Consider the following 57271-nt stretch of genomic DNA (forward strand, 5'->3'; position numbering starts at 1 on the left):
ACCCGCGGCGAGCACGGCCGCTTTGGTCTCCTCCCTGGCCTTGCGGGCCAGGGTGAGGGTCAGCTCGTCCTGCAGCTGAAGCGGCGGGGCCGGGTACCCGGCCTGGGCCCCAGCCTGCTCGATGGACGCCGGATCCAAACCCTCCCCGAGCATGGTGAGCGCCTCCGCGGCGAACTGCATGATCACCCTGCTGGTGAAGAACCCGCGCCGGTCGTTGACCACGATGGGGGTCTTGCCGATCGCGTGCGCGAGATCGATCGCCTTCGCCAGGGTCGCGTCACTGGTCTTCGCGCCGACCACGATCTCCAGCAGCGCCATCTTGTCGACCGGCGAGAAGAAGTGCATACCGATGAAATCCTCGGGCCGCGAGACACTTTCGGCCAATCCGGTGATCGGCAGGGTTGACGTGTTCGAGCCCAGGACCGCGTTCCGCGCGACCACGGGTTCGATCTCGCCGAACACTCTGCCCTTGATCGCCGGGTCTTCGAAGACCGCCTCGATCACCAGATCCGCACCGGCCGCGTCCGCATACGCGTCGGTCGGATGGATCCGGCCCAGCAACTCCTCGCCGCGCTCCCGGCTGATCTGTCCACGGCTGACTGCCTTCTCGACCAGTTCGACCGAGTAGTTCTTGCCGCGGTTCGCCGCATCCAGACTCGTGTCCTTCAACACCACCTCGATGCCCGCTCGCGCGCAGACATACGCGATACCGGCGCCCATCATGCCCGCACCGAGGACCGCGACCTTCGTGAACGAATGCTCGGGATAGCCTTCGGGACGGGAGCCACCGGATTTGATGTGCTGCATGTCGAAGAAGAACGCCTGGATCATGTTCTTCGCGACCTGACCGGTGGCCAACTCGGTGAGGTAGCGCGACTCGATGGTCGACGCGATATCGAATCCGACCTGACTGCCCTCGACCGCGGCGGCCAGGATGGCGCGCGGCGCAGGCAGATTCGCGCCTTTGAGCTGTTTGCGAAGGCCGGCCGTCACCAGCGGGAGGGTCGCGGCGAAGCTCGCCTCGGCAGGCGTGCCACCCGGGATCCGATATGCCTGCACGTCCCAGGGCTGCGCGGGGGCGGGGTTGCCGAGAATCCATTCGCGGGCGGCCGCGAGCAGCTCTTGCGGGCTCTCGACCAGTTCGTCGACCAGGCCCACCTGCAACGCCCGCGCCGGGCTCATCCGCGGCCCTTGCAGCAGCACATCGGTGAGTGCCTTGCGCACGCCCAGCATCCGCACCGTGCGTGCGATCCCGCCGCCACCAGGCAACAGCCCCAGACCAACCTCAGGCAGGCCGATCTGAACATGATTGCCCGACAGCGCGATTCGGTGATGCGTAGCCAGGGCGATCTCCAGTCCGCCACCGAGCGCGGCGCCGTTGATCGCCGCGACCACCGGCTTGCCGAGCAGCTCCAGACGACGCAGGTCGGCCTTGATCGCCTCGATGTCCGCGAAGAATTCGGCGGCATTCTCCTTGCGCGTCGCGATCAGGTCGTTGAGATCGCCACCGGCGAAGAAGGTCTTCTTTGCCGAGGTCAGAATCACGCCGGTGATCGAGTCGCGCTCGGATACCAGCCGGTCGATGGCGGTACGCATGCTGGCGATGTGGCGGTCGTTCATGGTGTTGGCGGACTGAGCCGGATCGTCCATGGTCAGCAGGACGATGCCGTCGGATCCGGACTCCCAGCGAATGGTGTTGTCGCTCATGTCGGGGTCGATCTTCCTTTTCTTGTGGAGAGTCACACTCGTTCGATGAGGGTCGCGATGCCCATACCGCCGCCGATGCACAGCGTGACGACGGCGCGACGCGCCTGGCGGCGTTCCAACTCGTCCACCATGGTTCCGAGGATCATCGCGCCAGTGGCGCCCAACGGGTGCCCCATGGCGATGGCGCCGCCGTTGACGTTGAGCTTCTCGTCCGGAATGCCCAGGTCCTTCTGATACTTGAGCGCCACGGCCGCGAAAGCCTCGTTGATTTCGAACAAGTCGATGTCGTCAACGGTCAACCCGGTGTGCGCCAGAAGCTTTCGCGTCGCCGGAGTGGGGCCCGTGAGCATGATCGTGTTGTCCGCTCCGGAGGCGGCCGCCGCCACGACACGCGCCCGAGGGACGAGCCCGTAGGTCCTGCCCGCCGCCTCGGTTCCGATCAGTACCAGCGCCGCGCCATCGACGATCCCCGAGGAGTTGCCACCGTGGTGGACGTGGTCGATCTTCTCGACCCAGTGGTACTTCTGCAATGCGACGGCGTCGAATCCCATGTCTCCCATGGCCGCGAAGGACGGACGCAGACCGGCCAGATCTTCGACCGTGGTGCCCGGACGCAAGTGCTCGTCACGATCCAGCACGGTGACGCCGTTCTGATCCAGCACGGGGAGCACCGAGTGGCCGAAGTGGCCATCGGCCCATGCCTTCGCCGCCAGCCGCTGCGAACGCACCGCGTAGGAATCGACCGTCTCTCGCGAGAAGCCCTCCATCGTGGCGATGAGATCAGCGCCGATGCCCTGCGCGACGAAGTAGGTGTCGTAGGCCGTGGTCGGGTCGTTCATCATGGCGCCACCGTCGGAGCCCATCGGCACTCGGGACATCGATTCGACGCCACCACCGATCACCAGCTTTTCGAAGCCGGATCGCACCTTCTGAGCCGCGACGTTGACGGCTTCCAGACCGGAACCGCAGAACCTGTTCAGCTGAAATCCAGGGACCGTTTCCGGTAGCCCGGCAGCCATCGCCGCCGTCCGCGCGATGCATCCACCCTGGTCACCGAGGGGGCTGACAACGCCGAGCACGACGTCCTCGATCGCTGCGGGTTCGAGGCCCGGGTGACGCTCGAGCAGTCCGTCGATCAGCCCGACCAGCAGCGAAACCGGTTTGATCCCGTGTAGCGAACCGTCCTGCTTGCCACGGCCGCGCGGCGTGCGGATGGCGTCGTAGATGAATGCCTCGGCAGTCACACCAACAACCCTTTCTGTCTTGCAGTCAGTAATCACTCCTAATTCCCACCTCACTATGGACCACTTACTGACATTTGGTCAATATAACCGTCAAGAACGGCTTGCTGCGGAGACGGAGACGGCCGACGACCACCCCCTCGTCTACGTTCAGCGCCGCAACTGCGACGGCGCCACTACTGCCTTCGTGCCAGTAGGCGATCGCGCCCGAGTAAGGTGGACAGATGGCTGCGACTCCGACGACCGATGACTCCAAATCTCGCCGCGTTCGAATGGCGAGCGACGAGCGCCGCCGACAGATCGTGGAGGTCGCCCAGCGCCTCTTCTCACAACGTCCCTACTCCGAGGTATCGACCGCGGACATCGCGGAAGCCGCCGGGATCGGGCGCCCCAACCTGCACTACCACTTCGGCACGAAGCGAGAGCTGTACGTCGAGGTAGTCCGCAACTTCGCCAGGCTTCCCCCCATACCTCGCGTACGACGGCAACATGGAACCCTGGACGAAAGGATCCACCACACGATCGACCGATGGCTCGACACGGTGTGGGAGAACCGCGGCACGTTCATGACCATCTTCGAAGGCGGGCCGATCAACAACGATCGAGAGATCGAAGACCTCCTCGAAGAAGGCCGCGAGGCATGGGCCGCGCGGCTGGCGGAACTGCTCGAGTTTCCCGGTGGCGCTACCCGCCCCGCACGTGCTCTGATTCGAGGCTTTCAGTCGATGGCGGAGACCGCGGTCGACGAATGGTTGCGCAGGGACAGGTTGTCCCGCGACGAGGCGCTGCTACTGCTCACCAAGACATTGCGGGCGGTCGCGGTGGATGTGGCACCGGACATTCTCGATCCGACGACCAGCCCGAAAGCGAAGTAGGACAACAGATCAGGTGCGGCGCACGGACACCGACAGGTGCGCTCCGACTCGATCCACTACTCGGTTGACCTCGTAGGCCGCCATTCCCAGGTCGGCGGTCTCGTCGGCGAGCAGAGCCAGCAGGCGTTGGGACCCGCCGCGGTGATGAACAGGACGGCATGGTCGAGTTCGATCATGGTCTGGCACACGTCGCCCGCCTGGAAATGCGAGCCGGCGCCACGGGCGAGGCCGTATACCGCGGAAGCCATGGCACAGAAGCGTTCCGCGTCGTCGCGGGTGAGCGCTGCTGAGCGGCCGAGGAGCAGGCCGTCGGTGGACAGCACCACCGAGTCTGGACGCCGGGTAGGCGAGTGATCGTGTCGTCGAGCAACCAGTCGAGGGTGTGGGCGGCGGTCATCGTCACCTTTCATGGGGAGGTGTGTCGGGCAAACCGTAGTTTCGCCGATGTGTGCCGCGGCGGAACCAAGGCTCGAACACCGCCGTAGTCCGACTCGCCCAGCCGGACCGAAATACCGTGCTTGGCCGCGAGCTTCGCGACCACGAACAGTCCCAGCCGGAAAGCCGCTGCCACACGCCGGATTTCGTCGCTTCCGAATTCGGGGCCTTCGACTTCCGCACGGTCGCGGTCTCATTTCGTCGGCAGCGCGTTGTCCAAACCGCCGACCTCGGTGATCTTCCACCCGGCGTTCTTGTCGATGGTGAGGGCGTAGGTGACGGTGGATTGGCCGCCCTGGGGAGTTTGGACGCTGGTGGTGGTCACATTGAGGAAGGCGCTCACCTTGTAGATGCCGCCGGATTCGGAGGTGACGACGGTGGCGATAGGGGTCGCGGTGGAGGTCCACTGCAGCGGCTGGAGGATCTGGTCGAGTTGAGCCGACGTGGCGTCGAACTTGGCGGCCAGCTGGGTTGTGGTGTCGGCCTTCAGTTTTCCGTACCACGCCTTGGTGTCGCGGTAGTCGATGGTGGAGGCGCCGACCGCGTAATCCGCAGCGACCCCCTGTGCGTGTTGTTCGTCGGACGTGCGGGCATCGCGCGCGGAAAGGTCGCCGCGCGCGGATACCAGGAAAACGGTCAGCACCGCGATGACGATGACCGCGAGAGTCGCCGCGAGCACGGCGACCATGGTGGACAGACGGATCGCCAGTTTCCGCGGTGGTGTGGGTCCCGGCTCTTTCGCTGGGGCGGTCAGGTCGGTCTTCTCGTCGGTAAGAGTGCTCATTCGTGTTCTCCTGCTGTCTATTTGAGGTTGATCTGCAGATGGACGACGCCCTCGGAGCCGACCATCGCGAGGGCTTGCGAGATGAGTGCGCCGAGGTCGACCTGACTGCCGGCCGAGGCGGTGGTGTCCATCAGTGGTCGCAGCGCGGGCGCGAGGCCGGTCAGCTGCGGACCGATCTTCCGCAGCAGGGTGTCGAGGCGCTGCAAGAACGGGACGATGCCGTCACCGGTGTTGTAGTCCGATGGCGAATTGCCGGCGGAGTACAACCCGGCCGCGGCGTCGATCAGGCGATCGAGGGAGGTGCCGAAGCTCTGCCACTGCGGCCCGGAGGTCTCCAGATCCGGTCCGGCCCAGTCCATGTCGCCGCCGAGAGTCTGCATGTCGGTAAGCAGCCGGTGGATGAGGTCGGTGCGGCTGAGGATGGTCGCGGCCAGCAGGGTCGAGGCGTGCTCGATGGCGGGCATATCGCCGCGGGTCCCGGTGATGGCGGTGTCGAGCGTCTTTACCAGCGAAGCGATGGGCTGCGGGTCGAACTGGTGCATGAGCTGGACCGCGCGCACCGCGACCTGTGGGATGGACATCGGCAAGGCGGTGGTGCGGGCGTCGATGAGCTGGCCGTCGGCCAGGTAGGGGCCGTTCTGGTTGTGCGGGTCGAACTCCACGTAGGGCTCACCGAGCGCGGAGAGCGCCTCGATACGAATCTCGCTGGCGGCCGGAATCCGGCATTGTGCTCGCAGATCCAGTTGCACCTCCACCCCGGATGCGACGGTGGCCACCTCGGCGACCTTGCCGACCAGGACACCGCTGAGCAGCACCGGCGAACCCGTGCCAACGCCTCCGGAGTTGGCCAGCAGCATCCGCACCGTTTGCCGATCGTGGAACGGATCCAGGTGCAGCACACCGAAACTCAAATAGCCGATACCGAGCACGAGCACCCCGGCGATAGCCGTCAGCGACAGCACCGACCCGGGCTTCACGGCGCGCGGTCGCCACCGCATCGGGCTCATCGGACCGCTCCGATCATGCGCAGGGATTGCAGGATTCGCTGAACCTGGTCGTCCTCGGAGACGGCGGACGCACCGTTGTCGCCGATGGTCGCGCCGACGATATTCACCTTCGGCCCGTGCTCGGCGAAGGGGATGATCTTGTCGCGGAGCAGTGCCGTCAGTGCGTTGAGGTTCGACGGCGCGTTCAGGTCGAGGGGCCGGTTGGTGAACAGCAGCGGCACCAGCGCCTTCGCGGCGTCGTCGAGGCCCCCGACCACCGGTGCCAACCATGCGGCGTTGGTGGCGACCGGAGCCAGCCCCGACATGAGCAGCAGGACGCCGACGACCGAGTTCACCACCGCGGTCACATGTTCGACGCCGTAGTCGGCGAGTAGCTTGTTCAGCATCGGATCATCGTCGAGGACCTGCCGCGCACTGGCTTCGATGCCGCCGAGGAAGGCGTCGACATCGTCGAGATGCGCCGCCACATCAGTGAAATCGGATCCGAGAACGGCGAACATGTGCGCGGTCTGCTCGGGATGTTCGGGTAGCGCAGTGTTGAGTTCCCGGACGATCTTCTGCACGTCGAGGACCGCGCCGCTACCCATGGCGGTGGCCAGCCCGGCGAGGGTGTCCTCCACTTGCAGCGGTACGACGGTCTGCTTCATGGGGACGGTCGCACCGTCGGTGAGCGTGGCGTCCGCCGCATCCGGCGGGGCTGTGAGCGCGATGTGGACGTCGCCGAGCGGGGTCGCCTGACGCAATTCGGCGGTCACATTGGTCGGCAGCCGTACCGAATCGGTGATGTCCACCGTAGCCACGACGAAACCCTGCGCTCGGGAATCGGTTCCGGGCTCGACAAGGTCGAGGTGGTCCAGGTTGCCGACCAGGACGCCGTTGGCGATCACCTTCGCGCCGGGCGGCAGGTTCAACGCGTTCGGGAATTCGATGTGCAGGGTGTACGTGGGTCCTCCGACACGGGTGCCGGGTACCTTCACCTGCGCCGGATCGAAACCGCATCCGCCGGTGACCAATACACCGGCAACCACCGCGATCGCGGTCTTACGGATTCTCATCGCGCACCTACCGATCCGAGCACCAACTGGGTCAATGGCACCTGCGCGGGCCCGTCGCTGTCGGTGCAACGTCCGGGAGCGAGGGCGTTGATCGCGCGGCACACCTCCGTGGCCGAGTCGTTCGGAACCTCCACCAGGGGCGGGGCGTAGGAGATCGCAGAGCGACCTGTGGCAGGGTCGACGGACGAGGAGAATGCCTGCGCGAGTGGCGGAATCATGGCGATGAGGTCTCGCAGCGAGCCGATCCCCGCCAACAGCATGGGTAGCTGATCGACGGCCGAGTCGAGGCGCCGCAGTCCGGGAGTGCCGAGCGCCGTGATCGCCTGATTGGCCTCCGGCAACACATCGCGCAATCCGTCGACCACACCCAGAATGGGCGGAACGACTTCCTCGTTCGCGGATCGCAGGGCGGCGGTGAGCCGGGTCAGCATGTCCTTCACATCGCCCCAGCCGTTGGCGGCAGTGTGTGCCAGGTCGGCGAGGGCGTCGAGGAGCGCACCCAGATGACCGATCGCGGCGTCGGGTGAATTCAGCACGGCGCCGAGCTTCTGGATGATGTCGTTCATCTGCTGCCCGCGACCGGCGGTCGAGCCGTCGAGGGCGGCGATTCCCTGTTTGACCAGGTCGGGCTGGTCCGGGTGCTGACCGCCGTTGAGCTGGTCGGCGAGGCCGGCGAGGGCGTTGAAGGTTGCGGTGAGGCTCTTCGGGGTCAGGGTGCGGGTGATGCACCGGCCAGGGTCCCAGGTCGATCCCTTCTCGGCAGCGGTGCCGATGAGGGCCAGTTTACGGTCGGCGACGAGCGTGTCGGACAGCGTCGTCGCGCCGACGTCGGCGGAAAGTCGCTCGCTCTCCGGGATTTCGAACCGCACCAAGGCTCCGTCGCTGCGCGGTTCGACATGGGTTACCCGGCCGACGCGCAGTCCCAGCACGGTGACATCGCTGCCTTCGAAGAGCCCGATGCTGTCCGGCATGATCGCGCAGTAGCCGCGTTGAGCCGGCGTCGGCTTCGCGATCCGGTAGCCGAGCATCGCCACCGCGGCCAGCACCAGGATGGTTGCGACGGAGAGGAATCCGCGCGAGGGGAAGAGTCGCCGCAACATCAGCACGCCCGGCCTGGGACGGGGACGCAGATATCGGCGCCGGTGATGGTGGTAGCGGATTGGTCGATGGTGAGGCCCTGCGCCGATGCCAGCGGCTGCAGTTGTGCGCCGATGCCGCGCAGCGAGTCCAGCAGCGCCTCCAGTTTGGCGCCGATCTCATCGAGTTTCGGCAGGGCGTCGGCGAGCGGCGCGGCCATCGGCCGCAGGGTGGTGTCCCACGCCTGAGCCAGCGGCGCGGCCCTTTGCAGGGTGCGGGCCAGCAGTGACATCGCCTGATTGACCTCGAAAGCGTGGTTCTGCACCAGGGTTTCGAGTATCCGGAAGTTCTGGATGAGGGTGATGAGCACCTGTTTGCCGCCGTCGAGAGCCTTCGCATACTCGTCGGCGATCGAAAGCGAGCGCGAGACGTCGGAGTTCTGCCGGTCCATGATGTCGACGATGTTGTCGACCGCGGTCAGCGCGGTGCCGATGGCCTGCGGGTTCTGGGTGATCGCGGAATTCAGGGCGCTCACGTTCTGCCGCAGCACGGTGCCGTCGATCTCCTGGACCGGGCGGATGGCTTCCTGGAAGACCTTGGGCAGGCTGTAGGGCAGTACCACCCGATCAACCGGAATCGCCTGGCTGCCAAGGGATTGTGTCCCGGCGGGAACGACGGCGACATAGTGTCCGCCAACGATGGTGAGCATCCGCACGGCGAGCGTGGTCTGCGCGCCGAGGAAGACGTTCCTGGCGACGGTGAACCGCATCTCCACCCGATCGCCCTGGGCGGTCAGCGCTTTCACCGCGCCGACGGTGACGCCCGCGACCCGCACGGGGTCGCCGATCCGTACCGATCCGGCATCGGGGAGATAGGCCGTCTGGGTGCGGACATCGAAGTCGGTGCTGTAGGCCAGGGTGAATCCGGCCGCCAACACGACGGCACCCACCAGCCCGGCCAGTCCCCAGCGTCGGTCGGCGCGGCGGCGGGCCGCATCGGTCAGCGGCGTCCCTTCCCCGGGCGCGAATCGCCGAAGGGCCGACAAATGCCCCTTCGGGCGTGGAATCAGTTCTTGCACAGTGAGATCCTCTGTCCGGCGATGAGCAGCTGAAGTGGTTGCGGCGCTTGCGCATTGCCGTGCGAGCAGGCCGGTTGCAAGCCCGGCACGGTGGTCGGGATGGCCGCGCCCAGTTGTTGCAGCACGGCCGGCAACCGACCGAGGGTCGCGGCCGTCTCGTTCGGGTCGGAGAACGCCGCGCGCAACAGGTTGTCCAGATCGGGGTTGGTGCCAGGAGTGAATCCCAGGATGGCCAGCAGATTTTCGGCGGGAACCAAGACCGGCGGGATGCGCTGGGAGAACTCGATCAGCCCGCCGACCTTCTGGGTGAGGTTGACGAAAACGGCGGTCAGCTGGGTCAGCAGTTGCACAGCGTTGCCGGATTTACCGCCCAGGTGGTCGGAGACCGCGCCGAGGTTGCGGACCAAGGTCGAGATGACGGTCTGCCGGTCGGTCACGTAGCCGCTGAGTTTCTCGATCGCGTCCAGCGCCGGTCCCATGCCGGTGCCCGACCCCTCGATCACCGCCAGCATGCTGGTGGCGAATTGGTTCAGGTCGGCTGGAGTCAGCTGCGCCAAGACGGGTTCCAGTCCGTTGAACACCGTCGTGATGTCGAACGACGGGACGGTGTGCTCGACGCCTATGACCTGGCCCGGTGTGCTGCGGCTACCCGGGTGGTCGGGTTGCCGGATGTCGAGATACCGCTGCCCGCTGAGGTTCTGATATCGGATGGCAAGGGTGGTGTTGTCGAACACCTTGTGTTCACGCGCGAGCGAGAACCGCACGGACGCATGACCCCCGATCAGGCTGATTCCGCCGACCTTGCCGACTCGCACACCGTAGAACCGCACGTCGTCACCAGCCTTGAGACCGTTGGCGTCGGTGAATTCGGCTGTATAGGTGTCGCTGTCGCCCGCCATGGGACGTTCGATCACTTGGAAGACGACGATCAACAAGACGATCATGGCCGCGGCGAACGCACCCAATCGCAGCAGCAGCGAACGCGCACTCATCGCGCACCTCCCAGCAGCGGAATCGCCAAGCCCGGGACGCCACGCAGGTCGACGGACAGATTCAGCACCGGGCCGTCGGGGGTGTCGGGCATGGCCGCGCCGAGCCTGCGCAGTAGCTCGCTCAGCTCGGCGCCGGATCGAGCGGGATCGGGCACGGTGTGCGCCAGCATCGACAACACCGGCACCAGCACGTTGGCGGTGTCACCGAAATGCGTTCCCGCCGTGGCCAAGACCTGTGCGGTGATCGGAATGAACTGGGTCACGAGCATCTGGGTGCTGGCGTCGAATTTCGCGAGGTTCTCCGGTGAGCGCAGGTATTCCGCGTCGTAGGCGTTGCTCAGCAGGTCGAGCAGCCCATGAGTGGTGGAGGGCAGTCCCGCCAGCGTCGAACCGTACTGGCCGAGCAGGAAGGAGCTGGGCAGTCGCTGGGTGTCGGAAATGGCCCGCACGGACGCCACGATCGCCTCGACCAGCGGCGTGAACGCCGAAGTGCCGCTGGATATCCGGTCGAGCACCGACATCAGATCCGGAGTGAGGACATCGGTGCTGAACGTGCCGACCGACCGCAGCAAGGTCGAAATGGTCGCGTCCCGAACCCGATCGGCGCGTGCACCAGCCAGATCGATCACCGCACCGCTGGTGAGCGAGGTTCCGCCCGAGCCGCGTTGCAACGCGATCTCGGCGACACCGAATAGATTGCCGGGCACGTAATCCACGCCCAATGTGTCGGTGAGACCGAACAATTGGTCGCGGCGCAAGGTCAGGGTGAGACGCTGGCGACGATCGACGCCTTCGATGGCCTCGACCCGGCCGACGGCCACCCCGTCGAGCCGCACGTCATTACCGATTTCGATGCCGGTGCCGACCTTGTCGGTGAGCACCGTGACCGACAGGGTGCCGTCGTCACGGGCGGGCGACATGCGCCACCCGGTCACCAGCGCGATCGTCACCGCCACCGCGATGACACCGATGCGACGCGAGCGACGCCCGTCGGTCGCGACGCCGGGAAGTCCATAAGCAGGCATATTCCTCACCCCGCGAATCGGACCGGCGAGGTGAAACCCCACAACGCCAGCGTCATCACCATGTTGAGCACGATGATCGCCACCAGGCTGGCCCGGATCGCCCGACCGGACGCGATACCGACACCCTCCGGCCCGCCCGTGGCGAAAAAGCCTTGATAGCAATGGATCACGATTACCGCGACCGCGAACACCGCTACCTTCACCACCGCCGCCACCACATCCCAGTTGGCCACGAACATGGTGAAGTAGTGGTCGTAGACCCCGGCCGGCTGACCGTGCAACTGCACCACGATGACCGCGCACGCGAAGTAGCTCAGGATCAAGGCGATCAGGAAGGTGGGCACGATCGCGACCAGGCCCGCGATCACCCGGGTGGCGACCACGAACGACACCGACCGCACACCCAGCGATTCGATCGCGTCGATCTCCTCCGAGATGCGCATGGACCCGATCTCGGCGGTCATCCGGCACCCCGCCTGGGCGGCGAAGCCGACACCGGCGGCGATCGGCGCGAGCTCACGGGTATTCGCGAAGGCGGAGATGACGCCCGTAACCTGGCCCAGCGACACCAGATTCAACGCGCTGTATGCCTCGATACCGGTGGACGCCCCGACCGCCGCGCCCATGATCCCCATGACGGCGGCGGTCCCGCCGCCGACGACGATCGAGCCGCGGCCCCACGTCATATCGGTGATCAGCATCATCGTCTGGCTGCGATAGTGCCGCAGCGCGAACGGGATCGACGAGAGTGCCTGCCAGCAGAAGCCGAGCACGAACCCGAGATTGTCGAGCGGGACCAGCGGCCGCACACGGGTGCGCAGCGTACGCAGCCACCGAAGCCCTTTGGGCGCATAAGGAGTTGCGATCATGCCAACTCCACCGGAAGGAGCATGGCGACGATCTGCGTGATGACGACGTTCACCACCGCGATCGATACCACCGACAAGATGACGGCCGCGTTCACACCGTCCGCCACACCGCGCGGTCCGCCCTTGGCCTCCAGCCCGCGATGGCAGGCGATCACCACGACGAGATAGCCGAAGACCATCGACTTGCCGAGGGAGACCCAGACGTCCGCGCCGGAGGTGAAGGAGCCGAACGATTCCCAGTAACTACCGGGTGTCACGCCGAGCGCGGCGATGGCGACGATGTACCCGGCCAGCACGCCCATCACGATGATCAGAATGTTCAGCAACGGCGCCACCAGCAGCATGGCCACCAGCCGCGGCGAAACCAGCCGCTGCACCGGATCGATGCCCATGACCCGCATGGCATCGACCTCTTCACGAACGGTGCGGGCCCCGAGATCGGCGGCTATGGCCGAGGCCGCCGCGCCTCCGAGCAACAACCCGGTGGCCAGCGGCGCGCCCTGCTTGATCACGCCGAGCCCGCCCGCGGCACCGATCAGCGAATCAGCGCCGAGCTGATTGACCATGTTCCCGACCTGTGCGGACACGATGACGCCGAAGGGAATCGCCATGAGCACGCCCGGAATCGCGGTCACCGTGATCACGAACCACGCCTGCGCGAGAGCCTCCCGCCACTGGAATCGGCCACGCACGAGATCGGTCCCCACGACGACCGTCGCCTCGACGCCCGAACGCGTGGCCCGACCGAAGGTGCCGATGCTCGACAAGGTCGTCGTCGAGAAATTGTCGCGTAGCGCGTGCAACCCCAGACGATCCGTGGCCCTAGGCACCTCCTCCCCCGTGTGTGCACCGGACTCCTGCATGCCAACCCCTACTCAAGCTCCGAGCCGTACGTACGGTCAATTCGACCGTCGATGGTCGCAATTGTGCACGGGGTCACACTTCTCGTCAACGGTCCAGCCAATATCCACCTGCGCAAATGCTGAAATATCAACGTTCCACCCCATCCCGCAAACCCTTCCGACACAGCCCTTCCGGCGCTTTGACTGTCCGTACGGTTGCACTTACTCTCCGATGTGCCGGAATGTCCAGACCAGGCCGGTAGAGGCAACGACGCCGAATGGAGCAGATCATGTGCAGCGCCGACTCGACGGCACGATCGTTCGCACGACCAGCCGACACCGACGCCGACGTGCCGGTCGCGACGAGACAGCGACCCAGCCGCCGAAGTGTCGCCGCGCGAATCCTTTTCCGGGTCGCGGTCCGTCCGCTGTTCCGCTTCGGCAAACCCGAGGGCGGCACGCTCTCGGCGATCCGCTTCGTGACCGATCGAGCAACCGGCTCGGCTCGCCGGATCCCGCACCGCACCTGGACGACGACGCTCAACGGCGTACCGTCCACGTGGGTGCAGGCTCACGAAGCCGCCGACACGACCACCGTGTTGCACCTGCACGGCGGTGGCTTCATGACCGGCTCACCACGTTCACACACCGCGCTCGCGGCGCGGCTGTCGGCGGCCTGCGACGCGGGCGTCTGCCTGCCGGATTACCGGCTCTCCCCCGAGCATCCGCATCCCGCTGGCGCCGACGACGCGCTGGCGGCCTATCGAGGACTGCTGGCAACGGGTATCGATCCGGCGCGGCTCGTGGTCTCGGGAGACTCGGCGGGCGGCCATCTGGCCGCCTGCCTGATCAATGACCTGCTGCACCAACGGCTTCCGCTGCCCGCCGCAGTCGTCCTGCTCTCACCGGTCATCGACCCGACCGCGACCCGGGCGACCGCACGAGACCTGCGACGCCGCGATCCGGTGCTGGCCGTCCCTTTCTGGCTGCCGGCCATCCGGGCGCATTTCCGTGCGGCGAGCCCCCGTGACGAGCGGGTGACGCCCATCGACGGCGTCGACCGGCGCTGGCCACCGACCCTCGTGCAGGTCGGTACCCGCGAATGCCTGCTCGACGACGCGCGCGCGTTCGACGCTGCCCTGAAGCAGGCCGGCGTGCCGAGCGAATTGCAGGTCTGGCCCGGCCAGGTCCACGTCTTCCAGACCCTCGCCGGCCTGGTGCCCGAGGCCGGAGCGGCCATCGACGAGATCGGGCGCTTCCTCCGCCGGCCCCACGCAGCCGCCTGACCACCGGGTGGCCGATGTCCAGGAGAACGGGCACCTGTACGCACTGATGCCGTTCGTCGCCGCCGCGATCGGCTGGCTCACCAAACTCGTCGCCGTCGAAATGCTCTTCCGCCCCTTGGAGTTCAAGGGCATTCCGCCCTATCTCGGATGGCAGGGCCTGATCCCACGATCTTCGGCCCGATTGTCAACTGCAGGCCCTCGATGTGCCGGGCTTGATCAGCAGCAAGATGCGGATGATGACCAACCAGGAGTACGAGAACGTCCTGCGACCCGCGTTCAAACAGGACGAGTGGAAGGTCGTCGCCGTCGGGGCTGTGCTCGGCTTCCTGGTCGACGAGCTGCAGGGTCACCTGCTGCTCAGTGACGGCGGATCGGGTGCGCGGATGCTACCGTCGAATGACCGTCCGTGCGGTAAGAAAGGAAGTTTCCAGTGGCAGGCCGACCGGGGCGTCGCGATCAGATTCTGGCCACCTTCGTTCGGCATGTCGCCGAACGCGGGTACAGCGAGACCAATCTCGGCGACATCGCCAAAGAGCTCGGCATGTCCAAGGGCACCATCGTGCACCACTTCGGCACCAAGGCACAGATGCTGCGCGAACTCGAGGACAACTACATGGGCCAGCGCAAGCGCGAATTGGAAATGATCTTCCAACACTTGCAGTCGCCGGCCGAGCGCGTGGCCGCCATGATCTACGCCGGAGTGTTCTACCAGGTCAGTGACCGCGACGCGACCATTGCCACTCAGCGCGAATTCGTCCAGCTCACCGACGATCCGGCAATGCTGAAAATCCGCGAGCACCGCGCCGAAGTACAGCAGCTGATGCAGCGCGAGATCACCACCGGGATCGACGTCGGAGTGTTCCGCAAGGTGGACGAGGCACTGTCGACCTTGCAGATCTTCGGCGCCCTGCAATGGATGTGGACCTGGTTCAACCCCGGGGGCCGAGTGACCCCCGAAGCGGTCGGCGGCTCGTTCGTCGACGTCTTCCTCGGCGGCTTGCTCATCGACCGATTCACCCTGACCGCACTCGCCGATCCGGCCGGACGGATTCCGCAGATCGTCCACGATTGCATGCGGGAAGCCGCTGAACCCATGGAAGCCTGAGCCCGATGCGGTCCATCGCCAGTGCCGCCGCGGCGATCTCGGCCTGGCGTAGCAACAGCCAGCCGATCAGGAGGTCGCCGACGGCGAAGAGGAACCGTACCGAACCTGTGCCGACTTTGTAGATCTCCTTGGTACCGACCATCATCCGGGCGGTTTCGCTGACCTGGAACATCTGGGCGATGCCATTGTGAGTGTCGCCGATCAGCCAGCCCTTGGCGGGTATGCCGTGGCCGCCCAAGGTAATTTCGCAGGTCGCCGAGACCTTCAGACCCACCGGGCGGGCCAGGACGAGGTGGGCGATGTTCTCGAAGAGGTCGTCGGAGTCGGCGGAGGTGATGAACCGCTTCACGCCCTCGATGTGCCAGGAGCCATCAGCCTGCGGGATGGCGCGGGTGCGACCGGCACCGACGTCGGAGCCCGCATCCGGTTCGGTCAGCACCGTGGTGGAGCCCCAATTACGTTCCACGGCGAGGGTTGCCCAGCGCCGTTGTTCCGCGGTGCCGATGCCGTAGAGGATGCCCGAGAACACCGGGCCGGTCAGGTAGAAGTAGATGCCGGGCTGGGCACCGAGCAGGAATTCGGTGATTGCCCAGGTGACCATGGCAGGGGCGGGTATTCCGCCGACTTCCTCGCGCAGCCCGACACGGAACCATTCGGCGGATTGCCAGGCGCGCAAGGACTTCTTGAAGGATTCGGGGATGCGGACGGTATGCGTCGCCGGATCGAAGGTGGGCGGGTCGCGGTCTGCGTCCGAAAACCCCTCGGCTACCGCGCACACCGGAGGTGGTGTAGGTTTTCGCGCCGTCGACGATGTAGTGGTCGCCGTCGCGTACCGCGCCCAACTCGCCCGCCCTGGCATGCAACTCGCGCGGCAGCTCCCCCCGTATCCATGTACGGGGCGATGTCACGAAGGGTGAACTCGCGCGACAGCTTGCGCAGGTCCTGTCGTTCCGATGTGGACCACAGGTCGGAAGTCACCTACTGCTCCTTGCCGCGCGAAAGCCGCACGGGGAGTTCGGTGATGCCGTTGACGAAGTTGGATCGCAGCCGCACCGGTTCGCCGATCACCTCGATGCTGGGGAATCGTTCGAACAGTTTGGTGAGCAGCAGCCGACCCTCGAGGCGAGCCACGCCGCTGCCGAGGCAGAAGTGGGTGCCGAAGCCGAAGGAGACGTGCGGGTTCTGCTCGCGGGTGATGTCGAAGGTATCCGGGTTCTCGAAGACCGTCTCGTCGCGGTTGGCGGCGGCATAGGACAGCACCACCTTGTCGCCGGCCTTGATCTGCTGCCCACCGAATTCGATGTCCTGCACGCAGGTCCGCCGGAACTGCAGGATGGGTGGGAACATACGCAGGATCTCTTCGACCGCTTGCGGCATGAGGCTCGGATCCTCGCGCAGCATGCGCCACTGCCCCGGGTTCTCAGACAACAGCAGTACCGCACCGTTGAGCATATTGCGGGTGGTCTCGTTACCGGCGATGACCAGTAGCTGGAAGAAGCGGTCGAGTTCGTCGTCGGTGAGGGTGCGGCCGTCGACCTCGGCGTTGACGACCAGGCTCCATACGTCGTCGGTGGGGTTGGCGCGTTTGGCCGCGGTCTGACTGCGGGCGTAGGCGAACAGTTCGTAGAAGGCCGAGACGTAGGACTTCTTGTCCACGGCTTCCGGATCGTCGAAGCCGACCATTCGGTTGGTCCAGTCGAAGAGCAGATGCCGTTCCTCCGACGGGATACCGAGGATGTCGGCGAGCACGAGCAGCGGCATCTCGGCGGAGATCCGCTGCACCCAGTCCAGCTCGCCGCCGTCGCCGAGCGATTCCACGATCCGATCCGCGTGCGCGGCAATGGATTCCATCATGCCGTTGACCACTCGCGGCGTGAACGCCTTGCTGATGATCTTGCGCATCTGCGTATGCATGGGCGGATCGATATTCAGCATGGCCTGCCGCTGGATCTCTAGTTCGGCCGGCGACACCTCACGAACCCACGTACCACCCTCGTACGAGCTGAACACATCGGGGCGCTTGCCGGCGGCCATGACGTCAGCATGGCGAGTGACGTACCAGAAGCCCGGGCCACCGGCGAAGTCGTCGGTGGCAGGTTCGGGCACCCGGAAGACCGGGGATTCGCGCCGCAGCCGGGCGACCACGTCGTACGGGAAGCCGGACACATAGGTGGCCGGATTGCCCAGGTCGGGAATGAGAGCGGTCTCGGTCATCGTGTCTCCTGTGCAGTGCTGGTCGCCGCCGCGTTGGCCCACGCGTAGTCGGTCTTGCCGTTCGCGTGCCGTCCGATGTGGTCGACGCGGATGAACGACTTGGGAATCTTGTAGCCCGCCAACGCTTGCCGGCAGCCCTCGCGCAACTGCTGGTCGGTGACGGTGAGGTCGGCGGCCTGATACAGCGCCACCACCTCCTGGCCCCATTTCTCACTGGGACGGCCTACCACGACCGCGTCGGCGACGCCGGGCAGGCCACGCACGACGAGTTCGACCTCTTCGGCGAAGACCTTCTCGCCGCCGGTGTTGATGGTGGTGGCTTCGCGGCCGAGGAATTCGAAGGTGCCGTCGGCGGTGACGCGCGCCTTGTCGCCGGGTACCGAGTAGCGGCGGCCGTCGATGGTGACGAAGGTGGCGGCGGTCTTGTCCGGGTCGCCGAGGTAGCCGACGGGGATGGCGCCGCCCTGGGCGAGCCAGCCGATCTCGTCGGAGCCCGGTTCGACCACGCGAGTGCGGGTTTCGTCGATGAGGGCGGTGTTCCCTCGGGCGGCGAAGGTCTTGCCGCCCGCGCCGCGCTTGGCGTGCAGGCCCGTTTCGGAGGAGCCGAGCATATCGCTGACTCGAATCTGTGGCAGCAGCTCGCGCAACCGGACCTTCAGTGAATCACGCAGGGCCGCACCACTGTTGACGATCAGGCGCAGCGCGGTGAGATCGCGGGAACTGCTCTCCAGCTCCGCCACCAGCGGGACACCGAAGGCGTCGCCGACGATCGCCATTGAAGTCACGCCGTGCTGCTCACAGGTATCGAGCAGGGTGGCGGCATCGAGGCGCTCCGGGTGCGGCTGAATGACCACGGTCGCACCGGACAGCCAGCCACCCAGAGCGATTCCGGTTCCCGCACCGTGCATGAGCGGTGGAGCGGGGAGCACTCGGCCGCGGATGCGCACGGCCCGCGCCACGGCATCGGCGAGGGTCTCGACATTGCGCACGCCGAGCGGCCCGGCGACCAGGTCCCCGACTCGCCAGATCACGCCCTTGGGCATGCCGGTGGTACCGCCGGTGTAGAGCAGATGCCGGTCGTCCGGTCCGGCCGCGGGGATGCCGTAGGCCGGATCGGCCGCCGCCAAGGCGGACTCATAGTCCAGCGCACCGTCGACGAGTGCCGCCCCGCTGCCGTCGTCCACCTGGAGCAGTACCGGAGTCCGGTCGAGCTCCCGCAACGCCCCGGCCAGGGTGGCGGCGAAGTGCCCGCCGAACACAACGGCCTTGGCGTCGGCGTCCCGCAGCAGGTAGGCCAGTTCGGTCGGCGTGTACCGGTAGTTGATGTTGAACGGGGCCACGGACGCCTTGTGCGCGCCGAGCACTGTCTCCAGGTATTCGGGGCCGTTGTAGAGGTAGACGCCGACATGGTCCTGCCCTGTCTCCCAACCGTTCTCGACGTCGCGTCGCCCGCCCAGACCGTGTCCGCGCAGCACGGCGGCCAGGCGGCGGGTCCGATCGGTGGTCTCGCACCAGGTGTAGGTTCGCTGCGCTATCACGCACGGTTCGTCGGCGAGTACCTCGGCGATGGCCTCGTGCAGTGTCGCCAAGTCGAATTCGGGCATATCAGTCGTCGCTCTCTGCGGTTGCGCCGGTGTCAGTGGTCCAGATCGGGTAGCTCTCCCCCTCGGCGGGGTGCTCGAACGCGACCCGCACAGGTGTCGCCGCGACAGGTTTTCCGACGATGCGCGCGTACATCCAAGGCCCTTCGGCCAATTCGACGACGCCCACCGTGTAGGGCACCAGCTCGGTATAGGCACGGTTGGGCGCACGGTGGACCGCGGTCCAGGTGATCAGCGTGCCCGTCCCCGCCGCGGGCACCCAGGTGAGCTCGGTGCCGCCGCAGGTGGTGCACACCGCGGCCTCGGGAGCGAGCAGTTCCCCGCAATCACCGCATTTCTTGATCACCAGCTCGCCGCGCCGGGCGGCGTCGAAGAATTCGGCGCTCTTGCCGTCCCGCCGCATGGGCGGCCAGACCGCCGCTGTCGCTTGCTCGCTCATCGTCCGGCTCCGCTCAGCACGAGGGTGGCGTGGTGTTCCAGCACACCGCCGCTGCCGCTGACCATGACCACATCGGTCTTGTCGACCTGGCGTGCGCCCGCCTGGCCGCGAGCTTGGGTGACGGCCTCCACGATGGGGGTGAATCCGGTCAGGTAGTAGCTGGAGAGCTGGCCACCACCGGTATTGCAGGGCAGACTGCCGCCGGGACCGAGCTTGCCGTCGGCGACGAACGCACCGCCGTCGCCCTTGGCGCAGAATCCGTAGTCCTCCAAGGTGACGAGGACGGTGAAGGTGTAGCTGTCATAAAGCTCGAGCAGATCCACGTCCTCGACCGTGACACCGGCCATGCGCAGCGCCGCGGGTCCGGCCACGGCCGCGCCCGTGCGCAATCCGAACTGCGACTCGTGGTGCATGAGCTGCCCGGGATGCGCTTGCCCCCAACCCAATACGTCGACCGGCGGCTGCGCCAGGTCTCGTGCCCGTTCGGCGGAGGTGACGATGACGGCCGCCCCGCCGTTGGACACCAGGCAACAGTCGAGCAGGTGCAATGGATCGGCGATCAGCGGCGAGGACCGGTGATCGTCCAGGGTGATCGGCGCGGTGAATTGGGCCACCGGATTGCCCGCCGCCCACGCGCGCTGCCCGACCGCGATGGCTCCCAGCTGGTCACTGGAGGTGCCATAAGTCTCGAAATGCCGACGAGCGGCCATGGCGTAGAACAGATTCGGCGTGATCGCGCCGATTCCGATGTGGTACGAGGCGAATCCACTGGGCAGTGCCCGCTGCGTGCCGAAGGCGTCCCGCGCCGATCCCTTCTCCTTCAGCGGAGCGTCCGCGAACACGCATGCCACCGCGGTCGCTTCGCCACTTGCGACAGCCTGCGCCGCGAGCGCGACCATGGCGGCCGGGCTCGCGCCCAGCGCGGTGACCCCGGCGAGCAGCCGCAGGTCCCGCAGCCCGAGGACCTTCTGCAACGACAGCTTCGGCGAACCCTGCGTGCCTGGGCTGACGAGCAACCCGTCGATCTCGGTGACCGCGAGCCCGGCGTCAGCCGCCGCGAGACGGACCGCTTCCGCGGCGAAATCCGTTGCGCTGCGGCCGTACACCTTGCCGACGTCGGTCAGGCCCAGCCCCGCGATGGCGGCACGGCTGGTTCCCGCGGTCATCTCGCCTCCCACTGCGGCGCACGCTTCTGCGCGAAGGCGCGCGGGCCTTCTTTCGCGTCGGCGGTCTTCATGATCAGTCGCGCCTCGTTGTCGGACAGCCGCCATGCCTCCTCGCCCCAATCCGACAGCGCCGCAGCCTGATAAGCCACCCGCTTGCTCGCCTGGACCGCCAGCGGCGCATTGCGCGTGATCTTGCTCGCCAGCTCCAGAGCCGCCTCGAGCACCTGGTCGGCGGGCACCACCCGGTTGACCAGCCCCCACCGCAGCGCTTCCTGCGGAGCGATCGGCGAACCGGTGAGCAGAGCCTCCAGCGCGATCGCCGGCGGCACCTTGCGCGCGAGTCGCAGGAGCCCTCCGCCGGCGGCGATGATGCCGTGCCGCACCTCCGGCAATCCCAGCGTGGCGTCCGCGCTCATGACCGCCAGATCGCAGGCGAGCACGAATTCGGTGCCGCCGCCGAGCGCGTAACCGTTCACGGCCGCGATCAGCGGCTTGTCGATGCTCTGCTTCACGATGCCTCCGAAGCCGCGCTCACGCTGGTCCGGTCCGATCAGCGAACGCCCCGCCGCGACCTCTTTCAAGTCGGCGCCGGCGCAGAATGCCTTGCCCGCCCCGGTGAGGATGCCGACGCGCAGTTCCGGGTCGGCGAGGAATTCGTCCACCGCGGCCTGCAGCGCGATCGACATCGCGGCGTTGACGGCGTTCATGACGTGCGGGCGGTTCATCGTGATGATCGCGACGTGACCGTCCTTGCGGAGGAACGCGGGCTGCTCTTCGTTGGGCTGGCTCATTTGCCCATTATCATGACCGTACGTCCGGTCAGTCAAGTTGGCCATCACAGATTGCCGACCAGGAGTTCCAGCCGCTCGCCCACCTGGGCACGAGCGGCCTCGCGCAGCGGACGGTAACCGGCGCACCAGATGCCGGGCGCGGGTTCGCAGTCGCGCAGCACCTCTTTTCCGTCGGGTCGACGGGCTTCACTATGGTGACCGTACGGGCGGTCAGTCAATCGCTCGACTCGAGCCCTATCACGAGGAGCGCCATGGCCTACGTCATCACGCAGCGCTGCTGCAACGACGCCACCTGCATTGCCGAGTGCCCGGTGGACTGCATCCGCCCGACACCGGACCAACCGGAGTTCGCCACGGCGGAGATGCTCTATATCGACTCGGACACCTGCATCGACTGCGGTGCGTGCGCGGACAGCTGCCCGGTGCAGGCGATCTTCCCCGAGGACGAGCTGACCACGTCGCTGGAGCGCTACCGCGACATCAATGCCGCCTATTTCGAGCGGCATCCGCTCGTGGCGGATTTCGCACCGCTACCGGTGCTGGCGCGGCCGTCGAAGGAGCTCGGCACGCTGCGGGTCGCCATCGTGGGCGCGGGACCGGCGGCATGCTATGCGGCGCAGGAACTCCGTGCACGCGCCGATGTCGAGGTCGATATATTCGACAAGCTGCCCACGCCGTGGGGGCTTGTCCGCGCGGGCGTGGCTCCCGACCATGCGGGAACGAAGGCGGTGACCGCGGCGTTCGACTCCGGCTTCGGCCGCGATGCCGTCCGCATGCATCTGAATGTCGAGGTCGGAAAGCATATTTCGCACGAGGAGCTGCTCGAGCATCATCACGCGGTGATCTACGCCGTGGGCGCGAGCACCGATCGCCGGCTCGGCATTCCCGGCGAGGATCTTCCGGGCAGCCATTCGGCCACCGAGTTCGTCGCCTGGTACAACGGGCATCCCGACTACGCGAATCGCCACTTCGACCTTTCGGGAGAACGCGCCGTGATCATCGGCAACGGCAATGTGGCCCTCGATGTCGCGCGCATTCTCACCATGGATCCGCAGCGGCTCGCGACGACCGACATCGCCGATCATGCACTGAAGGCACTGCGGCACAGCACTATTCGCGAGGTCGTGTTGCTGGGTCGGCGAGGACCCGCGCAGGCCGCCTACACCTCACCCGAGTTCCTGGCTCTGGGACATCTGCCGGGTGTGGACGTCGTCGTCGACGAGGCCGATCTCGTGCTCGATCCCGGCACACAGGCACTGCTCGACGATCCGGAAGCCGAACCCTCGCTCGTATTGAAGGTGGATCTCGCTCGTGAGTACGCCGAACGGCTCCCGGTAGCCGGGAACAAGCGAATCGTGTTCCGCTACTTGACCTCTCCCACCGCCATCGCAGGCGACGGGCGCACCGAATCCGTGGAGCTCGTGCGCAACGCTCTCGTACCCGGAGCGGAGGGGTTGCGCGCCGAGCCGACCGGCGTCGGCGAGTCCCTGCCGGCCGGGCTGGTGCTGCGCTCGATCGGCTACCGCGGCGAACCGATCGACGGACTGCCCTTCGACCATGTCCGGGGCGTGGTTCCGCACGAGGGCGGCCGGGTTACGCCGGGCGTCTATGTGACCGGGTGGATCAAGCGTGGTCCGCAGGGTGTCATCGGCACCAACAGGACCGACTCCAAAGAAACTGTCGACCAACTGATCTCCGACTTCATCGCCGGTGCGCTGAACTCGCCACGCCAGGATCGGGAGGCACTCGCCGAACTGGTCGCCCAGCGGCAGCCCGAGGTCGTGGACCGCACGGGCTGGGCAGCGATCGACGCGGTCGAACGGGCAGCGGGAATGGCAGCAGGCCGTCCCCGGGTCAAACTCACCGACATCGAGGAGCTGCTGCACGCGACCAAGGGATGAACAGCGGTGTGGCGGCGATCCGGGGTAAGGATCGCCGCCACACGTGATTCGCTCGGGCACAAGGATGTTCGGCGGGCACCGAACGAGTCAGCCTCACTCGATGAGTTCGGCTGCCTCCGCGAACAGCTGGACGGTGATGGCGTGCAACTTGTCACCCATCTCCCGGGGCGCCTTGCCCGCTGCCGCACGAGCGTGCGTGCCCTCCAGAATGATTCCCAGTTTGAATCCGGCCAGCACCGTGTACCAGGTGATGGCGCTGAGGTCCCGGTCGGAGAAGCGCGCGTAGTGCTCGATCATTTCCGCGGCAGTCGGCAACTCGCCGACGGCGGCCAACGGAGGCGTCACCGCCGCGCCCGCCGCACCGGCCGGGCTGGTGGCGATCTGCCAGCCCAGATCCAGCAGCGGATCACCGATCGTGGACATCTCCCAGTCCACCATCGCCGCCAATTCCGGTCCGTCCCAACGGAACATCATGTTCGCCAGATGGCAGTCGCCGTGCATGATTCCCGGCCGCCACGTCGTCGGACGGTTGCTCTCCAGCCATCGCGCGACCCGATCCAGATGCGGGATGTCCGGGCAGGCGTAGCCGTCGTTCTCGCCGTAACCCTCGAGCTCGCGCAGCCAGCGCGACACCTGACGCTCCACGAAGCCGTCGGGCTTGCCGAAATCGGCCAGCCCCAAGGCTTCGTAGTCGACATTGCCGAGCCTGGCGATGCCCTCGACCGCCGACAGCACCATCGAATGCCGTATCGACGCGTCACCAGCGTGCAGGCCGGGCAATTCGGTGCCCGGATTGAATCCGTCCACCGGTTCCATCAGATAGAACACCGAGCCGCCCAGCACGGATTCGTCCGTACCGGCCGCGATCAACCGCGGTGCGATCACGTCGGTGTCGCGCAGCGCACCGAGTAGTCGCGCTTCCCGGCGCAACACCTCGTTGCTCACCGGCCGCGGGTGTTTCGGCGATCGCCGCAGCACGTAGTCGCACCCGCCCCGGGTGAGGCGCAGCATGATGTTCTGCGTGCCGCCGCCGAGCAGGGCGACGTTCTCCAGCTTTCCGGCCGGCAAACCCTGCCCATCCATCCAACGCGCCAATGCGGTCGCGTCCACGACCTCGTTCCAGTCGAGCGCCGTCCGCCCCGTCACTGTGAATTCACGCCTTTCCCATACCTGCCGCTCATACGTCGCGCCACTGTCGCCGGACTCATCAGGGCAGATAGATCGACTTGTACTGCTGGTAGGCGGCCAGCCCCTCGGGGCCGAGCTCGCGGCCCAGGCCGCTGTCTTTCACACCGCCGAACGGCGCTCCGTGGTCCATGGTGTAACCGTTGACGCCGATGCTGCCGGTCTGCACCCGGCGGGCCAGCGTCGCACCGCGCGCCACATCGGAGGTCCAGACCGTGCCGCCGAGACCGTAGGACGAATCATTGGCCTGGCGCACCGCATCCGCATCGCCGTCGAACGGGATCACCGCCAGCACGGGGCCGAAGATCTCCTCACGGGCGATGGTGGAATTGTTGTCCACGTCGGCGAACACGGTCGGCTCGACGTACCACCCGCGGTCGAACCCGGCGGGGCGGCCGCCGCCGACGGTGATGCGTCCGCCTTCTGCCTTGCCCTTGGCGATATAGCCCTCGATGATGTCACGCTGTCCTGCGCTGGCCACCGGGCCGATAATCGTCGAACGCTCCAGGGGATCACCGATTTTCAGGGTGCGCACCATATCACTGAGCGCGTCCACGACCTCGCCGTAGCGGCTGCGCGGCGCGAGGATGCGGGTGCAGATGTAGCAGCTCTGGCCCTGATTCATGAGGCTGGCCGCGAACAGGCCGGGGATGACGCGCGAGAGGTCGGCGTCGTCGAGGATCAGTGCGGCCGACTTGCCACCGAGCTCCAGAGTGACCGGCTTCAGCAGGCGGCCACAGGTTTCCGCGATGGCACGCCCGGCGTCGGTGGAGCCGGTGAAGGCGATCTTGTCCACGCCCGGGTGAGAGACGAGGTGCGCGCCCGCGGTGCGACCCGCGCCCGGAACGATATTCAGCACGCCCGCAGGCAGTTCCGCCGCGGCGGCGGCCTCGGCGACCAGCATGGCGTCGAGGACGGTCTCCGAAGAAGGCTTCATGACGACGGTGCACCCGGCCGCCAACGCGGGCGCGATCTTGAAGAAGGCCAGGGTCTGCGGGAAGTTCCACGGCACTATCGCTCCGACCACGCCGAGGGGTTCGCGCCGGACTTCCGTGTTCCCGATGACCAACGACTTGCGTACCTCGCTGGTCGGGAGCTGCTGGATCAACTCGGCGTAGTAGCGCAGCATGGTGGCCGGAACCGTGCCCTCGACGGGCTTACCGAAGCGAACCGGCATGCCGTTCTGCGCGCTCACGCGGCGCACCATCTCGTCGCTGCGCGCCAGCAGTTCCACCGCGAAACGCTCCAGCACGGCGGCGCGACGCTCGGGCTCCCAGCTCGCCCAGCCGCTGGGATCGTCGAAGGCCCGGCGCGCGGCCGCGACCGCGGCGTCGATATCGGCCGTACCGGCGGCGGGAACGCTGCCCAGCAGCTCCTCGGTGCTCGCCGAGTATGCCTCGATACGCTGGTCCGACGCCGGCCGGGTCCACTCCCCTCCGATGTACAGCGAGTCGTAATCCACGGTCATTGGACGTCCTTTCCGGGAATCAGCACGGGTTTGATCACCGCACCGGATTTCATGGCTCGCTCCGCCTCGTCGATACGAGAGAGCGGGAAGAGTTCGATCAGTTCGTGGAACGGGAAGCGGTCCTGCCGCCACAGCTCGATCAGCCTGGGAATCAACAGTTTCGGTACGCTGTCGCCCTCGAGGATGCCCTTGATGGTGCGCCCCAAGGCCAGTTGATCCGGGCGGACCGTCAGCGGCTTCAGCTGGACACCGACGCAGCCGCATACGCCGCGCAGCCGCAGCACGTCGATGGCCGTCGACACCACCTCGGGGACCCCGGTGGTGTCGAGCGAGTAGTCCAGCCCGCCGGGTATCAGCGCCTTGATCGTCTCGGCCAGGTTCTCGGTGTCGGCGACGAACGTATGTGTGGCTCCGAGCTTTTCGGCGAGCATCAGACGATCCGGGTGGCGGTCCACCGCGACGATGGTCGTCGCGCCCGCGACCCGGGCCGCCATGATGGCCGACAGGCCCACGGTGCCGGTACCGAATACCGCGAGAGAGTCTCCGGCGTCGACGCCCAGCGAGGTGAATACTGCGCCCGCACCGGTCAAAACGCCGCACGAAAGTGGTCCCAGCAGTTCCATCGGGAGTGCGCGATCGACCTTGATGGCATTGCGCGCCGACACCACGCTCAGCTCAGCGAACGACGACTGGCCGAACCAGTTGCCCATGACCGGTTCCCCGGCGGCGTCCCGCACCGTTGTCGGCCGCCCCGGCCGGAAGCCGGACATATTGCGCGGCCAGAAGGATTCACAGTAGGCGGGCTGAGCGTCGAGGCAATTGCGGCACGCACCGCAGGAGTCGAACGACAGCACCACATGGTCACCCACCGCGAGCTCGGCAACGCCAGGGCCCAGGGCGATGACTTCGCCCGCACCCTCGTGCCCCGCGATGATCGGCGGCTTGCACATCGGAGTGCGGGGCAGGAAGTCGCTGTGGCAGATGCCGGTTCCCGCGATACGAACGAGAACCTGCCCGTGCCCGGGTGCGTCGAGCTCGACCTCCTCGATCCGGAAGGGACCATCGGCGGCGCGCAGTACCGCCGCACGCGTGCGGACCGGTGTCATGACGCGCTACGGGAACGAGCGAGCGCGCTGGAGAAAGAGGCCACGTTGCCACACCTTTCGAGATTCGTGTGCACCGCACACATCATACGATACTGACCGCCCGTACAGTCAATAGAGGTTACGGTTGGCGACGCTGGGCCGCTACGCGCGCCGCAATCTGTGCGCCGTAGAGATCGGGGTAGCCACCCGCGGCCTGAATCGTCGTACTCCAGCGGCCGACCGTATCGAGCAGCTCATCGATATCGCCGTGCAGTGCCTCGACCGCCGGCCGCAGCTGGCGGTCGGTTGCCGCTTCGATCCGCTCGCGCACCACGCGTCCGGCCGGAGACAGCAGCTCGCCGTCGAGCATGCCGCGTTCTCGCAGACGACGCGCCGCGGCATCGAGCTGAGCGTCGGTCCACGCCCTGGTGTGCACGTAGGTGCGGGGCGGCAGGTTCCACCACTGCTCACTGAGCAGCCCGATCTCGACCGCGTCGAACCCTGCCGCGATCCAGGCCGCGGTGTGCGAATCGCCGCGGTATTCCCGGAGCCGGTCGGCCAGCGCCCAAGCCCGGCCGAGCGGATCTTCGGGGAGGTCGATCGCGCACAGACCCGCGAACAACGGTCGGCCCGCCACCGCCAAGGGTTCGGTTGCGCGAGTGAGCAATTCGATCACGCGCTCGACGCCGTCGGGTTTCTCGCCGATCATCCGCCGCAACGAGTTCGTGGCCCCGCGCCGACGGGCGGCGGCGATCGAGGCGGGATCAGTGAGCGCCCGGCCGCGCTCGACAGCTGCGGTGACCATGCCGGGTTCGAATACCGCGAACGCGGCAGCGACGACCGCGCCGGACGCGTGCCCGAGTGCCGAGCCACGGCTCGTGTTGTAGGCGTCGCGATTCGAGGTCTGCACACCGCTGGGGAGTACGCCACGGCTCGCACCGAATCCGAGTGCCGCGTACTCGGCGTTCGCTTCAGCGGAGAAATACACCTGTCCGGCAAGGGGCTCGATCGCGGCCCACAACGCACGCGCTCGGGCACTCACTTCGGCATCGGTGATCATCTGCTCGCCCCCGTCCCGTAGCTGACGATGCGGGCCGACTCGAGCCGCTCCACGCCGGTGAGATCGGGATAGCGGTCCACCATCAAGGCCGCACCCCAGGGTGCGAGCAGGCCGACGAGCTCGTCGAGGTCGTCGCCCAATGCCTCTGTCGCACCGCGCAATTGCCGGTCCGTCGCGAGCTCGACCGCCGCACGCGCCTGCACGCCCGCCGCGGTGAGGCCCTCGCTGTCGACGAGGCCGCGGACCATCAGTCGCTCGTGTGCCGAGTCGAGTTGCTCCGTCGTCCATCCGCGAGACCGGACATAGGTGCGCGGGGGTAATCCGCGCACCAGTTCACCGACCAGACCGATCTCGGCGGCGTCGTATCCGGCCGCATTCCAGGCCGCCGTATGTGAGTCGCCACGGTACTCCCGCAGACAATCGGCCAGACGCCAGGCGCGACCGAGCGAACTGCCGGGCAGGCCGAGCGAACGCATTCCGGCGAACAGCGGACGCCCCTCCGGCCGAAGCGGTTCCACCGCCCGCGCCAGCAGAGCGGCCACGCGCTCGATCCCGGCGGGACGCGGTCCCAACACCCGTTCGAGACTCGCGATCGCGCCGGTGGTGCGCGCCTCGGATATCGTCGCCGCGTCGGCGAGCCGCCAACCGTATTCGACCCCGGCCATGACCACGCCCGGCTCGAATACGGCGAAGGCCGCGGCCAACACGGAGCCGGCGACCTGCCCCATCGCCGCGCCGCGACTCGTGAAATACGCTGCCGCATCAGGCGTTCGGACATTGCCCAGGACACCTCCCGGCGCGAAACCGAGACGTTCGTAGGCGGCGTGACACTCCGGCGCGAAGTACACCTGCCCGGCGAAGGGCTCGATCGCGGCACGCAGCGCCTGCGCTCGCCGAGCCACGGATTCCGTGTCGACGGATCCCGTCATTCGCCGTACAGCGCTTCGATTTCAGCGGCGTACTTGGCGTTGATGGGCTTGCGCCGCAGCTTTCCGGTCGGGGTCAGCTCATCGCCACCCTCGGTCCAGAGGGTCGGGAGCACGGCGAACTTCTTGATCTGCTCCACCCGGGCAAGTCTGGCATTGCCCTCATCCACCCCTTGCTGGACGACCGCGAGCACGCGGGCGTCCTTGGCCAGGACCGCCGGATCGGGCTCGATCCCGAACTTTTCGGCGAACGTCGGCACCGCGGCACCGTCCAGGGTGATGAGTGCGACGTTGTAGGGGCGCCCGTCACCGATCGCGATCACCTTGTCGATGAGCATCGAGGAGGTGGAGATGGCGCTCTCGATATTGCTGGGCGACATGTTCTTTCCGCCCGCGTTGATGATGAGCTCCTTCTTGCGGTCGACGATGGTGTAGTAGCCCTCGTCGTCCACCGTCACCACGTCACCGGTGTGCACCCACCCGTCGGCGTCCTTGACCTCGGCGGTCTGCACCGGATCGTTGCGGTAGCCCTTCATGGTGAACGGCGCGCGGATCAGCAGTTCACCGTCCTCGAGCACCCGGCCTTCGTATCCGGGCAGCAGGGTGCCGATGGTGCCGGGCTTGGCCAGTTCCGGCAGCGCGGCGGTAGCCAGCCCGATCTCGGACATGCCCCAGATGTCGGTGACCGGAATGCGCAGCTTTCGCAGAAAGTTGAAGACGGCCAGCGGGCATGCCGCCGCACCGGTCATCGCCCACCGCACCTGGTCGAGTCCGAGCTTGGCGCGGATCGCGTCGATCACCTGCGGAACGTCCGCCTCGAATCCGGTCCGCAGCTGGTCGTTGCCCGCGAGCTGCAATTCCACACCGGCCTTGAGCTTCTCCCACACTCTCGGAACCGCCGAGAACACCGTCGGCCGCACCTCCGCCAGGGTCTGTGGCACTTTGGACATATCGTTGAGGGTTGTCAATTGTGCGCCGCAGACGACCCCGAAGTAGTAGGTGACGCATCGGTCGGCGGCGTGCGCGGACGGCAGGTACGAGATCATGCGGTCACCGCTTTCGATCGGGAAAGCGCTCGTGACCGCGGCCGCCATCGCCAGCACGCCGCGGTGGGTGTGCTCGACGCCTTTCGGCGGGCCGGTGGTGCCGGAGGTGTAGATCATGCACAGCACATCGTCGGGCAAGACCGCGTTCCAAGCGGCTTCGAAATCGAAATCCGGTGTGGGCTCGATCCGGTCCAGGTCGCCTTCCTCCACGACGAGGACGTGCTCGATGTCGGCGCCGGACGCGCGCAGCTTGGCAAGGTACTGCCGTTCGGTCACGAGGATCTTCGCGCCCGAATGGGTGAGCAGATAGTTGATCTGGTCGGGGGCAGAGGTGTTGTAGATCGAGAAGGTGGTCGCGCCGAGGTGATTGGCGGCCATCTCGGCGAGGTTGAACTCGGGTCGGTTGGTGAGCAGGGAGGCGAACACGTCACCGCGGCGAAGTCCGAGGGTCGCCAGACCGCCGGCGATGCGGCGTACCTCGGCGTCGAACTCGGCCCATGTATAGCTCTGCGCACCGTCGTAGCTGCGCAGTGCGACGGTGTCGGGGTGGGCGGCCACCTGGCGCTGGAATGCCTGGGGCATGGTCTGTGGATCGGGCACGGACGCTCCTGGTGAATCACTGTATTGATGGAGGTTTGGTCAGTTCACCGGGAACCGCACATACAGTCCGTACGGTCGCCCGGAAGCGGCTTTCAGATGCTGGTGAGGCCGATCGGCCGCGATGACAGTCCACGCAGGCGAACGATCTCGGCGTTGAACTCGTCGGCGTTCTGCACGTTGCTGGCATGCCCGCTGTCGGCGAGCACGACTTCCCTGTCCAGATGCCCTGCCGCTCTGACCATTTGGGCCGTGCGGGCTGATTCTCTGGGTGGTAGCAAACCGTCGAGCGCGCCGTACAGCACGGTTGTCGGTACCCGCAGTGCTTTCACGCCCTCCGAGGCATCGATCCGCTGCACCACCTTGGCCCACTGCGACCGAACCCGCGGAGGGCAGGTCGCTCCCACCCGCTGAACGAAGTCGACCATGCACACCGGCGCTTGCGGGGTCAGCGAAGCCCTGCGGAAGATCGACCTGGTCAACCGGCGCGGCGGCGAGGGCAGCGGCGCCATCGCCAGGGCGATCATCCACCGCGACAAACGATCCTGATGCCTCTTCATGCCTTCCGGGCCATCCGACAAGCCGGTCGCGGTGTTGGCGAGAAGAGCGGAATCCACGTAGCGCAAAACGTCGTCACGGAAGTACTTCGCCCAGGCGAGAACCGTCGCACCACCCATGCTGTGCCCGACCACTGTGGCAGGCGCTTCGGGCGTGACCGTCGCGGCCAGCACGGCCGACAGGTCCTCTGCGAGCACGCGGTCGCTGAAAGGGCGCGTGCCCGCATCGCTTCGACCGTGGCCACGCTGGTCGTAGGCGATCACCCGATTGCCGCTTGCCAGCGCGTTGATCTGCGGATTCCAGAACTCGATGGCGACCGACCAGCCATGGATCAGCACGATCGGATCCAATGCGGGGTGCCCGTATTCGCGTACATGCAGCGCGGTTCCGTCAGCGGAGTACACCGTCCGAATCTCCCGCGGCTGCGGGTGCGCCAATATTCCGCGCTGTCCGGCATCCGGCGGGGCTTTCTTGAATTTCGGCATGCCGCACTCCCTTGTACTCAGCATCAGCCCGACCGCGCTTGACGTGAGCGCGGTCACGCGGCAAGACTAAAACTAACCGCACGTACAGTCAACAATGGAGAGTTCGATGTCCGACCCTGTATCGACACAAGAACAAGTCGTCCGAATCGAGCGGCCGACCGCGGGGGTCGCGGTGGTGGTGCTGGATCGTCCGGCGCGGCTGAATGCCATGAATCCGTCGAGCATTCCCGTGGTGACGCAGGCGGTCCGCCCGCTCGCCGATGATCCGGAGACACGGGTGGTGATTCTGACCGGCGCGGGGCGTGGCTTCTGCACCGGCATGGATCTGAGCAGCCTGGACGAGATGGCGCCGCGCGAGGTGAATGCCACCATCGCGTGGATGCGGGAATTGCACAGCTTCTCGGGGGAACTGGCTCGCCTGCCTCAACCTACGATCGCCGCGGTCAACGGACCCGCCATCGGTGGTGGCCTCGGCATGGCACTGGGGTGCGACCTGCGCATCGCAGGGCCGGACGCGAGGTTCGGAGCGACCTTCGCCAGGATGGCGCTCGGTCCGGACGCCGGTGTCTCCCATACTCTTCCGGCCGCTGTCGGTCATGCTGCCGCGCTCGATCTGCTGTTGAGCTGCGAACCCATCGGCCCGGATGCGGCGTTGCGCCTCGGCCTGGTCAGCCGAGTCGCCGAAGACGCGCTCGCGGCCTCGATCGAGCTGGCCGAACGATGGGCGCGTATCCCCGCCCATGCGTCGCGCACGATCAAGAAGACCATGCAACTGGCCGCGGGCACTGACATCGAGACCACCTTGCTGGATATCGAGCCTCGCGCTCAGGCCGACCTGATCTGCCACCCGGACTTCTTCACCAACGCCGAGGCGTGGCTCGCCGGTCACCACTGAATTATCTTGGGGCGAAACGACTTCGCACTGCTACCCGGCGGCGGACTTCCGGTAGGCGGCGACCACGGGTGCCAGTTCGGTCGGCGTAGCACCATGCATGATCACAGCGTCCGCGCCCACGCTCAATTGGGCGCGAACGCCCGCCGCGCACTGCTGCGCGGTCCCCTGCGCCGCGGCACTCAGCCATTCCGCGGGCAGCAAACCCGCGATGTGCTCGACTTGGTCATCGTTCGCCACCGCGTCGATCGCGCCGCGGACGCCGGCGACCACCGGGTCGGCCCGAAAGCGGGCCAGGACATCGGGATCCCAGCGATTGGTGGAGACCAGCAGGTCGCCGTATATCTGAAGGTAGGTCGCCAACCTGCCGACAGTCGCACGCAGACGGCGGGACTCCGGAATGTGGTCACCGATGGTTGCGTAGCAGGACCACACCCGCACCGAGGCCGGATCCCGGCCTGCACGTTCGGCCGCCTCCTTCACAATGCGCACCGACCGCGCCAATGTCTCGTCGGTGAAGAACGTGTGCAGCACAACCTCGTCGAAGGCCCGGCCGCCGAGCGCGAGAGTCTGCGGGCCGAAGGCCACCAAGCCGAGTGGAATCGGCTCGTCGAAGCGAGGATCGAGCCGCAAGCGGGTGTAGCGGCCGGCCGGGCCGTCGTGATCGCGGATGGTCTCGCCGCTCCACAGTCGCCGCATGAGCCCGGCGAAGTCCTCCAGTTGTGCGGTCGTAACCGCGGGCAGGTTCCAAGCGGCGAAGGTCTGCGCGCCACCGCGCCCGAGCCCGAGCATGAAACGGCCGCGGGTCAGCCGATGCATCGTGGTCGCGTACGCGGCGGTCACCATCGGATGGCGCGTGTTGTGATTGGTTGCCGCCGTGGCGATCCGGATGTCGTCGGATGCGGCGCCGGCTGCTCCGGACAACGTGACGGCTTCCTTCACGTCGAACCGCTCGGACAGGAATGCTGTACCGAGGTTCAATTCCTCCGCCATGCGGACCTCGTCGATGATCTTGCGCGGATCGTCGCTCGCGCCAGCGAGCAAGTAGCAACCCAGTTCGCGATTCACGACAGCGCCTCTGCCGAGTCCAGTTCGAGCACCTGGCGCGCGTGCCGCTGCGCCATGGTGAGAAACATCCGATCCCCGCGGTCTGTACGCCTCGCAAGCATGGCGGCGTTGATCGACATCAACATTCCGTGCCACGCGCCACGGCGGTAGTCCCGCCAGCAGTCGGCCCAGCGATAGCCGCGGACACCGAGTTCGAGAATGCGGTCGTGGTAGCGCCTGACCAGGTCTTCCTCCAGCGTGTGCCGGAGGTCGGCGGGCAGACCACCGCCGAGGAAGTAGGCCACGTCTTCGGGACCGGACCCGATGGCACAGGTCTGCCAGTCGACGACGCTCATCGCGCCCTGCTCTCCGATCAGGACATTGTCCAAGCGGAAGTCACGATGTACGACGGTGCGATGGCCACGCTCCCAGGACAGCCACGACTCGAGGTGTTCGACGAAAAGATCACCCGCACGGCGGATCTCATCGCTGAGGAGTCCTGAGTACCGATCCTGAAAGCGCGCCCACAATCGCGGTGTCACCTCGGCGATACCCGGTCGATCACGGCGCAGCCACGACAGTTCTCGCCATCGGCTCTCGCCCCAGCACGGAGCGTGCAGACCGGCAATCTCGTCCATCGCGGTGGCGGCCACCTCGGCGGTGCAGCCCGCCAGCTGATCACCCTGCCGCGCGGGTGTCAGGTCTTCGAGCAGCAGCAGAAAGTCGCCTGTCTCGGAAGAGAATTCGGCCGCGTACACCTTCGGTGTGCGCACCAATACCAGCGGTGCGAGCTCACGGTAGAAGCGCACCTCTCGTTCATAGGCACCCTCCCGCCGAACCTGCCTCCGGCGGTCCGGATCCGGATCGGCGAATTTCGCGATCAGGCACCGGGGCGCTGCGGTCGGCCGGTCGTAATCGACGGTGAGCCGCGCACTGACGGCCACCTGACCGGTACCGATCGCGATACTCGACAGTTCGGCGACCCTCGCCTCACCGCGAACGTCCACGAGCGCCTCGTCGAGCATGCCTGCGGTCAGACCGACCGTGGGATCAAAGGTTTCCAACACAATCCCACCATGCCATATTGACCGCCCGTACGGTCATTTTGTTAGCATCGCTTGCGGCCCACACCCCGCTGCCGCTCTCACGAAGGGATTAGTCACGAAGGACGAGCGATGAGCGACGACGACGTCGAGATCCTGGGCATGATCGACACTGCCGACGCCTCCGAGACCCGGGCAGGGAACGGAGCCGTGATCGACCCCGATCACACGATCCGCTTCGCCCGCGCCTACGAGGACGGCGGATTCGACCGGGTGCTGGGTGAGTACGACGAGGCAGAGCTGGAGAAACAGCTCGCCAACCGCGGCCTGGTGAACCGGCTGCTGGGGCCGGTGACGAAGTCGGTCACCGAGCCGTGGCAGATGTATCCGATCGGCCTGCTGTTCGGGCTGGGATTTCGACACCGCCACCGAGGTCGCGCTGCTGGTGCTGGCGGGCACCAGCGCTGCGGCTGGGCTGCCCTGGTACACAATCCTGTGTCTGCCGCTCCTGTTCGCCGCGGGTATGAGCCTGCTCGACACCATCGACGGCACCTTCATGAACTTCGCCTACGGATGGGCCTTCGCCAAACCCGTGCGCAAGATCTACTACAACATCACCATCACCGCGCTCTCCATAGCAATCGCGTTGGTCATCGGCTCGATCGAGCTGCTCGGTCTTCTCGCCGACCACTTCGGCTGGACCGGCGGCTTCTGGGACACGATCACCGGTCTCGACCTCAACCTCATCGGATTCCTCATCGTCGGCCTGTTCATCCTCACCTGGGCCGGCGCTCGGTCGTGGCCTCGTCGCCCACGCCGGCCGGGTTGTAGGCCAGCAGCTCCCAGCAGTGGCCGTCCGGGTCGTCGATCGCCCGGTTGTACAGCCAGCCCATGTCCTGGGCCTCCCGCGGTTCGGTGGCTCCCGCAGCCAGCGCCGCGTCGACCAGGCGGTCCACTTCTTCACGCGTCCCGGCAGCCAGCGCGTTGATCACCTCGATCGGACCGTCCGCAGCGTCTCGCTTGGTGAAGGTCGCGAACGTTTCGCGCGTCATCAGCTGCACCACGACCGCGTCGGAGAGGACCACCTGGGCGGAGGTGTCCCCGGTGAAGTCCGGGTTGATCGTTCCCCCCATCGCCGTGTACACCTTCTTGCTCGCCTCCAGGTCGGTGACCGGCAGGTTGACGTAGATCTGCGTGAATGCCATGACGTGCCTCCCAAATTCGGTGTGCCGGGCGCTCCCGGCGACACCAGAAAATCTAGGGGCGCACCTCGACCTCGGTCTTGTACAGGAGCGACAGCATCTCTTCGCTGTCGCCGCGCCGCAGCTGGGATGCCGTGCGGCCGGTGAACCGGGTCAGCGAACGAGCCAGGTGCGGCTGGTCGTGGTATCCCGCCCGGTGCGCGACCTCGATCGCCGGCATCCCCTGCCGCAGCAGCAGCACCGCCTGCCTGGCCCGCTCGATCTGCCGAATCGCGCCCTGCGTCAGCCCCGTCGCAGCGGCCACCCGCCGCTGCACCGATCGCGGAGTGACCAACGTGGTCCCGTCACCGCGGAGCACATCGGTGACCAGCGGATCACGCACCAGCAGTCCCGCGCGAACCAGGCGGTCGGCGAAAACATCGGCGTTGTCGTAGGCTGGGATTTCCCACTCGTCGCCCTGCAGCACGAACGAGCGGGCCGTGGTGTGCGGACTCGACACCGCAGTGTCGACCAGCACCGGCATCGGCGCCAGGAACGCACCGTGCCGGCACCGCCCCAGCGACCGGCCCAGCCCGATAAATCCGCTCCACATACGGGGAATCGGACAGACGCTGCTCGATGCCAGCGGCCGGTTCGAGGCTCACGGCCAAGAAACTAACACGGGCCTGGATGCGCCCGAGTCCGGTAACCACCGCAGCATGCCCCATGCGGACCATGGGGACCTCCCACACCGAACGCGGCCACGTCGTTGACGACCGGGACCCCGGTGCCCACTGCCGGTCAGCCCGTCGAGAGCGATTGCGAGCGTGCTGGTTTCGGTAACCATGGGTCGGCGGTGACGCACCCGCGGTATCTTCCATCCCCGCCGGCGATGGGCACCATCGCATCGGCCGATGTCCAGACGACGCGACTGGCGTCCTCGGCGGTGGCGTCGGCCGGGATCTGTTCCGGGCACGGGCTCCATCACATCGGCGACCCGGGTGCGGTCGAGTCTGACGGCCGGGCCGGCATGTGCCGCATCGAGATCCAAGCAGCGCACCACTGTCAGTGCCGATCAGGTCAGGTCGATGCTCACCCGCCCACGCGGACGGTAGCGCTTCATTTATCTGATTGCTCGGTGGATGGGTGTGGCCCGTTCTCGGCCGGACGGGGCGTTCGCCGGTGCCTTCGACTGATCAGCGTGTGCGCTAATATTCGTTCCGCGAGATTCGCGCAAGTAGGTGTCCGGAGGCTGATGAATATGGCTGTCCCAAGCCGTTTCAGCATGTCTATTTCCGGTCCGCCCTAGAATCCAACGCGCGGGCCGGGTCACACTTCGAATGACAAGGACCCGTACGTGTCTCGCATTCTCACCAACGATCCGACAAGTCTGACCACCGACCGTCTCGTGCTGCGCTCATGGACCAGCGCGGAAGCCGCCGCTGTGCTCGGCGACCACCGGCAGTCGGACTGGGCGGACGATTTTCCCTCCGAGGGCGACAAGGTGATCCCCGCCCTGTTCGCCGAGCATCCGGCCTGGCTGGGGCCCTATGGGATGCGGCTGATCATCGAACGCGCTACCGGGCTGGTGGTCGGTGGGATCGGACTGTTCTGGCCGCCGGACGACGGACAGCTCGAAATCGGCTACGGCGTCGTGGCTTCGCGGCGCGACCGGGGCTACGCCTCGGAGGCGACTCGGGCCTTGACCGAATTCGCTTTGGCCGCACCGGAAGTGCGCGCCGTCTTCGCCAATGTCGAACTGGCGAATCCGGCATCGGTGCGGGTATTGGAGAAGGCCGGGTTCGACCGGGTGGGCGACAGCCGTGGCCCCGAGGGCGAGCACCTGGCCTGCTATCGCACGGTGGCCGGTCGGCGATAAGTCGATAACGATGTCGGCGTCCGCCCTGTGCGGCGCCGACACCACACCCGACCGATGCGTTCGACTGGCTCGCCCGCACGCCGGCGAGCAGCCCGCGCATTGCGGCTTCATCAGTGGATGACGTGCTCAGTGCGCGGTCCATCCACCGTCGACCGGTAGAACAGCACCGGTGAGATAGGACGCTGCCGGACTGGCGAGCAGGACTGCCGCACCGACGAGTTCCTCCGGCTCAGCCCACCTGCGCATCGGGACTTGGTGGTCGAGAAATTCTCGGACGTAGGGATCGTCGTCGATGTTGTCGTTCAACGCTGTGCGGAACGGGCCGGGCGCCAATGCATTGACGCAGATTCCGGTACCCGCCAGTTCAGCGGCGAGGCTACGGGTGAGCTGGACCACCGCACCCTTGCTCGCCGCGTAGCCCGCACGGCCCGCGGCTCCGACCAGCCCCAGGGCGCTGGCGAGCGTGACGATGCGACCGTATCCGGCTTGCCGCATCGTCGGCACGACCGCCTGGCAGGCCAGAAAGGTGCCGACGACATTGACATCGAGACAGTCGCGCAAGGTACCGGCGTCGAGCGTGTCGAGGCCGCCGCGGGCCTGGATACCCGCGCTGGTGACGAGCACGTCCAGGCGCCCGTGACTGTCGAGGATGGTGCGGACGACGTCGTGAACGGAAGACTCGTCGGTCACGTCGCAGGACGCACCCTCGGCGATTTTGCCGGTGCGAGTGGATATTTCGGCTGCGGCCCGTTCGCTTGCTTCGCGTCGCCGCCCGGCAACGATTACCGCGGCACCGGCGGCTGCCAGTCCCATCGCGATGGCGCGCCCCAGTCCGGACGAGCCGCCGGTGACCAGCGCCACCTGGCCGGTCAAGTCGGCCCCAGGTCCGACTGTCGGTTCGGCGGCAGCCTGCGGTGAAGTGAGTTTCCGGGTCATGGTCGCTTCCCTCGAATACGAATCCCGCCACGTCGTTCCATAAACAGAACGCCGGAATGGAACAGTACTGCGAGCCCTCGAGATGCTCGGTATTTCTGCCCAGAGCAGATCAGGCGGGAAGCTCCGTCGACTCTCGATAGGGTGCCGTGCATGGAGATCGTATCCGTACTGCCGCAGCTGACGGCATTGCGGTTTTCCCAGGTCAACGACCTGAATATGTACGTGTGGAGCGACCCCGAGGGGGTGACTCTGATCGACAGCGGTCTGCCGGGAACCGCCAGGGAGATCGAAAAGGGCCTGTACACTTGCGGATTCACCCGCGACCAGGTGCAGCGGGTAGTTCTCACCCATGCCCACGACGACCACATCGGTTCGGCGGCCGACCTCGCGGAGTGGGGAGCCGAAATCTGGGCGCACCATGCCGACGCCGACATCGTGCGGGGCGAACGTCCGCAGCCGGCTCCGGTCCTGCGCGAGTGGGAACGCCCGATCGCCGAGGCTCTCGAACCGGGCACACCCCCGCGCCCGGCCCCGGTACACCGCGAGCTACGCGGCGGCGAAGTGCTCGATTTCGGCGGCGGCGCGGAGGTTCTGGCAGTTCCCGGCCATACCGAGGGCAGTCTGGCGCTCCATCTGTCGCAACACCGTGTGCTGTTCACCGGCGACACGCTCGCCAATGTGCGTGGTCTCACCATGCCGGGTGTGTTCAACCTCGACAGCACCGCCGTCGACACAGCCGCCCGCCGGTTGGCCGAACTCGACGTCGATGTCGTCTGCGTCGGCCACGGTGACGTGCTTACAGGCGCACCCCTACGCACCTGGCGAGGCCACCGATCGGACCACTGACGCACGCACGTATCGGCAGGTCGCTTACCAGCCTCTCGTCCTGCCCGGAGACGACCTCGCGCCCTGATGCGACGCGAATCCTGAAGGCGCGTTGGGAAATTCGTATGCCGACCCACTACGCGGTACAAGTACGCCGACCTGGGGCCCTTGTTCAGGAGCAGCGGCTACAGCGGCGTGATCGCGCGGACGACGAGCATGCGCTGCGGGCTCGGGCAGATCAGGTTGTCCCAGGGCAGCCACAGCGATTCGGTGTTGTCGGGCGGGTAGACGCGCAGGGTGGTGGTGCGCAGGGCTGCGCAATCGTTGACCTGCTTGGGATAGGTGATGAACTCGAACTGAGCTGCCCCGCCCGGTGCGAGCGTGACCGGAGCGGGCTTGGGCGCCTGCGGACCCTCGTCCCGCACGGCGGGCTCGCCCACCGGGTCATCGCTGGGGCCGTTGGTTTGCGAGACGCCCGGATAACCTTGCAGGACACAGGTTCGCGAGCTGGAGTTGACGAACCTCAGGAACCAGTCCCCTCCTACCGGGCCGCCGACCCCCTTGTCCAAGCGGAGTTGGGCGGTCACGCACTTCGGGGATGCGGCGTCGGCGGGAGTAGCCGGGTCGACGGCAGCGGTTCCGGGCGCCGGCCCGGCGGTAGTCTCGGGCGCCTCGGGGACGCTGCCGCCAGGCTCGATCGCGTGTCTCGATTCGGCGGGCTGCCCGGTTCGCGCTGCCGGCTGCGAAGTTCGGGCCGCCGAAGTGGTCGTGGACAGGGACCCGGGAGTGGAGGCCGGGCCGCAACCGCTGACGGTGATGGCGATGCTCGCCGCGAACCCGGCAACAATCAGTGACTTGGTATGCATGAGTCCCCCTCGAGTCCGATACCGCAACCGTTCGCATGCATATCGAGCCGAATCGGCCCGCGTTACTCCGTAACCTCAGCACGAAGCGGTAAGCGGCTGCAGTCCAACACAGTTCACCGCCTATGCCCAGGGATACATGCGTCGTGACAGTGCCCACTCTGCAGCTACGACGCCTTCCCTCGGCCACTGCCGCGATGCCTTCCGACGACGCGTGCAAGCGGCTGGGAACCTGCGGATGTAGCCGGATTCGCGCCGGTCCAGTACCGTCTCGGCAAGACCGGGGACGACGTGGAAACCGAACACTACGACGGCCCGCCGCGCGGAAGGGGCTGGCCGAGAATGGCGCGCAGCAACAACCCACTCGCGGCAGCGCCATGGGGATCGCGACTACTGGGACACGAGGACGAAGCCGCGGGAACTCGGCGGCTACGGGTGCAATTGCTGTTGACGGTACCGATCGTGCTGGCCAACCTGGCCGGTGTCTTCGTGTCGATCACGTTGATCGGTTTCGTACTCCCCGGGCCTTCCGTCTTCGCTGAGAAGATCGTTCTGGTCGATGCCGTCGCCGCCCCGGTATACGCCGTGGTCGCAGTGTTGATCGGCGTGTGGTGGGGCACTGTGCGCGGTTTACGCGCGCTGGGCTGGGCCCTCGACCCGGACGTGGTGCCCACCGAGCGGCAACAGTCCGCCGCCGCCGCGGTGCCGTGGCGACTGGTGCGGATCCAGGCGATGCTCTGGTCCGGCGGAGTGGTCGTGCTCACGCTGCTCGCCGGACTCGCCGATCCCGGGCTGATCGCCAAGGTCGCGTTCGGGATCACGTTCAGCGCGATCGTCGTGTGCGCGAGTACCTACCTCATCATCGAATTCGCGTTGCGACCGGTGACCTCACGGGTGCTCTCGGCGCGAAAGTCGCGACCCCGCAGCGGAATCGGCGTGTTCGGGCGATCGTTGTTGATGTGGCTGGTCGGTTCGGGTCTGCCGGTGGCGGGACTGATGGTGCTGGCGGTGCTGGCGCTGTGCACCGACTATGTGAGCACGGCCCGGCTGGCGGTGTGCGTGCTCTCGCTGGGCGGTGCGACCCTGCTGATCGGCTCGCTGCTGATGACGCAGACGCTGGCCGCGACCGTCGCCCCGATCAGTGGTGTGCGCCGGGCGATGCGCGAGGTGGAAAAGGGCGATCTCGAGCTCGAGCTCGCGGTCTACGACGGCACCGAATTGGGCGAACTGCAGAGCGGTTTCAACAATATGGTCGGTGGTTTGCGCGAACGCGAAGAGATCCGGGACCTGTTCGGCAGGCATGTCGGGCGCGAGGTCGCCGACGCCGCATTGGCCGGGAAGGCGGCGCTCGGCGGTGTCGAAGTGGAGGCGGCCGCACTGTTCATCGATATCGTCGGATCCACCACCATGGCCGCGTCCCTGCCCGCGCCCGAGATGGTCGCGATTCTCAATCGCTTCTTCGGTGTGGTGGTGGACGAGGTGGAACGCCACGGCGGCCTGCTCAACAAGTTCGAAGGTGATGCGGCGCTGGCCGTATTCGGCACGCCCGCCACGCTTCCCGACGCAGCGGGTGCCGCGTTGGCCTGCGGTCGCGCGATCCGCGCCCGGCTCGATACCGACGCCGCGGATTTCGTCGCCGCGATCGGTATCGCCGAGGGCCGGGTCGTCGCAGGCAACGTCGGCGCTCGGCAGCGCTACGAATTCACGGTGATCGGCGACGCTGTCAACGAAGCCGCCCGGCTCTGTGAACTGGCAAAACGCGACTCCCTGCTACTCACCTCGGATAAGACGGTTGTCGCGGCCGCCGCCACCGAAGCCGACCATTGGCAACTCGGCGAATCGGTGACCCTGCGAGGCCGGCTCACCCCTACGCGCCTGGCCCGCCCGGTTCAGCGATCAGCACTGGCACCCACAACCGAGTGAGATAACCCCCGGTCGGCGAGTGCCCGCCGCAGAGCGCGCAGGCACCTCGCACACAGCACGCCCGGCATTGCGGCGATCGCCCACCACGCGAAACGGCAGTAGGCCGCGCGCTCATCTTCGACGGCCCTCGAGCTCCGGAGAACCCGGCGTTGAAGAAGCGAGTCGCGGAGCTGGGATCAGAAGCGCACGGGCAACTTCTCCAGAGTGCTGGAGGTGATTCCGGGGCGCCAGGTGATTTCGTCCATCCCGACGGCGAGCGTGATATCCGGCATGCGTCGCAGCACTGTGCTCAGGCCGACGGATGCTTCCAGGCGAGCCAGCGGGGCGCCCAGGCAGAAGTGCATGCCTTTGCCGAAGCCCAGGTGGCGCTGACTGTCCTCGCGCCGGATATCGAAGGTCGCCGCATCCGGGAAACGCGATTCGTCACGATTGGCCGAGGTGACGCACAAATAGATGTGATCGCCCTTCTTCAGCTGCTGCCCTTGATATTCGAAGTCCTCGGCCACCCAGCGGTCGTTGGCGTTCATCAGCGGACCGCGGTATCGGATGACCTCCTCGATCGCCTGTTTCAGCAGTGCGGGATCGCTCTTCACCGCCTCCGCCTGTTCCGGATGCTGGAAGAAGGTCAGCATCGCGCTGCTCAGCAAAGCGGTCGTGGTCTCGTTACCGGCCAGGATCAGCAGCTGGGCCATACCTATGATTTCCTTGCGGGACAGGCGATCTCCCTCGAGCTCCACCTGCAGCAGACGACTCAGCAGATCCGGTGCGGGCTGTTGTTGTTTGGCCTCGAGCAGTGCGTGCAGGTAGTGCAGGAACTCCTGCATCTCGTCCTTGATCTGCATCGCGGCAGCGGGATTGCCCATGGCGTCGACATACAGATTGGACCAGATCCGGAACTTCTCCTGATCCGCGGTGGGTACGCCGAGGATTTCCGAGATCACCTGCATGGGCAGTGGGAAGGCGATCTCCTGCACGAAGTCGATCTCACCGTGTTCGGGCAGCCGGTCGATCAGGGCATCGGTGATCTGCTGAATGCGTGGCTGCCAGGTCTCGATGAATCGCGGCGTGAACGACGCGCTGACCAGTCGGCGCAGGCGGGCGTGGTTGACCGGGTCGCTCTGGAAGATCACCGAATGCAGTAGCGCATCGGAGAATTCGCCGTGCGGAAACACCATGGCGAGAACCTCCGGCGGATACACGTCGGCCGGGTTGTTGGTCAGGCGGGAGTCGCGAAAGAACGCCTCCACATCGTCGTAGCGGGTGACCAGCCAGCCGGATTCGCCGCCGGGCAGCGCTATCTTCGCGATCGGTGAGTCCTTGCGCAGGTCGGCGAGGATTTCGAAGGGGGCGTATTTGAACGCTGGTGATGTGATATCGAAGGACGCGGTGGTCGACATCGAGACTCCGTTCTCAACGGGCTGCACGCGGAGCGGTGCGATGCCCGCCGATATTGAATACGATCCGTTTCACCAGGTATGCGGATCTGGCTCCCAAGCGTGGGAAGTGCTCTCGCCCAAGCTATTCGGGTACCGCAGCTGGCCGGACGGCGGTCTCACGACAGCGTGGCCGCCAGTTCGGCATGCAGATCCAGCAGATCCGGGATTTGTTCGGCGGGGCGGCGGCCGAATCCGCATTCGGTGGCGATACCGAAGCCGTCGACGATTTCCCGGGCGGCGGCGATGCGGCGCAGGGCCCCGTCGCGGCCGTCGGTGGCGTGCACCAGTCCGAGGTACAGCCGGGTTCGCGGCGGCAGGCGAAGTCCGGCCAGCGGTGCGAAGTACTCGCGGTCGGTGCGCGAGCGCGGAACCGGCATATGCACCCAGTCGACCTGGCGCGGCAGCGCCGCGACCACACCGGACAGCACCGCCACCATGCGCCCGGTGTCGGTGGGCTCGGCGAAGTGCCGATGCCCGAAATCGCCGTAGCACAGGTGATATCCGAGTTCGATGTCGGTGGGCACGGCCGCGCCGAGGCGCACGAGCCGGGCGACAATCTCACTCAGCCGGGTGTCGTCGTCGGCGCCGAACCAGGACGGGAACACCCCCTCGAAGATCGCGAACTCGACCGGGCAATCCCACTGCACCGCGAGATCGGTGTGTGGGATCTCCGCGGCGATGCGGCCGAGTTCGGCGAGCAGCGCCGCCTCGTAGCGCTGTTCGAGGATGTCCTGCGGATCGCCGACGAAAGCGCCCACCACCGAGATCGGGGTGGGCAGGCAGACCTGGAACCGCACCCCGGCATCGATGTCGCCGCGTTCGCGCAGCTTGCGGAATACCCCCCAGGACTCGAGCGCTGCCTGCGCGTAACCCAGCTCACCGAACTCGATCGATGCGGGATCCACGCCGGGTTTGGGCCGCACCCGCTCACTGGGCCCGTATTCCGGGCTCGGCGGCGGCGCCGTCTCCAGATCCGGATGCGCCCCCATCCGCGGCAACTGCCAGACCGTGAAGTTGTCGCGCTCGCCGGTCTCGCCGTCGGGTATGCGGCTGAGCCACGGTCCCAGCCGCCGCGCGGCCACACCGAATACCGCCTCCGCATCCGGCAGCGGCACACTGCCACACAGGTGAACATCGCCTCGGGTCACCGCGAACTCCTCATATCCCGGCCGCTGGAGTCCGGGTGCGGGATTCGGGGACGCAGCGGCGCACTCGATCGACGCGACGAGACTAGATCCAGCCGCCGCCCGCGCGATTCCCACGCGCGAGAATGCGCGACGTCGAACGACGAAGGCGCGTCGGAGCCGAGTCCGACGACCGCGCACGCGCCACCGACGCCCGTGTCGAGCACCCACACCTGAAACGGGCATTCGGAAGGACCGGTTCGGCATGCAGTTGCGATCCGTCTGTCGGTAGGCACGGTCTGTCGAGGATCACGTCCATCGCCAGTGTCGGCACCCTGGGTGTGGCGGAATCAGTTTGGTCCAGAATTCGTGGCGTACCGCGTCCCACAATGTATTTATTTCGGGATGAAGTTCTCGTGCCTGTGCGAGATCCGGAAATTCCTCGGGGCCGAACGAGACAATCGGCGGGGCGCCGGAGGCATCGTGTTTCCAATGCGTGGAGCTTTCTTCAATATATTTTCGATCGGTGTCGATACCGACCCACCGGAGTACTTCTGCGCTCGCCGGCACTGTGCTCACGTGCGGTAGGTGTGGGCAACCAATGCCGAACGCAGGTGCCACAGCCCGCTCGCCTGGGTGGAATCGAACCCCGTGAGCTGCCCGATCCGCTTGAGCCGGTAGTCCACGGTGTTGATGTGCACGTTCAGTAGCCGCGCAGTGCGTTGGCGGTTCAGGTTGTGCGCGATATGGACCTGCAACGTCTCCAGCAGTTCCGGATGCTCGTCCAACGGATCGAGCAGCGACCCGAGATGGTCACGCCCCGGGCCGGGGCGGGTGAGCTGGTATTCCAGAGCCAGATCGTCGAAGTGATACAGGCCCGGCACCGATCCCAACCGGGACACGACGTCGAGCAGTTCGTGGGCTTGATCCGCGGCCGTGGGCAGGGTGTCGGTAGCGGCGGTGACCATGGTGGCGGTGATGGGCACGCGCGCCGCCCGCGACAGATTCCCGATGAGTTCTTCCAGGGCCCCCTCGGTGATGCGATCGGCGGGGATGAGCACGGTGCCGCCGTCGATCGACAGCAGTGACAGCACGGTGTCGTCGCAGCGGGTGGCCAGTTCTGCCTGCAGGCGCCGGAGTTTGCGGCGGGCAACGACTTTCGCGTTCAGCGTCGGGTTGGATTCGTCGGGGTGGGACGGAATGGCGAGGGCCAACACGCGATAGCGGCCGGCGATGTCGATGCCACACTCGCGGGCCATCGTGGAGGTGGGGTGGCCGCCGAGCAGTGCCGAGGTGAGCGTGTGCACCGCGGTGTGGTGCTCCGACACGACTGCGCGCAATTCGCGTACATAGGCCACCGAGACCGCCGTGGTCATGGTGTCGAGCATCTCGACGACGAGTTTGGCGGCATCGAGAATGCTCTGATAGTCGGCCGTGCTGAGCATCGGATCGGTATCGGCCGAGCCGGAGGCACGTTGCTTGGCCAAGGCAGTGGACACCACCAGGTCGAAGCCGATCTTGAAGCCTTCGTGAATGGCGTGGTGAATGGTCCCGATGGGCACACCTTCGCGAGCCCATTGAGCCGCGGCGTCCTTCAGTTGCCCGGTCTTTTCCGCAATGTTGCTGCCGTCCAGCATGCTGACCGCCAACTCCAGGCACACGCGGGTGATGATGGTGATGTCGCCATGGATCGCGTCACCTGGCAAGGTGCCACAGGGCGCGACGGTTTCGACGAAGTGGCTGACCATCTGCCGCGACAGGGCCCGCACGTCTTTCAGCGGCAACGATACGGGCCGACCGGATACAGTGAGGCCTTGCTGATATGGAGAGGTGACAGGCATGATCGAACTTCCTTCCTCCCCGGTTAGCTGGGCTATTTCACCAGCGTAACCAGGGCAGGATTCGTGAGGAAGTACTACTCCGGGTCACGTGATCTTTGGGATCAGCGGCCGTCAGGCGATTGTGGTAGACCACAACGACGATCGGCTGAGCTGCGATCGATATGCCGAGATGACGGCGAACCACACCCTCTCGCACCGCTCCTACCGCACCGGCCACCCAGGGATCTTCGGCGTCCAGGCGGGATGGAGTCGGGTCGAGTTCGGCGAAGAATCCACGACCTCAGCCAACCCACTGTTTGACGGGCAATTTTCCGGTAAACTTCGAGTTCCTCACATTCCGGAGCTGGAGGACAGAATTCCACCAGCGTGGCCGTCACGCTGGTCGACGAAGCGGAGAATCAGCGTCAGGACTCGTTTCAAACACCCGTTCAACCGAACTTCGTAGCATTACAGGCCACACTCGGAGAATCAGGAACAATCGCACTCAGGTTATCCGAACTGTCGGCAGTGAACGATGCGGCGAATTCGGCGAGCGCGCATGAATCGACAGGCAATAATCCGGGAGGTGGCCGTGGCGTCCATGGTGTCGAGTGAGCCACGTGATCCATTGCACAGCAATAGTATTCGCCCATTCACCGTCGGCGTCGAAGAGGAGTTCGTTCTGGTCGATCCGGCCACCGGACTACCCTCGCTGACCAACACCACCGTCGCGGCACGTGCCCCGGATGCCGAACTGCAACTGGAATTATCCCAGTGCCAGATCGAGACCTGCACACCGGTCTGCGCGAGCATTACGGAGTTGTACCGCGAAGTTCGACGGGCGCGACTCTCGGTCACGCAGGCCGCGACCTGCGCGGGATCGCTGCCACTGGCGGTGGGAGTGCCGATCTGGAGACCGCCGCCCGGGTCCATGACCGACACTCCGAGATACCGACGCATGGCGGCGCATTTCGGCGAACTGGCCGAGCAAGTGATCTGCGGTTGCCACGTCCACGTCTGCGTGCCCGACCGCGACATCGCGGTGCAGGTCAGCAATCACCTGCGCCCTTGGCTGCCGACCCTGTTGGCGCTGACGGCGAATTCCCCGATCACAAGTGGTATCGACACCGGCTACGCCAGCTGGCGCCACCTACTGTGGGCGCGATGGCCCAGCGCCGGGCCGCCCCCGTACCTGCGGTCCGCCGCCGATTACGACGACACGGTCACCAAGCTCGTCGAGGACGGGCACATCCTCGACGCAGCGATGGTCTATTGGGATGTGCGATTGTCCTCGCATCTGCCCACGATCGAGATCCGCATCAGCGACGTTCCGGCCACGGTCGAGGAAACGGCACTTTTGGCGAGTCTCGTCCGGGCGCTGGTCGTCACCTCCGTGGCGGCAGTGGGCAGCGGACGGACATCGGACCCTGTCGACCTGGCATATCTGCGGGCGGCATGCCGGCGCGCGGCCCACGACGGCCTGTCCGGTCCGCAGTTCCGCAGCGCTACACGACATTCCGTGCCCAAGCCCGCCTCCATCGCACATCTGCTCTCCCATATCCGCCCCGCTCTCGAACAGTCCGGCGACTACGAATTCACGCGCGGCGCGTTGGCAACAGTCCTGAGGAGCGGCAACGGCGCTGTCCGACAACGCGAAGCATTGCGCATCGGAGGCCCCACTCAGGTCTTGAAGCAGATGGCACGATCGACCACCGAAGGATGCGCCGCCACCGAAGACCGTCAGCCGGCGTGACGAACCAGACGCCCATCGGCGCCTGTGCCGACCTCAGACGGGTGAGATCGGCACGAAGGGCCAGATCGCGTCGGCACCGGATCCCACCGTCGCAGCACAGGATTCGGGCACCTCGTTCCACGCCCCCTCGAGATCGCGCAGCGGCTCCGACACCACGAAGCGGGTCTCACCGCCCAGTTCGCGCAAAACCTCGACTTCGGGGTGCAATGCTCGTAACTGGGAGAGCTTGGTCGAGAAGAACAGTGAGCGCGATCGGCGCTCGCTGGAATAACGGAAGACCCAGAGATTTTGACCGTTGGTCGTCGCGACGGTCATCTGAACCGGATGCTCAACACTGTGCGCGTGCCCGACGTCCTCGACGAAGCCGACTGCCCGCGCGACGGCACCGAGCGGATCATCGGCGAGACCGAAGGTCAGGGCGAGGTAGAACAACGCTTCCGTGTCCGTTGAGCCCTCGATGTCGGAGAACAGCCCAGGATCCACGGCCATCAACAAATCGCGCCTGATTTCACTGAAACCACGCAGGGCGCCGTTGTGCACCCATAACCATCGACCGTGCCGGAACGGATGACAATTGCTGCGCTGAACCGCGGTCCCAGTCGAAGCCCGCACATGAGCGAGCAACCTCGACGTGCGCACCTGACCAGCTATCTCCCGCAAATTCTTATCGTTCCAGGCCGGCTCGATCCCCTTGTACACCGCGGGTTCGGCACCCTCGCCATACCAGCCGACACCGAAGCCGTCCCCGTTGGTGGTGGTCTCTCCCAGACGAGAGTGCAGACTCTGGTCGATCAGAGAATGTTCAGGGCGAAACAGCAGATCCTCGACAAGAATCGGCTCGCCCCAGTACGCCATCCACCGGCACATACATCAATTCAAACAGAGTCGACACGCTCTGCGATAGCCCCTCAGATTCCGTGGGCCGTCGCACCCCTGTGCGGAATTACAGTTATCGGGCCGTTCGCCGCCAATGGCGCGCTGCCAATCCTTCCGCGTCCGGAGGCCACGCGACCGGCCATCGATACGGATACGAACTCGGCGCGCCCGCGGTTTCGCTGTCAGCGCGATGAGCGCGCGTGCGTCGTCTTCGATCTCGACGTCAAGTCGGGCGACGTCCGCCGGTTTCGTATGCTCGGCGACCATGACCGTCGCACGTTCGATCCTGCTTTTCGCCCTCGCCGCTATCGCCGAGATCGGCGGAGCGTGGTTGGTGTGGCAAGGCGTGCGCGAACACCGCGGCTGGGCCTGGATCGGCGCCGGCATCATCGCCCTCGGCATCTACGGATTCGTCGCCACCCTGCAACCGGATGCGAATTTCGGACGCATCCTCGCCGCCTACGGCGGCGTCTTCGTCGCCGGATCCCTGCTGTGGGGCATGACATTCGACGGCTTCCGACCCGACCGCTGGGACATCACGGGCGCCGCCATCTGCCTACTCGGCGTCACCGTCATCATGTACGCCCCGCGCAGCTGATCTGTTCGAATTATTCTTTGGTCGGTGCGGTGGTCGGCTGCGCCGTCGGTGCCGCTATCGGTGCTGCGATCGGTGCTGCGATTGGGTTCTTCGCTCCCGTTCCGTGAACCGCGGACTCCGAGTAGGCGAGTCGACGCATACGGCGGTGCCGGGTGGTTCATCAAAACCACCCGGCACGACCATGTTCGCAATTCCTCCGGCTAGCGGCGGGATCGGCCGAGTTCGGCCAGCATCGCGTTGTAGGCGGCCAGTTCGTCGTCATCGGGGAACCGTTCCTGATGGCGGTCGCCGCGTTCGGCCTCGCGCCGGTCCTGTTTGGCCCACTGCGACAGCAATGCGCCGACCACGAGCAGGGCCGGGATCTCGCCGGAAATCCAGGCCAATGTGCCGCCGATCCACTGGTCGTGCGTGGGATCGGTCATCCACGACAGCTTCAGTTCGGGATAGAAAGTGCTGCCGACCAGAGATTCCATCGACATCACGGCGACGCCGAAGAAAGCGTGAAAGGGCATGACCGCGAACAGCATTCCCAGCCTTCCCAGATGAGGCAACCGACGCGGGCCCGGGTCGATGCCGATGATCGCCCAGTAGAACAGATAGCCGGTGAGCAGGAAGTGGATGTTCATCAGCAGATGACCCCAGTGGAAGCGGATCAGCTCGTCGAACAGAGGCGTGAAGTACAGCCCGTAGAGCGAGACGACGAATACCGCCAACGCCACGGCGGGATGGCTGAGAACACGGGTGAACCGCGAATGCATCAGCCACAGTAGCCATTCCCGCAGTCCGGGCGCGGTGTTGCGACCGGCCGGCTCGACCGCTCGCAACACCAGCGTCACCGGCGCACCCAGCACCAGCAACACGGGCAGAAACATGTTCAGCGCCATATGACCCGCCATGTGCACGCTGAACATCGCATAGCCGTAGGCACCGATCCCCGACGACGTCAGCAACAGCAGTCCCACACAACCGGCCAGCCACGACACCATCCGCCAGCGCGCCCACTGATCGCCGCGGCGACGCAGGCGGATCACCCCGGCGACATAGGCGAGCCCCAACCCGATGGCCGAGGTCCCGAGCACCACATCGAACCGCCACAATGACGCCATACGCCACACGCTCGGCGCGGCGGAAACGTCGAAACCCAGAAACACCTGCTGCGCGGTGAACGAGCGATGCCGGAAGGCCGGGGCGGGCTGAATCGCCATGGCCACCGAAATCCCCAGCCATACCAGCTCGGACACCACCACAGCGCGCAGCACAGCAGGCACCCGCACGGAATCCGGCGATGTCCTGCCCAGCCACAGCCACAGCACCGCGTGCGATGCGAGCAGTCCGGCCGCGGCGACACCGAGGCTGCCGTACCAGCCACCGAACGCCCACGATGGAGTGAGAATCGGAACCAGAATCGCCGCGGTGCCCACCATCACCACAACCGAAATTCCGAGCGCTGTTCGATAGCGCCGCAATACGATCGCGCGTTCGCTCGCACTCGCGTCGGCGTGGCCGCTCAGCACGCACCAACTCAGACCCACCAGCGCCGACAGCGCCACGGTGAACGGAATCACCGCACCTGTCGCGTAGTCGTGGTTCGGGCCCTCACCCGCATTGCCGACCACCGGAGGGCACAACACCGCTACCGCGACCAAGGCCGTCACGCCGAACACGCTGTTCCACGACAGCGCGAACCGCACGGCCACAGCCACCACCAGCGTGCACAGCGCGGCCACGATCCACGCCTTCGGAGCGGTCGAGGCCGCGATCAACGCACCGGTTCCGCCGATATTCATCATGCGCCGCACCGATATTCCGGCCGCATCAGCCGCGGAAATCGGAATCGAAGCGCCGCACGCGACCAACCACACCACCGATGACCACTCGGCTACCCGTATCCCGCGATAGCCGCACACGTCGATGCGCCCGGCAGCGGTGGCCGGCGCACAGACCAGCGCATACATCAGCGATCCGAGTGACAGGCCGCCCGCGAGCCCGGCCGCCAGGCGCACCAGCGCGTAACCGACCGCGGTATCCCACCCGGGAAAAAGTAGCCCTTGATCGGCATAGCGGGAATGGCCGCAGGCGAGGGTGACGATCAGGACGACCACCGCCGCCGCGGATGCTCCGGCCGGCAACAGGGCGTTCCCGGGGCCGGCGCGGTACACATCCGCGGAGTTCTCCTCGTACGCTCGTCGCATCCTCACCGACAACAGTTTTGCCATCGCCGCGGTCAGCGCGTACATGGCATGACTGCTCCCTGGTGGTGGATCCGGCTGTTCATCGAAAATTCCGTAGCCGCAAGCTGTTCCACACCACGAAGAACGAGGAGAACGCCATCGCGGCACCTGCCAGCAACGGATTGAGCAGGCCAGCGACGGCGATCGGCAAGGCGGCCAGGTTGTAACCGAAGGCCCACATCAGATTTCCGCGGATGGTTCGCAGCGTGGCGTGCGCGAGTTCGAGCGCATCGGGAACGGCGGCCGGATCGTCGCGCACCAGGATGATGTCGGCGGCGCCGATCGCGACATCGGTGCCACGCCCGATCGCCAAGCCGAGATCGGCGGTGGCCAGCGCCGGGCCGTCGTTGATGCCGTCACCGACCATCGCGACCCGCCTGCCCTCCTGCTGCAACCGCTGGATCGCGCGAACCTTGCCCTCCGGCAGCACATCCGCGACAATCTCGGCGATCCCTGTCTCCTCGGCCACCGCTCGCGCGGCCTCGGCGTTGTCGCCGGTCAGCAGCATGGTCCGCAGTCCGCGCCGATGCAGCCGTGCCACCGTTTCGGCCATACCCACCCGCACGGTGTCGGCCACTGCGAACACCGCCACCGCGCGGCCGTCCCGGCACAGATAGACCGCTGTGCGCCCGAGGGACTGTTCCGTGGCCAACGCCAGGCGCAGGTCATCGGCGACCGCGACGTGTTCGGATTCAACGAGTGCCGGTCGCCCGATCAGCACGCGCTGCCCAGCGACGGTGCCCCGCGCGCCCAGGCCCGGGAGCGCCACGAAGTCCTCGACCGCTCGCGGGTCGTGTCCTCGCGAACGAGCGTAGGCAACGATGGCGGCGGCCACCGCATGCTCGGAGGCCGACTCCACATCCGCTGCGGTACGGACTATTTCGCCGCTGTCGGCAACCGAGGTATGCACCGCGACAACGCTCATCGCGCCCTCGGTGACGGTGCCGGTCTTGTCGAAGACCACCGTGTCGATCGTGCGACTGGTCTCGAGCGCGTGATGTCCCTTGAGGAAGATGCCCAACTGCGCGCCACGGCCCGAGGCCACCATCAGCGCGGTCGGAGTCGCCAGTCCGAGCGCACACGGACACGCGATCACCAGCACGGCCAGCGCCGCACCGATCGCGGTGTCCAGATCGGCTCCGGACACCAGCCAGCCGGCCAGGGTCAACGCGGTGAGGGTGAGTACGGCCGGGACGAACACGCCGGCGATCCGGTCGGCGAGCCGTTGGACCGCCGCCTTGCCGGTCTGCGCCTCCTCGACCAGACGGATCATCCCGGCCAATTGGGTGTCGCTGCCGACCGCGGTGGCCTCGACGACCAGGCGGCCGGTCAGCGAGGCGGTGCCACCGGTGACCTCGTCGCCGGGAGCCACCTCGACCGGAGTGGACTCGCCGGTCATGGCCGCGGCGTCCACACTGGAATACCCTTCGATCACCCGGCCGTCGGTGGCGATCGTCTCACCGGGCCGCACCACGAACCGTCGACCGATGGTCAATTCCCTTGTCGGGATGACGATTTCGCGGCCCTCTGCGGTGAGTACCGTCACGTCCTTGGCGTTCAGGGCCGCAAGCGCACGCAGCGCTCCCCCTGCTCGCCGACGTGCCTTGGCCTCGAAGTAACGGCCTGCGAGCACGAAAACGGTCACCCCGCCCGCCACTTCCAGATATATGGAGTCGGCGCCCAAGATCGCGGCCCACACCCCGTGGTGGGTGACCGCCGGGACGGGCCGGACGAACAGGGTGATCATCGACCACACCGTGGCAGCGGTGATCCCGATGGAGACCAGAGTCTCCATGCTGGTTGCGCCGTGGCGCAGCCCGACGAGTGCGCGGCGATGCAGCGGGGCCGCCGCCCAGGTGACGATCGGCAGCGCGAGCGCCGTCAGCACGACCTGCCATCCGGGAAAGCGCACGCTCGCCACCGTCGCGAACATGATCGAGAAGTCGGCCAGCGGGAAGAACAGCAGTAACCCGACCACCAGGCGCCGGAACAGATCGGCGGCCGCGCGATCCTCGGGACCGGTGTCGACCACCGGGTCGGCGTCGGTGAGTTCGGCGGCCTGATAACCAGCGCCGATCACGGTGTCACACAGCGTCTTTGCTTCTTGGTGGGCGGGTACGTCCACGGTCGCGATGCCGGTGGCGAAGTTCACGCTGGCACCCACGCCGTCCATCTTGTTGAGCGCGCGCTCGACGCGCGCCGAACAGGCCGCGCAGCTCATTCCGGAGACAGCCAAGCGCACCCGTCGGGTGGGTGGATCCTGTACGGTCGCCGGTGTCGTCATCTCGTTTCGGGTCCCATCCTGTTGCCTGCTACTCGAAAACTCACATACGAGAGGTCGGACGGAAGCGGTTCGCGGTTCCCGCCGACCGAAAACGAGGAAGGATCCCGGAATGAACGAGACGGTCTATTCAGTGGCAGGGATGACCTGCGGACATTGCGCAGGTGCGGTCAGCCGGGCACTCACGTCACTCGACGGAGTCGAGGCGGTCGATGTCGATGCCTATGCCGGGCGCGGTCTCGTGCCGCGCGGACACGACCACGAAGACAGGTGCCCGGCGGCCTGCATGGCCGCCGGGCACCGTCGTATCGCCGACGAAGTCAGTGCGTATCGTTCCAGAACTGCGCACCGGCCGCGATCAACGCCGGCACACCCACGACGATCGTGCCGACCACAGCGCCCATCGCCGCCAGCGCAGCGCCCGTGACCAAACAGCCACCGATCGCGCCGGGCACGGCCAGCACCCCGATCGTCACCACTCCACCGGCCGCGCCGCCGACGATTCCGCCTGCGACGCAACCGATTCCGGCGCCGACCGTGCTGCCGAGCAGACTGCCCACCGTCGCGGCGGCCATCATCTCCATACTGAAATTACCGAACGCCGCGTTGAAGTTCGGATGCGAGAGGGCATCGATCTCCTGAGCGGTCGCCGCATCGGCAAGCCGCGCCGAGGCGGGATCGGTCACCGCCGTCAGTTCGACAGAATTTCCGGCGACATGCGCCGCGATCGGCAACTGCGTGCCGTCGTGCCTGTAAACCAGTGGAAGGGCCGCGACCTCGGCACCGTTGCGGTCGATGAAGTGCAGGTGGTTGTCGGCCACCGTCACCGATCCGGCATCCATGTCGAGCACCACCGAGCCGTTCACGGCGTGCGCCTGGAAATGGATGTCCGGTCCGGCGGTCGCCGGGTCCGCCGACGCGGTGCCGGTCGACGCGATCACGGTCGACACCACGAGCGCGGCGAACGCGGCTCCCATGCGAAACTTCATTGTTCTCTCCATATTTCGATGTCCCTCATCGGCAGATCGGTTTCGGCTGCCGGTCAACAAGTCGGGACGCGGCGCACTCGGGTTCCACCGTTTACGGAATGTGTTTCGAATCACGATCGGTGAAACCTTTTGGCCTGCTGGTCAATTCGAGCCCCAAGAGATACACCGATTCATTCGGTGTCCTTCTGCGCTTGCTCGCGCAGCACCCGCCTGTCCACCTTCCCCGCCGGTCCCAGCGGAAGGCGATCCAAGGTCAGCAACCGCTCCGGAAACTTGCGCGGCTCGAGCCCGTGCCGACGGAGAAATTCCGAAATATCCTGCAAGGTAACCAGTTCCGACACGGCAACGCATGCACACATCCGCTCGCCGTAGAGCGCGTCCGGCACCGCGACGCAAGCGACGTCGCTGATCGACGGATGTGTGATCAGCAACGCTTCGACCTCCGCGGGACTGATGTTGAGGCCGCCGCGGATGATGACGTCCGTGCGGCGTCCCACGATGCTCAGGTATCCGGCCCGGTCGAAGCGGCCCAGATCGCCTGTGCGCGTCCATCCGTCGGACGTTCGCAGACGCCGGTCGAGCTGCGGTGCCCCGACGTAACACAGCGGCGACATGGGTCCGCGAGAGATGATCTCGCCCGTCTCTCCCACTGGGAGCGGGCGCAATTCCGCATCGACCACCCGAATGTCGGTGACCGCCGGATTCGGACGTCCGGCCGTGGTCGCACGCTCGGGCGGATCGTCGAGGGCGGGGTGGCACGAGACGCCGTCGGCCGAGCCGTACAGGTTGATGATCGGACATCGCAACCGTTCTCGGGCGCGCCGAATCGTCTCCGCGTCCAGCGGAGAACCACCGAGCACCACCGCACGCACGCTGCTCAGATCGGTGTCGTCGAGTTCGGGACGGTCGATCAGCATCCGGATCATGGTCGGTACCCCGAGCAGATGAGTCGGCCGTGCCTTCTCGATCATCGACAGTGTCGCCACCGGTTCGAATTTCGGCTGCAGCACCAGCGTCGCGCCGAACGCGGCGAGCGTCACCGCCGTGCCGCTGGAACCGAACGCCGAGGCCAACGGCACCATGAACATGTTGCGCATCGCGGCGGGGTCGTCGTGCAACGCCGCCATCATGGCGCCCCGCCCGCCGATGAGCGCATTGTGCGAGTAGAGCACCATCTTCGGCTCCGCCTCCGATCCGGAGGTCACCAGAATGCGAGCCGGCCCGTCGGGATCGGGCCGGTGCGGCTCGAAGTCCGCCGCCTCCGGTGCCAGCAGCGCATGCATGGGGATACACCCTCGCGGCGTATGCCCGCCCAATGCCACGACCGCACGCAGCGCCGGCAGGTCGGTGGCCATCTCGCGCAGTTGCGCCGCGATCGCGGTTCCGTGGAAATCGGCCGGGGCGATCACAGCCACGGCATCGGATCGCCGCAACAGGCTCGCCGCCTCGCGATGCCCCCGGCCCACCGGATACGGCAGCGCGACCGCTCCCAGCGCCGCGATCGCCAGATCCGCCACGCATGCCCAGCGGCTGTTGGGAAGCTGCACGGCGACGACATCCTCGGCGGCAATGCCGAAATTCGCCAAACCGGCCGCCAGCCGGCGTGCGCTGTCGAGCAGTTCGGCGTAGGTGAGTACGCCATCGGCATCGATCAGCGCCGCAGCGTCGGGCCGA

At 66.5% G+C, this 57271-nt stretch carries 51 protein-coding genes and 2 pseudogenes (2 of these 53 only partly in view); 13 read left to right on the forward strand and 40 right to left on the reverse strand.

All coding sequences use genetic code 11. The features are described from left to right. Together AC5592_RS15305 and AC5592_RS15310 are read right to left on the reverse strand one after the other, a co-directional pair. On the reverse strand, window positions 1-1707 hold the 5' portion of the coding sequence (locus AC5592_RS15305; RefSeq protein ID WP_063064654.1) for a 3-hydroxyacyl-CoA dehydrogenase NAD-binding domain-containing protein. The gene continues 489 nt to the left of window position 1, outside the view; the window shows 1707 of its 2196 coding nt (coding positions 1-1707); its start codon is at window positions 1705-1707; the stop codon falls past the left edge of the window. 32 nt (window positions 1708-1739) lie between these two features. Continuing rightward, window positions 1740-2951: an acetyl-CoA C-acetyltransferase gene (locus tag AC5592_RS15310; RefSeq protein ID WP_063064579.1), complete on the reverse strand. Its 1212-nt coding sequence runs from the start codon at window positions 2949-2951 to the stop codon at window positions 1740-1742. A 221-nt stretch (window positions 2952-3172) separates the two neighbouring features. Here AC5592_RS15310 and AC5592_RS15315 point away from each other — a divergent pair, with 221 nt between their 5' ends. Beyond that, window positions 3173-3823 carry a TetR/AcrR family transcriptional regulator gene (locus AC5592_RS15315; RefSeq protein ID WP_063920315.1) on the forward strand — a complete coding sequence of 217 codons (651 nt, stop codon included), beginning with the start codon at window positions 3173-3175 and terminating at the stop codon, window positions 3821-3823. A gap of 56 nt (window positions 3824-3879) precedes the next feature. Here AC5592_RS15315 and AC5592_RS15320 read toward each other — a convergent pair whose 3' ends face one another. The 10 genes from AC5592_RS15320 to AC5592_RS15365 all read right to left on the reverse strand — a co-directional run bounded on the left by AC5592_RS15320 (window position 3880) and on the right by AC5592_RS15365 (window position 12975). Then, window positions 3880-4149, reverse strand: a complete 270-nt coding sequence (locus tag AC5592_RS15320; RefSeq protein WP_371507220.1) for a roadblock/LC7 domain-containing protein — start codon at window positions 4147-4149, stop codon at window positions 3880-3882. Window positions 4150-4451: 302 nt separating this feature from the next. Then, complete coding sequence (locus AC5592_RS15325) at window positions 4452-5042, reverse strand: hypothetical protein (protein WP_063920316.1); 591 nt, start codon at window positions 5040-5042, stop codon at window positions 4452-4454. A 17-nt stretch (window positions 5043-5059) separates the two neighbouring features. Continuing rightward, on the reverse strand, window positions 5060-6049 hold the full coding sequence (locus AC5592_RS15330; protein ID WP_198163841.1) for an MlaD family protein: 990 nt from the start codon (window positions 6047-6049) through the stop codon (window positions 5060-5062). After that, the gene (locus AC5592_RS15335) at window positions 6046-7104 is read right to left on the reverse strand and encodes an MlaD family protein (RefSeq protein WP_063064583.1); all 1059 of its coding nucleotides are present in this window, start codon (window positions 7102-7104) and stop codon (window positions 6046-6048) included. The genes AC5592_RS15330 and AC5592_RS15335 overlap by 4 nt, the downstream gene beginning before the upstream one ends. After that, entirely contained in the window at window positions 7101-8204 is a 1104-nt protein-coding gene (locus tag AC5592_RS15340) for an MlaD family protein (protein ID WP_063920322.1), read from the reverse strand. The genes AC5592_RS15335 and AC5592_RS15340 overlap by 4 nt, the downstream gene beginning before the upstream one ends. Next, the gene (locus AC5592_RS15345; RefSeq protein ID WP_157121885.1) at window positions 8204-9259 is read right to left on the reverse strand and encodes an MlaD family protein; all 1056 of its coding nucleotides are present in this window, start codon (window positions 9257-9259) and stop codon (window positions 8204-8206) included. Before AC5592_RS15345 ends, AC5592_RS15340 begins: the two co-directional genes overlap by 1 nt. Next, on the reverse strand, window positions 9247-10251 hold the full coding sequence (locus AC5592_RS15350; protein ID WP_063064586.1) for an MlaD family protein: 1005 nt from the start codon (window positions 10249-10251) through the stop codon (window positions 9247-9249). Before AC5592_RS15350 ends, AC5592_RS15345 begins: the two co-directional genes overlap by 13 nt. Then, window positions 10248-11276, reverse strand: coding sequence for an MlaD family protein (locus AC5592_RS15355; protein ID WP_063064587.1), 1029 nt, complete (start codon window positions 11274-11276; stop codon window positions 10248-10250). The genes AC5592_RS15350 and AC5592_RS15355 overlap by 4 nt, the downstream gene beginning before the upstream one ends. Before the next feature lie 5 nt (window positions 11277-11281). Next, window positions 11282-12145 carry an ABC transporter permease gene (locus AC5592_RS15360; RefSeq protein ID WP_063064588.1) on the reverse strand — a complete coding sequence of 288 codons (864 nt, stop codon included), beginning with the start codon at window positions 12143-12145 and terminating at the stop codon, window positions 11282-11284. Then, window positions 12142-12975: an MlaE family ABC transporter permease gene (locus tag AC5592_RS15365; RefSeq protein WP_232329364.1), complete on the reverse strand. Its 834-nt coding sequence runs from the start codon at window positions 12973-12975 to the stop codon at window positions 12142-12144. The genes AC5592_RS15360 and AC5592_RS15365 overlap by 4 nt, the downstream gene beginning before the upstream one ends. A gap of 302 nt (window positions 12976-13277) precedes the next feature. Between AC5592_RS15365 and AC5592_RS15370 the strand changes: the two genes are divergently transcribed. Next, a complete protein-coding gene (locus tag AC5592_RS15370) occupies window positions 13278-14273 on the forward strand; it encodes an alpha/beta hydrolase (RefSeq protein WP_198163842.1) in 996 nt (331 codons plus the stop codon). 122 nt (window positions 14274-14395) lie between these two features. On the opposite strand, the gene AC5592_RS15375 is transcribed toward AC5592_RS15370, so the two are convergent. Further along, complete coding sequence (locus tag AC5592_RS15375; RefSeq protein ID WP_063064590.1) at window positions 14396-14623, reverse strand: hypothetical protein; 228 nt, start codon at window positions 14621-14623, stop codon at window positions 14396-14398. Between the two features lie 80 nt (window positions 14624-14703). Between AC5592_RS15375 and AC5592_RS15380 the strand changes: the two genes are divergently transcribed. Next, the gene (locus AC5592_RS15380; RefSeq protein WP_063064591.1) at window positions 14704-15378 is read left to right on the forward strand and encodes a TetR/AcrR family transcriptional regulator; all 675 of its coding nucleotides are present in this window, start codon (window positions 14704-14706) and stop codon (window positions 15376-15378) included. 28 nt (window positions 15379-15406) lie between these two features. On the opposite strand, the pseudogene AC5592_RS15385 reads toward AC5592_RS15380, so the two are convergent. From AC5592_RS15385 to AC5592_RS15410, 6 genes and pseudogenes are all read right to left on the reverse strand, one after another. Continuing rightward, window positions 15407-16147, reverse strand: a pseudogene (locus AC5592_RS15385) (acyl-CoA dehydrogenase family protein); the annotation flags it as partial. A 209-nt stretch (window positions 16148-16356) separates the two neighbouring features. Next, window positions 16357-17592: a cytochrome P450 gene (locus tag AC5592_RS15390; protein WP_063064656.1), complete on the reverse strand. Its 1236-nt coding sequence runs from the start codon at window positions 17590-17592 to the stop codon at window positions 16357-16359. Continuing rightward, a complete protein-coding gene (locus AC5592_RS15395) occupies window positions 17589-19196 on the reverse strand; it encodes an AMP-binding protein (RefSeq protein ID WP_063064593.1) in 1608 nt (535 codons plus the stop codon). The genes AC5592_RS15390 and AC5592_RS15395 overlap by 4 nt, the downstream gene beginning before the upstream one ends. Window position 19197: 1 nt before the next feature. Continuing rightward, complete coding sequence (locus tag AC5592_RS15400; RefSeq protein ID WP_084506709.1) at window positions 19198-19632, reverse strand: Zn-ribbon domain-containing OB-fold protein; 435 nt, start codon at window positions 19630-19632, stop codon at window positions 19198-19200. Further along, window positions 19629-20798, reverse strand: a complete 1170-nt coding sequence (locus AC5592_RS15405) for a thiolase family protein (RefSeq protein WP_063064657.1) — start codon at window positions 20796-20798, stop codon at window positions 19629-19631. Before AC5592_RS15405 ends, AC5592_RS15400 begins: the two co-directional genes overlap by 4 nt. Beyond that, complete coding sequence (locus AC5592_RS15410; RefSeq protein WP_063064595.1) at window positions 20795-21589, reverse strand: crotonase/enoyl-CoA hydratase family protein; 795 nt, start codon at window positions 21587-21589, stop codon at window positions 20795-20797. Before AC5592_RS15410 ends, AC5592_RS15405 begins: the two co-directional genes overlap by 4 nt. A gap of 251 nt (window positions 21590-21840) precedes the next feature. On the opposite strand from AC5592_RS15410, the gene AC5592_RS15415 reads away from it, so the two are divergent. Then, on the forward strand, window positions 21841-23490 hold the full coding sequence (locus AC5592_RS15415; protein WP_063064596.1) for an FAD-dependent oxidoreductase: 1650 nt from the start codon (window positions 21841-21843) through the stop codon (window positions 23488-23490). A gap of 93 nt (window positions 23491-23583) precedes the next feature. On the opposite strand, the gene AC5592_RS15420 is transcribed toward AC5592_RS15415, so the two are convergent. The 7 genes from AC5592_RS15420 to AC5592_RS15450 all read right to left on the reverse strand — a co-directional run bounded on the left by AC5592_RS15420 (window position 23584) and on the right by AC5592_RS15450 (window position 31957). Beyond that, window positions 23584-24573 (reverse strand): phosphotransferase family protein, encoded by a 990-nt coding sequence (locus tag AC5592_RS15420; RefSeq protein ID WP_084506722.1) that lies wholly within the window; start codon window positions 24571-24573, stop codon window positions 23584-23586. A gap of 124 nt (window positions 24574-24697) precedes the next feature. Next, window positions 24698-26143 (reverse strand): aldehyde dehydrogenase, encoded by a 1446-nt coding sequence (locus AC5592_RS15425; RefSeq protein WP_063064598.1) that lies wholly within the window; start codon window positions 26141-26143, stop codon window positions 24698-24700. Further along, window positions 26140-27249 (reverse strand): NAD(P)-dependent alcohol dehydrogenase, encoded by a 1110-nt coding sequence (locus tag AC5592_RS15430; protein ID WP_063064599.1) that lies wholly within the window; start codon window positions 27247-27249, stop codon window positions 26140-26142. Before AC5592_RS15430 ends, AC5592_RS15425 begins: the two co-directional genes overlap by 4 nt. Before the next feature lie 118 nt (window positions 27250-27367). Next, on the reverse strand, window positions 27368-28288 hold the full coding sequence (locus tag AC5592_RS15435; RefSeq protein WP_063064600.1) for an SCO6745 family protein: 921 nt from the start codon (window positions 28286-28288) through the stop codon (window positions 27368-27370). Further along, window positions 28285-29217: an SCO6745 family protein gene (locus tag AC5592_RS15440; RefSeq protein ID WP_063920317.1), complete on the reverse strand. Its 933-nt coding sequence runs from the start codon at window positions 29215-29217 to the stop codon at window positions 28285-28287. Before AC5592_RS15440 ends, AC5592_RS15435 begins: the two co-directional genes overlap by 4 nt. Then, complete coding sequence (locus tag AC5592_RS15445; protein WP_063064601.1) at window positions 29214-30860, reverse strand: AMP-binding protein; 1647 nt, start codon at window positions 30858-30860, stop codon at window positions 29214-29216. The genes AC5592_RS15440 and AC5592_RS15445 overlap by 4 nt, the downstream gene beginning before the upstream one ends. Window positions 30861-30952: 92 nt before the next feature. After that, on the reverse strand, window positions 30953-31957 hold the full coding sequence (locus AC5592_RS15450; RefSeq protein ID WP_084506711.1) for an alpha/beta fold hydrolase: 1005 nt from the start codon (window positions 31955-31957) through the stop codon (window positions 30953-30955). Between the two features lie 49 nt (window positions 31958-32006). On the opposite strand from AC5592_RS15450, the gene AC5592_RS15455 reads away from it, so the two are divergent. Next, entirely contained in the window at window positions 32007-32795 is a 789-nt protein-coding gene (locus tag AC5592_RS15455) for an enoyl-CoA hydratase/isomerase family protein (protein WP_198163843.1), read from the forward strand. Between the two features lie 30 nt (window positions 32796-32825). On the opposite strand, the gene AC5592_RS15460 is transcribed toward AC5592_RS15455, so the two are convergent. Together AC5592_RS15460 and AC5592_RS15465 are read right to left on the reverse strand one after the other, a co-directional pair. Further along, on the reverse strand, window positions 32826-33860 hold the full coding sequence (locus tag AC5592_RS15460) for a TIGR03857 family LLM class F420-dependent oxidoreductase (protein ID WP_063064604.1): 1035 nt from the start codon (window positions 33858-33860) through the stop codon (window positions 32826-32828). Then, window positions 33857-34906 (reverse strand): phosphotransferase family protein, encoded by a 1050-nt coding sequence (locus AC5592_RS15465; RefSeq protein WP_157121887.1) that lies wholly within the window; start codon window positions 34904-34906, stop codon window positions 33857-33859. The genes AC5592_RS15460 and AC5592_RS15465 overlap by 4 nt, the downstream gene beginning before the upstream one ends. Before the next feature lie 255 nt (window positions 34907-35161). On the opposite strand from AC5592_RS15465, the pseudogene AC5592_RS15470 reads away from it, so the two are divergent. Then, window positions 35162-35675: pseudogene (locus AC5592_RS15470) on the forward strand (HoxN/HupN/NixA family nickel/cobalt transporter); the annotation flags it as partial. On the opposite strand, the gene AC5592_RS15475 reads toward AC5592_RS15470, so the two are convergent. Both AC5592_RS15475 and AC5592_RS15480 read right to left on the reverse strand, forming a co-directional pair. After that, window positions 35659-36087 (reverse strand): VOC family protein, encoded by a 429-nt coding sequence (locus AC5592_RS15475; protein WP_063064607.1) that lies wholly within the window; start codon window positions 36085-36087, stop codon window positions 35659-35661. The pseudogene AC5592_RS15470 and the gene AC5592_RS15475 sit on opposite strands and share 17 nt — an antisense overlap. A gap of 52 nt (window positions 36088-36139) precedes the next feature. Then, the gene (locus tag AC5592_RS15480) at window positions 36140-36676 is read right to left on the reverse strand and encodes a helix-turn-helix domain-containing protein (protein ID WP_198163844.1); all 537 of its coding nucleotides are present in this window, start codon (window positions 36674-36676) and stop codon (window positions 36140-36142) included. A gap of 744 nt (window positions 36677-37420) precedes the next feature. Here AC5592_RS15480 and AC5592_RS15485 point away from each other — a divergent pair. Continuing rightward, window positions 37421-37942: a GNAT family N-acetyltransferase gene (locus tag AC5592_RS15485; RefSeq protein ID WP_063064608.1), complete on the forward strand. Its 522-nt coding sequence runs from the start codon at window positions 37421-37423 to the stop codon at window positions 37940-37942. A gap of 126 nt (window positions 37943-38068) precedes the next feature. Here the strand turns inward: AC5592_RS15485 and AC5592_RS15490 are convergent, their stop codons facing one another. Further along, entirely contained in the window at window positions 38069-38878 is an 810-nt protein-coding gene (locus AC5592_RS15490; protein ID WP_036509475.1) for an SDR family NAD(P)-dependent oxidoreductase, read from the reverse strand. A 150-nt stretch (window positions 38879-39028) separates the two neighbouring features. Between AC5592_RS15490 and AC5592_RS15495 the strand changes: the two genes are divergently transcribed. Next, entirely contained in the window at window positions 39029-39724 is a 696-nt protein-coding gene (locus AC5592_RS15495) for an MBL fold metallo-hydrolase (RefSeq protein WP_063064609.1), read from the forward strand. A gap of 164 nt (window positions 39725-39888) precedes the next feature. Here AC5592_RS15495 and AC5592_RS15500 read toward each other — a convergent pair whose 3' ends face one another. Then, complete coding sequence (locus AC5592_RS15500; RefSeq protein ID WP_063064610.1) at window positions 39889-40569, reverse strand: DUF4232 domain-containing protein; 681 nt, start codon at window positions 40567-40569, stop codon at window positions 39889-39891. A 339-nt stretch (window positions 40570-40908) separates the two neighbouring features. On the opposite strand from AC5592_RS15500, the gene AC5592_RS15505 reads away from it, so the two are divergent. Further along, window positions 40909-42489: an adenylate/guanylate cyclase domain-containing protein gene (locus AC5592_RS15505; protein ID WP_063064611.1), complete on the forward strand. Its 1581-nt coding sequence runs from the start codon at window positions 40909-40911 to the stop codon at window positions 42487-42489. Window positions 42490-42665: 176 nt separating this feature from the next. Here AC5592_RS15505 and AC5592_RS15510 read toward each other — a convergent pair whose 3' ends face one another. The 3 genes from AC5592_RS15510 to AC5592_RS15520 form a co-directional block, all read right to left on the reverse strand. Next, entirely contained in the window at window positions 42666-43886 is a 1221-nt protein-coding gene (locus tag AC5592_RS15510) for a cytochrome P450 family protein (RefSeq protein ID WP_063064612.1), read from the reverse strand. Between the two features lie 155 nt (window positions 43887-44041). Next, window positions 44042-45073 carry a hypothetical protein gene (locus tag AC5592_RS15515; protein WP_063064658.1) on the reverse strand — a complete coding sequence of 344 codons (1032 nt, stop codon included), beginning with the start codon at window positions 45071-45073 and terminating at the stop codon, window positions 44042-44044. A gap of 551 nt (window positions 45074-45624) precedes the next feature. Then, a complete protein-coding gene (locus tag AC5592_RS15520; protein ID WP_036509481.1) occupies window positions 45625-46890 on the reverse strand; it encodes a PucR family transcriptional regulator in 1266 nt (421 codons plus the stop codon). 366 nt (window positions 46891-47256) lie between these two features. Here AC5592_RS15520 and AC5592_RS15525 point away from each other — a divergent pair, with 366 nt between their 5' ends. Beyond that, window positions 47257-47484, forward strand: a complete 228-nt coding sequence (locus AC5592_RS15525; RefSeq protein ID WP_157121889.1) for a hypothetical protein — start codon at window positions 47257-47259, stop codon at window positions 47482-47484. Further along, complete coding sequence (locus tag AC5592_RS15530; RefSeq protein WP_063064659.1) at window positions 47471-48622, forward strand: carboxylate-amine ligase; 1152 nt, start codon at window positions 47471-47473, stop codon at window positions 48620-48622. The genes AC5592_RS15525 and AC5592_RS15530 overlap by 14 nt, the downstream gene beginning before the upstream one ends. Window positions 48623-48655: 33 nt before the next feature. Here AC5592_RS15530 and AC5592_RS15535 read toward each other — a convergent pair whose 3' ends face one another. Then, a complete protein-coding gene (locus tag AC5592_RS15535; protein ID WP_036509484.1) occupies window positions 48656-49477 on the reverse strand; it encodes a class II glutamine amidotransferase in 822 nt (273 codons plus the stop codon). A gap of 286 nt (window positions 49478-49763) precedes the next feature. Between AC5592_RS15535 and AC5592_RS15540 the strand changes: the two genes are divergently transcribed. After that, window positions 49764-50096, forward strand: a complete 333-nt coding sequence (locus tag AC5592_RS15540; RefSeq protein ID WP_036509490.1) for a YnfA family protein — start codon at window positions 49764-49766, stop codon at window positions 50094-50096. Between the two features lie 200 nt (window positions 50097-50296). Here AC5592_RS15540 and AC5592_RS15545 read toward each other — a convergent pair whose 3' ends face one another. After that, window positions 50297-52288 carry a cytochrome c oxidase assembly protein gene (locus AC5592_RS15545; protein ID WP_063920325.1) on the reverse strand — a complete coding sequence of 664 codons (1992 nt, stop codon included), beginning with the start codon at window positions 52286-52288 and terminating at the stop codon, window positions 50297-50299. A 79-nt stretch (window positions 52289-52367) separates the two neighbouring features. Next, complete coding sequence (locus AC5592_RS15550) at window positions 52368-54611, reverse strand: heavy metal translocating P-type ATPase (RefSeq protein ID WP_063064614.1); 2244 nt, start codon at window positions 54609-54611, stop codon at window positions 52368-52370. A 109-nt stretch (window positions 54612-54720) separates the two neighbouring features. Between AC5592_RS15550 and AC5592_RS15555 the strand changes: the two genes are divergently transcribed. Then, window positions 54721-55035: a heavy-metal-associated domain-containing protein gene (locus AC5592_RS15555; RefSeq protein ID WP_084506715.1), complete on the forward strand. Its 315-nt coding sequence runs from the start codon at window positions 54721-54723 to the stop codon at window positions 55033-55035. Here the strand turns inward: AC5592_RS15555 and AC5592_RS15560 are convergent. Both AC5592_RS15560 and AC5592_RS15565 read right to left on the reverse strand, forming a co-directional pair. Next, window positions 54929-55597, reverse strand: coding sequence for a DUF8020 domain-containing protein (locus tag AC5592_RS15560; protein WP_157121892.1), 669 nt, complete (start codon window positions 55595-55597; stop codon window positions 54929-54931). The two genes, AC5592_RS15555 and AC5592_RS15560, sit on opposite strands and share 107 nt — an antisense overlap. 170 nt (window positions 55598-55767) lie before the next feature. Then, window positions 55768-57271, reverse strand: the 3' portion of a protein-coding gene (locus AC5592_RS15565) for a class I adenylate-forming enzyme family protein (RefSeq protein WP_063064616.1). It continues 128 nt past the right edge of the window; only the last 1504 of its 1632 coding nucleotides appear in the window; its start codon lies beyond the right edge, outside the window; the stop codon is at window positions 55768-55770.

Origin of the sequence: Nocardia violaceofusca NBRC 14427 (assembly GCF_963869435.1) — a bacterium.
GTDB classification, from domain to species: Bacteria; Actinomycetota; Actinomycetes; order Mycobacteriales; family Mycobacteriaceae; genus Nocardia; species Nocardia aobensis.

Bases quoted from the DNA above. Each gene is read 5' to 3' on its own strand.
- AC5592_RS15315 (WP_063920315.1), top strand. From the start codon at position 3,173: ATGGCTGCGACTCCGACGACCGATGACTCCAAATCTCGCCGCGTTCGA.
- AC5592_RS15325 (WP_063920316.1), bottom strand. From the start codon at position 5,042: ATGAGCACTCTTACCGACGAGAAGACCGACCTGACCGCCCCAGCGAAA.
- AC5592_RS15330 (WP_198163841.1), bottom strand. From the start codon at position 6,049: ATGAGCCCGATGCGGTGGCGACCGCGCGCCGTGAAGCCCGGGTCGGTG.
- AC5592_RS15335 (WP_063064583.1), bottom strand. From the start codon at position 7,104: ATGAGAATCCGTAAGACCGCGATCGCGGTGGTTGCCGGTGTATTGGTC.
- AC5592_RS15340 (WP_063920322.1), bottom strand. From the start codon at position 8,204: ATGTTGCGGCGACTCTTCCCCTCGCGCGGATTCCTCTCCGTCGCAACC.
- AC5592_RS15350 (WP_063064586.1), bottom strand. From the start codon at position 10,251: ATGAGTGCGCGTTCGCTGCTGCTGCGATTGGGTGCGTTCGCCGCGGCC.
- AC5592_RS15355 (WP_063064587.1), bottom strand. From the start codon at position 11,276: ATGCCTGCTTATGGACTTCCCGGCGTCGCGACCGACGGGCGTCGCTCG.
- AC5592_RS15360 (WP_063064588.1), bottom strand. From the start codon at position 12,145: ATGATCGCAACTCCTTATGCGCCCAAAGGGCTTCGGTGGCTGCGTACG.
- AC5592_RS15370 (WP_198163842.1), top strand. From the start codon at position 13,278: ATGTGCAGCGCCGACTCGACGGCACGATCGTTCGCACGACCAGCCGAC.
- AC5592_RS15390 (WP_063064656.1), bottom strand. From the start codon at position 17,592: ATGACCGAGACCGCTCTCATTCCCGACCTGGGCAATCCGGCCACCTAT.
- AC5592_RS15395 (WP_063064593.1), bottom strand. From the start codon at position 19,196: ATGCCCGAATTCGACTTGGCGACACTGCACGAGGCCATCGCCGAGGTA.
- AC5592_RS15400 (WP_084506709.1), bottom strand. From the start codon at position 19,632: ATGAGCGAGCAAGCGACAGCGGCGGTCTGGCCGCCCATGCGGCGGGAC.
- AC5592_RS15405 (WP_063064657.1), bottom strand. From the start codon at position 20,798: ATGACCGCGGGAACCAGCCGTGCCGCCATCGCGGGGCTGGGCCTGACC.
- AC5592_RS15410 (WP_063064595.1), bottom strand. From the start codon at position 21,589: ATGAGCCAGCCCAACGAAGAGCAGCCCGCGTTCCTCCGCAAGGACGGT.
- AC5592_RS15415 (WP_063064596.1), top strand. From the start codon at position 21,841: ATGGCCTACGTCATCACGCAGCGCTGCTGCAACGACGCCACCTGCATT.
- AC5592_RS15420 (WP_084506722.1), bottom strand. From the start codon at position 24,573: ATGGATGGGCAGGGTTTGCCGGCCGGAAAGCTGGAGAACGTCGCCCTG.
- AC5592_RS15425 (WP_063064598.1), bottom strand. From the start codon at position 26,143: ATGACCGTGGATTACGACTCGCTGTACATCGGAGGGGAGTGGACCCGG.
- AC5592_RS15430 (WP_063064599.1), bottom strand. From the start codon at position 27,249: ATGACACCGGTCCGCACGCGTGCGGCGGTACTGCGCGCCGCCGATGGT.
- AC5592_RS15435 (WP_063064600.1), bottom strand. From the start codon at position 28,288: ATGATCACCGATGCCGAAGTGAGTGCCCGAGCGCGTGCGTTGTGGGCC.
- AC5592_RS15440 (WP_063920317.1), bottom strand. From the start codon at position 29,217: ATGACGGGATCCGTCGACACGGAATCCGTGGCTCGGCGAGCGCAGGCG.
- AC5592_RS15455 (WP_198163843.1), top strand. From the start codon at position 32,007: ATGTCCGACCCTGTATCGACACAAGAACAAGTCGTCCGAATCGAGCGG.
- AC5592_RS15475 (WP_063064607.1), bottom strand. From the start codon at position 36,087: ATGGCATTCACGCAGATCTACGTCAACCTGCCGGTCACCGACCTGGAG.
- AC5592_RS15480 (WP_198163844.1), bottom strand. From the start codon at position 36,676: ATGTGGAGCGGATTTATCGGGCTGGGCCGGTCGCTGGGGCGGTGCCGG.
- AC5592_RS15490 (WP_036509475.1), bottom strand. From the start codon at position 38,878: ATGACCCGGAAACTCACTTCACCGCAGGCTGCCGCCGAACCGACAGTC.
- AC5592_RS15495 (WP_063064609.1), top strand. From the start codon at position 39,029: ATGGAGATCGTATCCGTACTGCCGCAGCTGACGGCATTGCGGTTTTCC.
- AC5592_RS15500 (WP_063064610.1), bottom strand. From the start codon at position 40,569: ATGCATACCAAGTCACTGATTGTTGCCGGGTTCGCGGCGAGCATCGCC.
- AC5592_RS15505 (WP_063064611.1), top strand. From the start codon at position 40,909: ATGGCGCGCAGCAACAACCCACTCGCGGCAGCGCCATGGGGATCGCGA.
- AC5592_RS15510 (WP_063064612.1), bottom strand. From the start codon at position 43,886: ATGTCGACCACCGCGTCCTTCGATATCACATCACCAGCGTTCAAATAC.
- AC5592_RS15520 (WP_036509481.1), bottom strand. From the start codon at position 46,890: ATGCCTGTCACCTCTCCATATCAGCAAGGCCTCACTGTATCCGGTCGG.
- AC5592_RS15530 (WP_063064659.1), top strand. From the start codon at position 47,471: ATGGTGTCGAGTGAGCCACGTGATCCATTGCACAGCAATAGTATTCGC.
- AC5592_RS15535 (WP_036509484.1), bottom strand. From the start codon at position 49,477: ATGGCGTACTGGGGCGAGCCGATTCTTGTCGAGGATCTGCTGTTTCGC.
- AC5592_RS15540 (WP_036509490.1), top strand. From the start codon at position 49,764: ATGACCGTCGCACGTTCGATCCTGCTTTTCGCCCTCGCCGCTATCGCC.
- AC5592_RS15545 (WP_063920325.1), bottom strand. From the start codon at position 52,288: ATGCGACGAGCGTACGAGGAGAACTCCGCGGATGTGTACCGCGCCGGC.
- AC5592_RS15550 (WP_063064614.1), bottom strand. From the start codon at position 54,611: ATGACGACACCGGCGACCGTACAGGATCCACCCACCCGACGGGTGCGC.
- AC5592_RS15555 (WP_084506715.1), top strand. From the start codon at position 54,721: ATGAACGAGACGGTCTATTCAGTGGCAGGGATGACCTGCGGACATTGC.
- AC5592_RS15560 (WP_157121892.1), bottom strand. From the start codon at position 55,597: ATGAAGTTTCGCATGGGAGCCGCGTTCGCCGCGCTCGTGGTGTCGACC.